Annotated in this window: 41 protein-coding genes; 25 read left to right on the forward strand and 16 right to left on the reverse strand. The window is 59.0% G+C overall.

Annotation, left to right across the window (positions count from 1 at the left end):
- Window positions 1–291: 291 nt before the first annotated feature.
- The 10 genes from JIN78_RS12865 to JIN78_RS12910 all read left to right on the forward strand — a co-directional run bounded on the left by JIN78_RS12865 (window position 292) and on the right by JIN78_RS12910 (window position 9,439).
- The gene (locus JIN78_RS12865) at window positions 292–885 is read left to right on the forward strand and encodes a hypothetical protein (protein ID WP_200392386.1); all 594 of its coding nucleotides are present in this window, start codon (window positions 292–294) and stop codon (window positions 883–885) included.
- 9 nt (window positions 886–894) lie between these two features.
- Complete coding sequence (locus JIN78_RS12870; RefSeq protein ID WP_200392387.1) at window positions 895–1,782, forward strand: ABC transporter ATP-binding protein; 888 nt, start codon at window positions 895–897, stop codon at window positions 1,780–1,782.
- Window positions 1,779–2,627, forward strand: coding sequence for an ABC transporter permease (locus tag JIN78_RS12875; protein ID WP_200392388.1), 849 nt, complete (start codon window positions 1,779–1,781; stop codon window positions 2,625–2,627). Before JIN78_RS12870 ends, JIN78_RS12875 begins: the two co-directional genes overlap by 4 nt.
- Before the next feature lie 76 nt (window positions 2,628–2,703).
- A complete protein-coding gene (locus tag JIN78_RS12880; RefSeq protein WP_200392389.1) occupies window positions 2,704–3,303 on the forward strand; it encodes an RNA polymerase sigma factor in 600 nt (199 codons plus the stop codon).
- Window positions 3,304–3,404: 101 nt separating this feature from the next.
- Window positions 3,405–3,617, forward strand: coding sequence for a hypothetical protein (locus tag JIN78_RS12885; protein ID WP_200392390.1), 213 nt, complete (start codon window positions 3,405–3,407; stop codon window positions 3,615–3,617).
- Between the two features lie 12 nt (window positions 3,618–3,629).
- A complete protein-coding gene (gene ccsA / locus JIN78_RS12890) occupies window positions 3,630–4,397 on the forward strand; it encodes a cytochrome c biogenesis protein CcsA (RefSeq protein ID WP_200392391.1) in 768 nt (255 codons plus the stop codon).
- Between the two features lie 10 nt (window positions 4,398–4,407).
- A complete protein-coding gene (hemA, locus tag JIN78_RS12895) occupies window positions 4,408–5,412 on the forward strand; it encodes a glutamyl-tRNA reductase (RefSeq protein WP_200392392.1) in 1,005 nt (334 codons plus the stop codon).
- Window positions 5,413–5,454: 42 nt separating this feature from the next.
- A complete protein-coding gene (gene nrtS, locus JIN78_RS12900; RefSeq protein WP_200392393.1) occupies window positions 5,455–5,811 on the forward strand; it encodes a nitrate/nitrite transporter NrtS in 357 nt (118 codons plus the stop codon).
- A gap of 342 nt (window positions 5,812–6,153) precedes the next feature.
- Window positions 6,154–7,821, forward strand: a complete 1,668-nt coding sequence (locus JIN78_RS12905; RefSeq protein WP_200392394.1) for a PEP-CTERM sorting domain-containing protein — start codon at window positions 6,154–6,156, stop codon at window positions 7,819–7,821.
- A 118-nt stretch (window positions 7,822–7,939) separates the two neighbouring features.
- Window positions 7,940–9,439, forward strand: a complete 1,500-nt coding sequence (locus tag JIN78_RS12910; protein WP_200392395.1) for a tryptophan 7-halogenase — start codon at window positions 7,940–7,942, stop codon at window positions 9,437–9,439.
- A gap of 108 nt (window positions 9,440–9,547) precedes the next feature.
- Here JIN78_RS12910 and JIN78_RS12915 read toward each other — a convergent pair whose 3' ends face one another.
- The 4 genes from JIN78_RS12915 to JIN78_RS12930 all read right to left on the reverse strand — a co-directional run bounded on the left by JIN78_RS12915 (window position 9,548) and on the right by JIN78_RS12930 (window position 12,937).
- A complete protein-coding gene (locus JIN78_RS12915; RefSeq protein WP_200392396.1) occupies window positions 9,548–10,105 on the reverse strand; it encodes a hypothetical protein in 558 nt (185 codons plus the stop codon).
- Between the two features lie 500 nt (window positions 10,106–10,605).
- Complete coding sequence (locus JIN78_RS12920) at window positions 10,606–11,181, reverse strand: methyltransferase domain-containing protein (RefSeq protein WP_200392397.1); 576 nt, start codon at window positions 11,179–11,181, stop codon at window positions 10,606–10,608.
- Window positions 11,178–12,284 (reverse strand): hypothetical protein, encoded by a 1,107-nt coding sequence (locus JIN78_RS12925; RefSeq protein WP_200392398.1) that lies wholly within the window; start codon window positions 12,282–12,284, stop codon window positions 11,178–11,180. Before JIN78_RS12925 ends, JIN78_RS12920 begins: the two co-directional genes overlap by 4 nt.
- A complete protein-coding gene (locus tag JIN78_RS12930) occupies window positions 12,281–12,937 on the reverse strand; it encodes a hypothetical protein (protein WP_200392399.1) in 657 nt (218 codons plus the stop codon). The genes JIN78_RS12925 and JIN78_RS12930 overlap by 4 nt, the downstream gene beginning before the upstream one ends.
- A 107-nt stretch (window positions 12,938–13,044) precedes the next feature.
- Here JIN78_RS12930 and JIN78_RS12935 point away from each other — a divergent pair, with 107 nt between their 5' ends.
- The 6 genes from JIN78_RS12935 (at window position 13,045) to JIN78_RS12960 (ending at window position 19,257) form a co-directional block, all read left to right on the forward strand.
- Window positions 13,045–13,905: a DMT family transporter gene (locus JIN78_RS12935; RefSeq protein WP_200392400.1), complete on the forward strand. Its 861-nt coding sequence runs from the start codon at window positions 13,045–13,047 to the stop codon at window positions 13,903–13,905.
- Between the two features lie 19 nt (window positions 13,906–13,924).
- A complete protein-coding gene (gene thiH / locus JIN78_RS12940) occupies window positions 13,925–15,073 on the forward strand; it encodes a 2-iminoacetate synthase ThiH (protein WP_200392401.1) in 1,149 nt (382 codons plus the stop codon).
- A gap of 4 nt (window positions 15,074–15,077) precedes the next feature.
- Window positions 15,078–15,275, forward strand: a complete 198-nt coding sequence (gene thiS / locus JIN78_RS12945; protein WP_200392402.1) for a sulfur carrier protein ThiS — start codon at window positions 15,078–15,080, stop codon at window positions 15,273–15,275.
- 92 nt (window positions 15,276–15,367) lie between these two features.
- Window positions 15,368–16,213, forward strand: a complete 846-nt coding sequence (locus JIN78_RS12950) for an Fpg/Nei family DNA glycosylase (protein ID WP_200392403.1) — start codon at window positions 15,368–15,370, stop codon at window positions 16,211–16,213.
- A gap of 90 nt (window positions 16,214–16,303) precedes the next feature.
- Window positions 16,304–16,921: a PEP-CTERM sorting domain-containing protein gene (locus tag JIN78_RS12955; protein ID WP_200392404.1), complete on the forward strand. Its 618-nt coding sequence runs from the start codon at window positions 16,304–16,306 to the stop codon at window positions 16,919–16,921.
- Window positions 16,922–17,043: 122 nt separating this feature from the next.
- Window positions 17,044–19,257 carry a tetratricopeptide repeat protein gene (locus JIN78_RS12960; protein WP_200392405.1) on the forward strand — a complete coding sequence of 738 codons (2,214 nt, stop codon included), beginning with the start codon at window positions 17,044–17,046 and terminating at the stop codon, window positions 19,255–19,257.
- Window positions 19,258–19,262: 5 nt separating this feature from the next.
- Here the strand turns inward: JIN78_RS12960 and JIN78_RS12965 are convergent, their stop codons facing one another.
- Window positions 19,263–20,321, reverse strand: a complete 1,059-nt coding sequence (locus tag JIN78_RS12965) for a CAP domain-containing protein (protein ID WP_200392406.1) — start codon at window positions 20,319–20,321, stop codon at window positions 19,263–19,265.
- A 189-nt stretch (window positions 20,322–20,510) separates the two neighbouring features.
- Window positions 20,511–21,395 carry a sugar nucleotidyltransferase gene (locus tag JIN78_RS12970; RefSeq protein ID WP_200392407.1) on the reverse strand — a complete coding sequence of 295 codons (885 nt, stop codon included), beginning with the start codon at window positions 21,393–21,395 and terminating at the stop codon, window positions 20,511–20,513.
- A 196-nt stretch (window positions 21,396–21,591) separates the two neighbouring features.
- On the opposite strand from JIN78_RS12970, the gene JIN78_RS12975 reads away from it, so the two are divergent.
- Window positions 21,592–22,266: a L,D-transpeptidase gene (locus JIN78_RS12975; RefSeq protein ID WP_200392408.1), complete on the forward strand. Its 675-nt coding sequence runs from the start codon at window positions 21,592–21,594 to the stop codon at window positions 22,264–22,266.
- Here JIN78_RS12975 and acpS read toward each other — a convergent pair.
- Genes acpS through JIN78_RS13000 form a run of 5 tightly spaced genes read right to left on the reverse strand, consistent with a single transcriptional unit; the run spans window position 22,253 to window position 25,648 of the window.
- Entirely contained in the window at window positions 22,253–22,660 is a 408-nt protein-coding gene (gene acpS / locus JIN78_RS12980) for a holo-ACP synthase (RefSeq protein ID WP_200392409.1), read from the reverse strand. The two genes, JIN78_RS12975 and acpS, sit on opposite strands and share 14 nt — an antisense overlap.
- Entirely contained in the window at window positions 22,660–23,409 is a 750-nt protein-coding gene (locus tag JIN78_RS12985) for a pyridoxine 5'-phosphate synthase (protein ID WP_200392410.1), read from the reverse strand. Before JIN78_RS12985 ends, acpS begins: the two co-directional genes overlap by 1 nt.
- Before the next feature lie 12 nt (window positions 23,410–23,421).
- Window positions 23,422–24,234, reverse strand: a complete 813-nt coding sequence (locus JIN78_RS12990; protein ID WP_200392411.1) for a tetratricopeptide repeat protein — start codon at window positions 24,232–24,234, stop codon at window positions 23,422–23,424.
- A gap of 48 nt (window positions 24,235–24,282) precedes the next feature.
- On the reverse strand, window positions 24,283–24,882 hold the full coding sequence (gene nadD, locus JIN78_RS12995; RefSeq protein WP_200392412.1) for a nicotinate (nicotinamide) nucleotide adenylyltransferase: 600 nt from the start codon (window positions 24,880–24,882) through the stop codon (window positions 24,283–24,285).
- Entirely contained in the window at window positions 24,869–25,648 is a 780-nt protein-coding gene (locus JIN78_RS13000; RefSeq protein ID WP_234037982.1) for a segregation and condensation protein A, read from the reverse strand. The genes nadD and JIN78_RS13000 overlap by 14 nt, the downstream gene beginning before the upstream one ends.
- Before the next feature lie 75 nt (window positions 25,649–25,723).
- Between JIN78_RS13000 and JIN78_RS13005 the strand changes: the two genes are divergently transcribed.
- The gene (locus JIN78_RS13005) at window positions 25,724–27,385 is read left to right on the forward strand and encodes a hypothetical protein (protein WP_200392413.1); all 1,662 of its coding nucleotides are present in this window, start codon (window positions 25,724–25,726) and stop codon (window positions 27,383–27,385) included.
- Window positions 27,386–27,400: 15 nt separating this feature from the next.
- On the opposite strand, the gene metF is transcribed toward JIN78_RS13005, so the two are convergent.
- The gene (gene metF, locus JIN78_RS13010) at window positions 27,401–28,279 is read right to left on the reverse strand and encodes a methylenetetrahydrofolate reductase [NAD(P)H] (protein WP_200392414.1); all 879 of its coding nucleotides are present in this window, start codon (window positions 28,277–28,279) and stop codon (window positions 27,401–27,403) included.
- Between the two features lie 86 nt (window positions 28,280–28,365).
- Here metF and JIN78_RS13015 point away from each other — a divergent pair, with 86 nt between their 5' ends.
- The gene (locus tag JIN78_RS13015) at window positions 28,366–29,145 is read left to right on the forward strand and encodes an EF-hand domain-containing protein (protein WP_200392415.1); all 780 of its coding nucleotides are present in this window, start codon (window positions 28,366–28,368) and stop codon (window positions 29,143–29,145) included.
- A gap of 9 nt (window positions 29,146–29,154) precedes the next feature.
- On the opposite strand, the gene JIN78_RS13020 is transcribed toward JIN78_RS13015, so the two are convergent.
- From JIN78_RS13020 to JIN78_RS13035, 4 genes are all read right to left on the reverse strand, one after another.
- Window positions 29,155–30,699, reverse strand: coding sequence for a glucose-6-phosphate isomerase (locus JIN78_RS13020; RefSeq protein WP_200392416.1), 1,545 nt, complete (start codon window positions 30,697–30,699; stop codon window positions 29,155–29,157).
- Window positions 30,700–30,704: 5 nt separating this feature from the next.
- Entirely contained in the window at window positions 30,705–31,229 is a 525-nt protein-coding gene (locus JIN78_RS13025; protein WP_200392417.1) for an adenine phosphoribosyltransferase, read from the reverse strand.
- Between the two features lie 183 nt (window positions 31,230–31,412).
- Window positions 31,413–32,702 carry a lactonase family protein gene (locus tag JIN78_RS13030; protein WP_200392418.1) on the reverse strand — a complete coding sequence of 430 codons (1,290 nt, stop codon included), beginning with the start codon at window positions 32,700–32,702 and terminating at the stop codon, window positions 31,413–31,415.
- A 79-nt stretch (window positions 32,703–32,781) separates the two neighbouring features.
- Window positions 32,782–33,420: a cytochrome P460 family protein gene (locus JIN78_RS13035; protein ID WP_200392419.1), complete on the reverse strand. Its 639-nt coding sequence runs from the start codon at window positions 33,418–33,420 to the stop codon at window positions 32,782–32,784.
- Between the two features lie 290 nt (window positions 33,421–33,710).
- Here JIN78_RS13035 and JIN78_RS13040 point away from each other — a divergent pair, with 290 nt between their 5' ends.
- From JIN78_RS13040 to JIN78_RS13065, 6 genes are all read left to right on the forward strand, one after another.
- Window positions 33,711–35,573 carry a glycoside hydrolase family 97 protein gene (locus tag JIN78_RS13040; protein WP_234037983.1) on the forward strand — a complete coding sequence of 621 codons (1,863 nt, stop codon included), beginning with the start codon at window positions 33,711–33,713 and terminating at the stop codon, window positions 35,571–35,573.
- Window positions 35,574–35,681: 108 nt separating this feature from the next.
- Window positions 35,682–36,707, forward strand: coding sequence for a type 1 glutamine amidotransferase family protein (locus tag JIN78_RS13045; RefSeq protein WP_200392421.1), 1,026 nt, complete (start codon window positions 35,682–35,684; stop codon window positions 36,705–36,707).
- A 136-nt stretch (window positions 36,708–36,843) separates the two neighbouring features.
- Entirely contained in the window at window positions 36,844–38,817 is a 1,974-nt protein-coding gene (tkt, locus tag JIN78_RS13050) for a transketolase (RefSeq protein ID WP_200392422.1), read from the forward strand.
- A 183-nt stretch (window positions 38,818–39,000) separates the two neighbouring features.
- Complete coding sequence (locus tag JIN78_RS13055; RefSeq protein WP_200392423.1) at window positions 39,001–39,483, forward strand: hypothetical protein; 483 nt, start codon at window positions 39,001–39,003, stop codon at window positions 39,481–39,483.
- Window positions 39,484–39,576: 93 nt separating this feature from the next.
- Window positions 39,577–40,692 carry a redox-regulated ATPase YchF gene (gene ychF / locus JIN78_RS13060; protein WP_200392424.1) on the forward strand — a complete coding sequence of 372 codons (1,116 nt, stop codon included), beginning with the start codon at window positions 39,577–39,579 and terminating at the stop codon, window positions 40,690–40,692.
- Complete coding sequence (locus tag JIN78_RS13065; RefSeq protein WP_200392425.1) at window positions 40,685–41,158, forward strand: GNAT family N-acetyltransferase; 474 nt, start codon at window positions 40,685–40,687, stop codon at window positions 41,156–41,158. The genes ychF and JIN78_RS13065 overlap by 8 nt, the downstream gene beginning before the upstream one ends.
- Window positions 41,159–42,123: the final 965 nt, after the last annotated feature.

Raw genomic sequence — 42,123 nt, forward strand, 5'->3', positions numbered from 1 at the left:
AAAAAAACTCCGCGCACCTCCGCGACTCTGTGTCTCTGCGTCAAAAAAACCCCAACCTCGTCACAGAGACGCTGAGACACCGAGTTCCACAGAGCCCAGTCCTTCCAAAAAATCTCTGCGCACCTCCGCGACTCTGTGTCTCTGCGTCAAGACCCCCCCAACCTCGTCACAGAGACGCCGAGTCCCTGAAACACTGAAACACTGAAACACTGAAACACTGAAACACTGAAACACCGGCAACCTTCCCTTCTCTCCAGTTGCACACCCAGCCCTCGCAGCTAAGCTCCCTTCGTGAATCGCTGGTTCCTCATCGCCAAAGTATCTGCCGGGCTTCTGGTCCTTTGGTTGGGCATTTTCTGGGTCCGGACCCTGCTCGCGCCCCACATTCCTTCGGCAGAGCGCGTGGCAGAGCTGGTGGAGAAGTCTGACCTCACGACTGCCAGTCCTCAAGAACGACAAAAATCCCTGCAGCAGATTGCCGAGGTGGTCAATGGTCTCGATCTCGATGCTCAGGAAAAAGCCCGCGCCACCTTGGAGGCCTTCTTCACCCAACTCAATGGTGCCGAGCGCGAACAATTCGTCGCCCTGACCGCTGAGTCCTTCACCCGCTTCTTTGAGGCCCTCGATTCCCTCACCCCGCAGGCCCGGCGGGAATTCATCGAACGCGGCTTCCGCGAGCTGCAGAAGGACGATGCCGGGGGCCGGCTGGAACGACTCCTCGCCCGCGATCCGGAAATTATGCAACGCATCACCGAAGAAGGGATGCGAGCTTACTTTCAAGACGCGAGCCCGGAAACCAAGATGTCGCTCGCTCCCTTTCTCAAGGCCACCAGCGAGGTGATGGAAGGCACGCGAGCCCAACCTTTTGGAGGAAACCGCCCGTAGAGAGACGCCATGTTGGAGATCGAAGGCTTGAAAAAATCATTCGCGGGCAAACCGGCTTTGCGGGGAGTCGATTTCTCGGTGGCGCGCGGGGAAATCTTCGGCCTCCTCGGTCACAATGGCGCGGGCAAAAGCACCACCTTGGGAGCGCTCCTGGGCATGGTCACTCCCGATGCCGGCGAGACCCGGATCGACGGCATCCCGGTGCAACGGAACCGCGCCCAGGCCCTCGCCAAGGTGGGAGCCATCTTCGAGAGTCCCGGCTTCTACGACTACCTGAGTGGCTATCAGAATCTCAAGCTCCTGACCGGCTACTCCGGGGGAGTTTCCCGCGCGGCTCTGGACGAAGTGGTCGCCCGGGTGGAGCTGGACGACCGCATTCACTCCAAGGTGGGAACCTATTCCCACGGCATGCGCCAGCGCCTCGCCCTCGCCCAAGCGCTCTTGCCCGAGCCCGAGGTCCTCCTCCTCGACGAGCCCACCGACGGACTCGACCCGGAAGGCATCAAATGGTTCCGCGACTTCATCCTCAATCTCCGCGCGGAACGGGGCATGACCGTCCTTTTCAACAGCCACCTGCTGGCGGAAGTGGAGCAAATGTGCGATCGGGTCGTCATTCTGCAAGAAGGGCGGAAAGTATTTGAAGGCAGTGGTGCCGACCTCGAAGAAGACGAACTGATCCTGCATCTCGACCTCGAGCCCGCCGAACTGCGCTCCGCGCTTGCCGCCCAGTTCGGGGGCCGGGCCGCCGGAGAGCAACTGCTCCTGCCCAAGAACACCGACATCCCCGCCCTGGTCACCGCTGCGGTGGAAAAAGGCGGCCGGGTGCGCGAAGTGCGCCGGGTGCGCCGTTCCCTGGAGGACCTTTACTTGCAATTCTCACGCAAAGTCTCGCGATGATCTTTCTCAGCCAGCTCCGGGGCGAACTCGGCAAACTCTTCTCCCGCCGCCGCACCTACGTCGGTTACGCGGTCTTCCTCGTCTTCGAGCTCATCCTCCTCATCACCTTCCAAATCGATGCCCTCCGCAATGGGCAGGAGGAATTCATGGAGCAAAACGGCCTCTCCGCCGAGAAATACTTCAGCTCGCTCACTGTGACCTTCATGGTGATGTCCTTCAGCCTTTTCCTGCTGGGGTCGATTTACTTCGCTCTCGTGGCGGGCGACATCGTGGCCAAGGAGGTGGAGGACGGCAACATGCGCATGGTGCTGGCCCGCCCGGTCTCGCGAGTGCGCATTCTCCTGCTCAAATTTCTCTCCATCTGTCTCTACACCATCACTTTCGTCCTCTTTGTCGGGGCCACCGGCTACGGCATGGCCCTCCTCGCGCTGGGTCCCGAAGGCGGTCTGATGGCCTTCAGCCCCAAGATGGGCCTCTTCGCGGTCTATCCCGACTGGAGGCCGGCCATGCTGCGCCTGGTGGTGGCCGCTCTCCTCATCGGGGTGAGCATGTGCACCATCTCGGCAGTGGGCTTCTTTTTCTCCTGTCTCAAGATGAAGCCCGCCACCGCCACCATCATGGCCCTCAGCGTTCTTTTTCTGGACATGGTCTTGCAGGAATTCCCCATCTTCAAACCCCACGAAGAGAGCTTCATCACCTACAAAATGAGCACCTGGCTCTACGCCTTCGAGAATGATTTCCCCTGGGCCAAGCTGGCGGACAACTTCCTCGTTCTGGGTGGGCTCGACCTCAGCCTCTTCGCACTGGCTTGCCTGGTTTTCCAACTGCGCGACTTCAAAACCTGAAGCCACTCGAAATCGACCGCAACTTCCCCCTCGCCGGGTGGTTCCATATCACCTATCGATGATGGCCAGAGCCCCAATGACCGAATCGCCCCCTGATCCCGAAGCTGAGAACGCGCGCGACGTCGAACTGATGCTCGCGGTGCAGGCCACGGGCGATCACGAGGCCTTCCGCGAGCTCATCGAGCGCCACCAGAATGCGGTCATCGGCACGGTGGCCAAGATGCTCGGCAACGCCAACGAAGCCGAAGACATCGCCCAGCAGGTCTTCCTGCGTTTGTGGAAAGCCCGCCAGCGCTACCAGCCCAGCGCCAAGTTCACCACCTTTCTCTACACCATCACGCGCAACCTTGTTTTTAACGAAACCCGGCGCAAGTCCCGTCGCAAGGAATCCTCCCTCGACCAGCAAAAGGACGAACACGATCTGGAGCTACCGGCCAATCCCAACCAACGCCCCGACCGCGAGCAGGAGAACGCCGAGCTGCGGGCCGCCATCGACCAGGCCATCGAGCAATTACCAGAAAAACAGCGCCTTGCGGTCGTTCTGCGGCGTTACCAGAACCTCCCTTATGAGGAAATCGCGGAGGTGCTCGACCTCACCGTTTCGGCAGTGAAATCCCAGCTCTTTCGCGCCCGCACCACCCTGCGGGAGTCCTTGGCCAGCTATCTGGAGCATTGACCACCAGCGAAAAGTCGGCTCCGTCGTGAAAGGCGGCCCCGGGCGGATTCGTCTAGTTGCCTTGTCGGCCCGGGCGTGCTAGCGTCCGCGCCCGCTGGATCATGAAGCGCCTCACTTTTCCATTTGCCCTCTCTACCCTCTGCTGCACCAGCCTGACCAGTTGTTCCCTGCTCCTGGACTCCGTCTTTTCCTCTGGGAGGGAAGAGGCCGCCCTCGAACGCCGGGCCAAGCAGTATGAAAAGGATGGCAAATCCAAAAGGGAGGCCAGTCGTCACGCCTTCTACGATTCCGTCGGCTTCCCCACCGGATACTAAGCCCTTTTCCCTATGATCGAACGCTGGCTCCTCGCTCTCGCCACCGCTTTCGCCGCCTTTGCCGCGGTCAATGCCTGGCGCGCCCTCCTTCACGGCCACCGCAGCCACTGGACCCTTCCCTTGCTCGGCCTGACCTTCGTCATCCAGCTCATGGCCCTGGGCATTCGGGGAGAAATGCGCGGAGCCTGCCCTCTCTCCGATCCCGGCGAAATCCTCGCTTTTCTCTCCTGGTCACTGGTCCTCTTCTACCTCCTCGTCGGGCCCGCCTACCGCCTCTCCTTGCTCGGACTCTTCACCGCCCCGGTGGTCGTCCTGCTCCATCTCATCGCCCTGCTCCCCGGCATGATGTCGCTCCAGCCCGAGCGCGTGCTGGGCACGGATCCCTGGCGCGAGACCCATGCCGCGCTCTCCGTCCTCTCCTTCGGCTCCCTCACCCTGTCCGCCGTCTCCGGCTGCATGTTTCTCATTCTCGACAAACTCCTCAAGGACAAGAAATTATCAGGAAATCTCTTCAACAACCTTCCTTCGGTGCACAATCTCATCGACTCCACCAAGCGGCTTCTTCTGGTGGGAGTGCTCATCCTCACCGTCGGCATCGTGGCCGGCTTCGCCACCCCGGGGCTCGGCTTTAACAAGCACCTGATCATCGCCTCCGTGGTTTGGCTGGCCTACCTCGTCCTCGTCGCCCTGGCCTACTTCCGCGGCCTCCCGCCCCACCGTCTCGCCCTTTCCTCCGTGGTCTTCTTCCTCCTCTCTCTCCCGGCTTTTGGACTCATCTAATTCCATTCTGATGAAACTTTTCTGCCTGGGCCTCAATCACGAGACCGCGCCGGTCGAATTGCGCGAGAAGGTCTCCATTTCCAACACTCATCTGGGAGAGGAGTCTTCCGCCCTCGCCCAACATGCCGCCATCGCGGAGGGAGTGGTCATCTCCACCTGCAACCGCACCGAGTTCTACCTCGCCGCCGAATCCCGCGAAGCCGCCGCCAGCGCCCTTGCCGACCACCTGCAGAGCCACTTCGGCCTCGCTGTCGACGAGCATTTCTACGAAAAGAACGCCCGCGAGGCCGCCGTCCATCTCTGCCGCGTGGTCAGCGGCCTGGACTCCATGGTGCTCGGCGAAACCGAGATTTTCGGCCAGGTCAAAAAGGCCTACGCCGCCGCCCTTGACGCCGGAGTCACTGGCGGGGTGCTCAACCGCCTTTTCCAGCGGGCCTTCTCCGTGGGCAAAAAAGTGCGCAATTCCACCGGCATCCAGGAGGGGCAAACCTCCGTCGGCAGTGTGGCCGTGGACTTGGCGGAAAAAATCTTCGGCCACCTCAAGGAGTCTCAGGTGATGGTCATTGGAGCGGGCGAGATGTCGCGCACCACCGCCCAGTCTCTTCTCTCCCGCGGCGCACAGAGCATGTTCGTCACCAATCGCTCCTACGACAAAGCGGTCGAGCTGGCCAAGGACATGGGCGGCTCCGCCATCCGCTTCGACGACTGGGAAGACTCCCTCACCCGCGTGGATATCATCATCTCCTCCACCGGCGCTCCTCACCACGTCATTCGCCCCGAGCATATTGAGAAAGTCCGCCGGAAGCGCAAATTCCGCCCCCTCCTGATGGTGGACATCGCCGTCCCTCGCGACATCGACCCGGAAGTGGGCGAAATCGACGAAGTTTACCTCTACGATGTCGACGGCTTGCAGGTTCTCGCTGCCGAGGCCCGCAAACGACGCCAAGAGCAAATCCGCCTTTGCGAAGCGATCATCGAAGAAGAACTGGCCAAGTCGCACTTGCCGGGTTTGTAATGCACTTGTCGCAAGACCATCCCGACAAACCGACCCCCAGCCATGCTCCTCTTCCTCCGCCTCGCCTCCGACCCGGCCATCCTCAAGCGTGCCTTCGTCCTCGCCCTACTGGTGGGAACCATCCTCAACCTCATCAATCAAGGCGAAGCCATGCTCGCCGGTGCCTGGGGCGACATCGCCTGGACCAAATTTCTCCTCACCTACTGCGTGCCCTTTTGCGTGAGCACCTACTCCGCCACCAGCGCCAAGATTCGCTTCGACCCCGGCACCCGCGCCTACCTCGCCACTCGCCTGAAATGCGTGAACTGTGGCGTCACCGAAATCGCGGTGGAAGAGGGTGACCTCATTCCCCCCTGCCCCCACTGCCAGGAAAAGACCGATTTTCGCAAAGCCAGCTAACACCTCCACCCTCGCTGCGGGTTCGGTAGCGAATCAGTTTCCACATCGCTCTTACTCAGGTCTTATCGAATCATTCTCCTCCCACCCGAATCAGAGCAGCAGAATAGCCGCGGCTTCGTCCTACGACGCCTCCCCGGCCCTTGCTCACCCTCTCTTCACCCGGTCCGAAAAGCCCTCCTAATTTGTCGGGTTCACACAAGCCCACTGTCTGATTTCTGTTATCAATCTGGTAATCATGGAGAAGAAACCACCTTCTTCCTGAAAACGATTGGTTAACCAAATTCCCAGCTAAACGCACGGGATTTTAATCCAAAAACCCAGATGAAACCAAAATTCAATCACATGTCGCCACTCAGAGGGAAACGCTCCCTCTCCCGGTTCTTGCCAACCCTCATCACCCCCTTTGCCATGAGCCCAGTGATGGCCCAGACCAACTGGACAGGAACAAACAGTAGCGATCCCACCGATGCCGGGAACTGGTCGGCTGGAGTTCCGGTCCCCGCTGACGATGGGACCAACACCACCATGTTCGTCACCGATACCAGTGTCAACCAGCCGACCATCGCAAGTGATATCTCCTCTGACTGGGACATCGTGGTCGGGAATGATAGTGGCTTCACTTCCGTCCTGAACCAAACCGCTGGCACCCTCGCTACCGGCAACAACAACTGGATGTTCGTCGGGCAAAACGGTGGTGCGGGCACTTATAATCTCAACGGGAGCGGCAACCTCTCGGCTGGCAAACTACACATCAGCTCATGGGGCGGTGGCGGTGGCACTGGCGAAGTAAACGTCAACACTTCGGGAACTTTGACCACCTACAGCGACGCCGCCTTCTCCAACGCTACTCTCAGTAACCCCAGTATCATGGTGGGCGAAAACAATGGCAACGGCACGTTGAATCTCCTGAACGGCACCATTGATGCCAGCTCCAAGGTGACCTTCGGAGCCTCCGGAAATTCGACTGGCAACCTGAATATCAGTGGTGGCAACTTCGACATCGAGACCGAACTGTGGTTGGGCCATTTTGGAGGAGGCAACGCCATCCAGAATGGTGGCTCAATCAGTACCGGAGGTTGGTTTGTCCTTGGACGAAATTCCGGCAGCAATGGCAATTTCACCCTCAACGAGGGCACCGTCAACGCAGCCACGGGAAATGGCCATGCCACGGTAGGAGCGATCGGCACTGCTCAGGGCTCTCTCACCATCAATGGCGGGACTTTCAATACCGGCACTCCGGGCTCCCATGCCGCTGATCTCATCATTGGCGAAAGTGGAACGGGCTCCCTCACCATGACAGGCGGGAACGCCAATATCAGCGGAGGACTGCGCATTGCGGCAGCGGGCGGAAGCACCGGAACGGTCAACCTCGATGGAGGGGTGCTCGCAATCACGGACGGCACCATCGAAACGGGAGGAACGGGAACTCTGAATTTCAATGGGGGCACCTTGAGCCTGACCGACACCGGAGGGGCTTTATCGAAAATCGGCACGGGAAATCTCACCGTAACAGGCACAGCCGGAGGGACAAGTGGCGCGATCAGCTCCTTCACGGTAGCCGCCGGAGGGCTCTATCTCGCAGACAACTTGGAGACCACCAGTCTCACCATCGCCGCCGATGCGATATTGGGAGCAGCTGATTCTGCTGCTGAAATCTCGGGAAATCTCCACTTTGACAGTGGCGGACTCCTCGATCTCACGAACGGAATTCTCACCCTCGCCAGCGGAAGCTCTCTCACTTTCGGGGGATTCAGTCTGAGCGACATCCTGGGTGATGATCCCCTGACGGCGATGGCGGGAACCTACACCCTGATCGAGGGCGATTTTCTTTTGGACAGCACGAACTTGGAAAACTTTGGAGAAGAAAACGCCTTTCTTCGCGAGGACGGCATGAAGGTGTGGTTTCACGAAGGAAGTCTCGGCTATACCGTTGCCCCTATTCCGGAGCCTTCCACCCTGCTCTTAGGTGGTATGAGCCTCCTCGCTTTGCTCGGTTGGCGAAAGCGGTGAACGGGACTCATTGAACGAGCTCTCTTCATTCCAAAAGCCCGCCAGAGAATTTCTCTGGGCGGGTTTTTCTTCTGCCAGCTTGCCAAGCCCGGCACACTTTTTCACACTCAATAAACCCATGATCAACGATCTCATCGTCCTCGGCTCCGGCAGTGCGGGACTGCTCGCCGCCCTTTCTTTCCGTCGCAAAATCCCACAAATCAACGTCCGCATCGTCCGTGATCCCAGTCTTGGAGTGATCGGCGTGGGCGAAGGGACGACTCCGAACTTCCCACAGCACCTCTTCGATTACCTCGGCATCTCCCGCAAAGACTTCTACGCCCGGGCCGAGCCCACCTGGAAACTCGGGATCCACTTCAAGTGGGGGCCCCGCGGGAGCTTCAACTACACCTTCAGCCCCCAACTCGATGCCAAACTGCCCACCCTCCCCATGCCCAACGGCTTTTTCTGTGAAGACCGCTTCGAGAATATTGACCTCGCCTCCGCCCTGATGAGCCGGGGAAAAGCCTTTCCTGCCCAAGCCAATGGCTGTCCCGATGTGCAACCGTGGCACGCTTTCCATATCGAGAATGAAAAATTCGTCTCCGTGCTCGAGGAAATCGCCGCCGAAGCGGGAGTGGAGTTCGTCGACGGCCGGGTGGAGGGCGTGGAGCGGGGCGAAAAGGGAATCACCGCCATCCATCTGGAAGACGGGCGCACCCTACAGGCCGACTTTTATCTCGATTGCAGCGGATTCCGCAGTGAACTGCTGGGTAAGGCTTTGGAGGAACCCTTCATCGACTTCAAGAAGACCCTCTTCTGCGACCGGGCCGTGGTAGGCGGCTGGGAGCGCACCACCGAGCCCATTCTGCCCTACACCACCTCCGAGCAGATGAGCACAGGCTGGAGCTGGCAGATCGAGCACGAACACCTCATCAACCGGGGCTACGTCTATTGCTCCGACATGATTTCGGACGAAGAGGCGGCCGCCGAGTTCCAGGCCAAAAACCCCAAGGTTCCCGATTCCCCGCGGGTAGTGAAGTTTCGCAGCGGCTGCCACCAACGCATGTGGGTGGACAATGTCGTCGCCATCGGCAATGCGGGTGGCTTCGTCGAGCCCCTGGAGGCCACCGCCCTCATGATCGTCTGTTCCCACATCAAGACTCTGGTGGACTTTTTCCAACACACCCGGCTGGAGCCCACCCCCTCCATGCGCGACCTCTACAATCGCGTCACCCAAGAGACTTGGTTCGACATCCGCGACTTCCTCGGCCTCCACTACCAGCCCAACACCTCACTGGACACTCCCTTCTGGCAACGCTGCCGCGAAGAAACGGACCTCTCCGGCATCGCCGAGTTGCTCGCCTTCTACCGCGAGAATGGCCCTACCGGATTCTGCCGCTACAGCCTGAAGTCTACCCAAAATGACTTTGGCTTGGAGGGCTACCTCGTCATGCTCCTTGGCAACCGGGTGCCTCATCACAAACCTTACCACCCGACCGAAGAGGAATGGAGACATTGGAAAACCCATCTGGCGACCAATGAGGCCAAAGCCCGCAGCGGCCTGACGGTGGCCGAGGCCCTCGCCTACGTCCGCGATCCCCGCTGGCAATGGCACGGCGAACCGACCGCAGGCTAGCGGCAAGAGACCCCAACCCCACTCCAGTTCTCTTCTGGCCTTTTGGGACTTCATTCCTCGCGGTAATGAGGTCCTGAGAGCCAAGGGGACGCCTTGTGCGAGGGTCGGTCAGTTGACCCGCGCTTTCTCCACTTCTTTTTGAGGCATGGCATCCCTTGAGAACTGCCAGCTACTCGGCCCCCAGCCATCGTCAGAGTCCAGCGACTTCTCAAAGCGCGCGATGCTCTCCCGCGCCTCTTCCGCAGTGGCACACACCTGCACCCGGCGTCGGCGCAAGGGATTGGCCAGCCCCACTTTGTTGGCGACCTGAATGTATTCACAAAGGGAATAGCCCGACCGATTCTGCCAGGCTATCACCCATATACGCTCAATTGCTTTATCTTTCTTCTTCGACTGCAAAATAATCCCCCGATCAGTGGTCACTGATTTCAGATGTAATTTGCGCGAATAAACTTTTCCAAAAATATCGACCTTACCACTCAGGCGTCGATATCTAGCAGTGACTTGTAAAGTAGAGATTTCCAGTTTTCGTGGAAGTATTTTCATTATCCTTGGTCTGATGCGCCGGGGACGCGCAAGGTGCGTGTTGTTCAGTAGCCATTTGGGATCATCAGTTGGCGGGCCAAGCGCTGCTCTTTTCGAAAAAAACACAAATTTTTCCGCCATTTATGGGACCTGGCGCCGCCTCGAGCCCTTAAAAACCTAAAAAAGGAATCCCAAGTCAAGACTTTGCATCCATCAATTTCGCTCATGAACATCTAGCATTCTAAGAAACACTTTGAGCAATGTTAGAATAAACCTTTTTCCTCAAAACGCCTATCAAACAAATCTCACAACCCTCCCCTCTCCCTCACAAATATTCGCATTTTGAAACCTCCATTTTCAGCCCGACACCAACCCTCCTCTGGCCGAATACGCCCCAGAAAGAACCCCAGACAAGAACGCCCGAGCTTCCCGTTCTTACACATTTTCACCCCATCTTCTCATTCAAAAACCAATCCCTCCCGGAAACCCATTCTGCAAGAAAAGAGAAGGCCCTGCAGGAGGAATGGCCCACCCGCCTCGAGAGAGAACAAACCGCAGAGTGATATACTAGAATATTAGTATCACAGAACCTGACAAATGGTAACCTCGCCCGGAGGAGGAAATGAGCCAACGGGAAAATACTACACTCGCCGTAGTATACGGACCCACTCCCGGCCTTCCCGCCCGGGGTAGGCCAGCTTGGGCTCCCATTCCGCCAGCAGTTCGAAGTCTTTGCCGAAGAGGCGGTCGAGTTCGGGCAGGGTGCAACCATAGGGCGGACCATGGTCATGGTCTGGATTGAGGAAGAAGATGGCCACTAGGTGCCCTCCGGGCTGCAACCACTCGGCAGCGGCAGCGGCGTAGCGGGGACGGTCTTCCGGTTCAATGGCGCAGAAGCAGGTGTGCTCAAAAATGGCGGAAACCGACTGGGGATGGGGTTGGAAGAAGTCAGCGCGCACAAAAGCGGGGTTCTTCCCCTCGGTGCGAGCCTTGGCACCAGCGATGGCTTGCTCGGCCAAATCAATGCCCACCACTTCCTTGCCCTGAGCCGCGATCCAACGGGCATCATGGCCAAAGCCACAGCCCGGCACCAGAACGGGCCCCGCTCCCCACACCACCCGGCTGGCCCGGGCCGCAATCTCCTTTAGCGGAGGGGCCGGCGAGCCCTTCTCCCAGGGAGTATCGCCGTCTTCATAGCGCTCATTCCAATTGGTCATCGCGTTTCCCTCGCACGACTGGCCAGCTTGCGCAAGTAGTCCGGTTCCTGATCGTCCTTTTGCAAGGAAGGCGGCAGGGTGGCATCGCGAAACTGAATGACCGCCCCCACCCCGGCACCATAGGGCGCCGCCAATTGCGGCTCCACCTCGATTTCAGGAAAAAGGTAGACCTTTTTCCGCTGGTTCGCGCGATACCCGGCAACAAGCGCGCCAAGCACCACCAGGACCGAGGCTGCAGTCACCCCCGCCATCACTTGCACCTCGCGGGTGAGGGCTTCCTCCGGCCCTTTTTCCTCGGCATCGACGACCGTCAGTTCTCCAGAGGCCTCGGCAAGAAGGTCCGCCCCCGACATCTCTGCCAACTTTTGCTCCATTCCGTAGAGCCGGATGGAAAGCCCGGTGGAGAAGTTTTCCAGCTGCGATGCCGGATCACTCTTCAACTGGGCTTGTTGCTTGGCATAGATGAGCGCCCCCTTCACCGCATTGGGATTGATAACAGTATAGACCTGCGGACTCATCACCAGAGTGGATCGGCCGGGATCCTCAAGGTAGTAGTAGACGAGGGCACTCAGCCCATTCCCCCGCAGGAAATGGCGCTTGAAAATGGTCTCCATCTCTCCCTCCGGAGGCACATGCTGCTTTTTATCAAAGAGATAAATGTAAAGATCGATGCGGGAATCGCCGGCGTGGTAATCCAGAAATGCTTGCCGGTCCTTTTGCTCCTGCATGGAAAGCATGCCCTGGGGATCGACCAAATAGCTGGCGGGACGACCCGCAAAGTAGGCGGAGAGAAACTCTTCCCCAATCTCCACCGGGTAGTCGGTCCCAGCTGGGAACTCGAATTCCACCTCCGGCTCAGGCAGGGGCTCGAAGAGCTCCGCCGAGTCCACCCCTTCGATGGTTTCTTCAAAAAGAGCCGTTCCCAACGAGAGTTCGCCCTCGCGAATCATCTCCAGCTCTTCAGGGGTCCAGCTCGGCAAGTCCGGCCAAGCGAAGGGGAGCTCCCCTTCCCCAGCAGAGGGGACGGGTTCTTGCCCGGCCAGCAGACCCCACCGCAAAGCGACGGTCCCGACGACGAGAAGGGAAATGCGGCCGCTGCTCATGGCTCCCTCACCTCCGTTGCCGCTCTCCGCAGACGGAGAAGTTCACTCAGTCCCCGCTCCGGCTTGAGCGGCGTAGCCTGCTCAAGGGAGGTCTCCTGAAAAGCGGCCGGATTCTTGGCTGCCCGTTTGCTTTGCCGCACCAAGATAGCCTCCAAGCGCTGCAAAACCATCTCGATTCCACGTAAATACTGGCCTTGCAGAAAAAGCGGGTGCCCACAGGAAAGGGCCGCAAAGGTGTCCTTCTCCTTCAAAAAAGGCTGCAAACCATAGCCATAACTCAATCCCGCCGACTTCCCCGCCACATCGAGAGTCAGAAGAATCCCTCCCGCGTTGGAACGGGTCTTCTCCACATCGACGAATTCACCCCGATTGAGCAGCCAGAAGCCAAATTGACGGAGATGGGAGGCCTCCTCGAAAGCCCCCAGGTAGACCGCGAAAAAGAGCTGGGGAAAGCGGTTCTCAAAATCATTCATCAGGAGGCGCATGCGTTTGCGTTCCTTGGCCCGCAGCGCCCCGGCGGCATCACAGAGCGCGGCTACCCGCACCTGCCCCCCACCAAAAAGCTGGTCCACCTCGGCAATCACAAAGCCGCAATGGGGACAACTCTCCGCCGCGCGGTGAATCCGTTGAACACATCTGGGGCACTTCGTCATGATCGGGGGAAGAATGGGATGGGGGGATGAGAAAAGACTAGTGCCCCTTGCCCGGAAAGGTCAAAAGCGGAGCCCGTCACCGTCACCTGCAGCAGTCCTGCCAAATTTTGTCCCGCTTCCTCCAGCTCAATTTTCTCGTTTTGCTTTGGAGCCTCACCGGAGTGCTCGGCGAATACCTTTCTCTCGCCACCCCGGCCCTCGTCTTCTGGCGCACCGCCCTGGCCTCGCTAGTCTTCTACTTCTACTGCCGCCTGCGGAATCCCGCTCTGCTGCGCCTGTGTCCCCCCTTGCGGTGGACCGCTCTTTTTTCAGGGCTTCTCCTCGGCATTCACTGGCTCTGCTTCTTCGGCGCCATCGCCGTCTCCAACGTCTCGCTGGGGCTGGCGGGCTTCGCCGCGACCTCGCTTTTCACCGCCCTCCTGGAGCCCTGCTGGGAAAAACGGCGGCCCGACTCCCGCCAGCTCGGTCTCGCTCTTCTCGTCGCTCTCGGCATCGTGTGTCTGGCAGGGGCCGAGACCGACGTCCCCCATGCCCACCTCGGCTTGGTCATCGCCCTGGTCGGAGCCTTCCTCGCCGCCCTTTACAGCCTCTTTAGCAAAAAACTGGTCGTCGCGGCGGTCCCCGGCCCCACCCTCATGCTGTTCCAAATGCCTGCCGCCAATGCCGCCGCCCTGGTCGCGATTGCGCTCGTCCCCGGCTTTTCCTTTGAGCTCCCGCAAAAAAGTGACTGGCTACCCTTGCTCATTCTCGCCATCGCCTGCACCTTTGGGGCCTACCTCTGGTATGCCCGCCTCCTGCGAGATCTCAGCGCCTACACCATCAACCTTGCCGTTAACTTCGAGCCCGTCTACGGAATCCTTCTCGCCGCGATCCTTTTTGCCGAACACGAGTCGCTCACCCCGCTCTTCTACCTCGGCACCCTGGTCATCGTGAGCGCCAATGTGCTGCACGCCCGCCAGCCACAGTAAGCCAGCCCTTTCTTTCACCATGTCCTTTGTCCCAGTCTTCAACGAACTTCCCGAAAAGAAGTCCCCGCTCCTGCGGCGCTTCGAGAACTTGATCGCGCCCGCCAACGACTCCCAATTGGAGTCCCTCGCCCGCCAGTCCGCGCAAATCACCCGGCGCAACTTTGGCAAAACCATCCGCCTCTTCGCCCCCCTCTACGTCTCCAACGAGTGCATCAACAACTGCTCGTATTGCGGCTTCTCGCGCGACAATCCCATCCTGCGCACCACCCTGACCCCCGAGCAAGTGATGCAGGAGGCCCGGCACCTCCACGCCCAGGGCTTCCGCAATCTCCTCCTCGTCGCGGGCGAGCATCCCAAGTTCGTCTCCGAAGGCTACTTGCAAGAGATCGTCCGTCAACTCGCCCCCCTCTTCCCCGCCATCGGCATCGAGGTCGGTCCCATGGAGGACCACCAATACGCCGAATTGGTCAAAGCCGGCGCAGAGAGCCTCATCGTCTACCAGGAGAGCTACCATCGCGAGACCTACACCACACTCCACACCGCCGGGCCCAAGAAGAACTTCGACTGGCGCTTGGAATGCCCCGAGCGCGCCTACCGGGGCGGCTTCCGCCGCATCGGCATCGGGGCCCTCTTCGGCCTGGCCGACTGGCGGCATGAGGCCCTCTCCCTCGCCGCCCACCTCGAATACCTGCACAAGCATTGCTGGAAGGCCCAGTTCACCGTGGCCTTCCCCCGCATGAGACCCTACGCGGGCAACTACCAATACACCCCCGATCCCAACCGCTATCTCACCGACCGCCAGCTCGTGCAGGTCATCGCCGCCGTGCGCCTCTGCTTCCCCACCACCGGCATCGTGGTCTCCACCCGTGAGCCCGCCCCGCTGCGCGACAACCTCATGCCCCTCGGACCCACCCACATGTCGGCCGGCAGCGCCACCGACCCCGGGGGCTACACCGGAGCCGGTTGCAACGATCTCCACCGCACCCGCAAAGGCCGCCGCATCGAGATCGAGGAAGACGAAAAGCCCATCGCCACCCGGGCCACCGAGCAATTCACCATCGACGACCACCGCAGTCCGGCAGAATTCGCCCAAGCCGTCGCCGCCCGGGGCCTGGAACCCGTTTGGAAAGACTGGGACGAAGCCATCCTCGCCAACACCACCGCCTGACCCCATGACCATTATCTTGAACGGAGAAGCAACCGAGACCACCGCCTCCACCGTCACCGCCCTCCTCCGCGAACTCGGCCTTGCCGAAAAGCCGGTCGTCGTGGAGCACAATCAAACCGCCCTTCTCAAAGCCGAACACACTGAGACCTCCTTGCAGGAAGGCGACCGATTGGAGGTGATCACCCTGGCCGCAGGGGGGTGAGGTTTGAGTTGAGAGTTTAAAGTGATGAAAGTTGAAAAAGCAGAGGAATTGGCAGCAATCAAGCCCTTGCCCGCAGTCTAGCCGCTACCTTCATGCCTGAACTCGCAGAAGTGGAATTGGCCCGGCGAATCTGGGAACCGGGGAAGGGAAAAATCGTTATCGCGGTCGAAACCCACCCGCAGACCCGGGTCTTTCGCGACACCCCGGCCACCGCCATCGAGGAAGCCCTCATCGGTTCCACCCTGCAGGAGAGCCACACCCACGGTAAACGACTGCTTTTCACTTTTGCCAAAGGAGCCAACAACTTTCCGCTCGAAATCCACCTCGGCATGTCGGGGCGGCTGGCCATTGCTTCTCCCGATCACGTCACTCACAAGCACGATCATCTCCTTTTCCGACTGCCCGACCTCACTCTCATTTTCAACGACTACCGCCAATTCGGCCGCGCTTATCTGCACGCTGGGAACGACCCTTGGGCCTCCCTTCCTCCGGAGATTCTTTCCCGCCGCTTCACCCTCAGCCACGTCGAGGGACTCCTGCAAAAACGCGCCCGCACCAGCCTGAAGGCTCTCCTTCTCGACCAGAACGCTTTTCCCGGAATCGGCAATTGGATGGCCGACGAAATTTGCTGGCGTATGGGCCTGCATCCAGCCTGCCCGACCGCGACGGTCAGTCCCGAATCGCTGCGCAAAGAAACCCGCTTCGTAACACGCGGAGCGCTCAAACATGTCGCCGACAAGAACGAGGGCCTCCTGCGCGATGCCACCAAGGGATTCGCCGCCGGAGGCTATGTCTCACAGGTTCCGCCCAAAAGTTGGCTCTTCCAACACCGCTGGCAGAAGGGCGGCCACTGCCCCCGCTGTGAAAGCGAGCTGGCTCGCGACACCATCGCCACCCGCACCACCGCCTGGTGCCCGCGCTGTCAGCCCGTTCCCTAAAGTCCGTCCGAGAGCTGACTTTTTACCCGCTGACCACATTTCGCAATTGCCTTCCTTCGAGAAAATTGACTATTTTACGAATTGATTATTATGAAAATCAGAAAAAACCTCTCCCTTGGAAGCCTGCTTGGCTTTTTCTGGGCCACCTCCGCCGCCCCTGGCGCGACCACTCTGGTGAGCGCAAACCGCTACGCCGTTAACGAAGGAGTCGCCTTCACCCTCGCAAACAGTGGAGCCAGCGATTTCCTTTTTTCCTGGACCGATAGCAGCGGGACAACGAGCGGCACCGCCGATCCTTATCTCATCCTCACCGTGGGTCAAACCTACACCTTCCAGCGCACCAGCAGCGCCCATCCCTTTCTTATCCTCACAACCAATCTGGCGGTAGATGTCTCGGGAGGGGACGGCTTTTTCAGCCGCACGGCTGCCAGCGACGAATCGAGCGAAATCGACCCCCATATCCTGAGAGTGGCCACTTTGGGCAGTGCGGCGAATGATCCGGACAACTTTCGCGCTGACCCCGGCCCCACGACCGACCTCATCACCTGGACTCCGACCATGGCCGAAGTCGGGGATTACTTTTACACTTGCCAGGTGCCCGGGCACAGCGGCATGACTGGCGGCCTCACGGTCGTTCCAGAGCCAAGTTCGATCGGACTCTTAGCAAGCTGTCTCACCTTCTTAACTTTCCGCCGCCGTCGATGCTAGCTACCACCGCCCAAGTCGCCTTTTCGGGGGAAGGAGAGAGTCCCGCTCGATGGTTTTTAGTCTGATAAGCAAAAGATATTTGCAGTCTTGCCAAACTACCCCACAACCGCTTGGCTGCTGGTATGAAATGGAAAGCGTTCGCTCCCCTGCTGGCCGTCCCCGTCCTTTTGCTCAGCAACTGCCGTCAGGGCATTCGCCACGAACAAGCCCTGCTCATTGAGGAAGAGTTCAATCGCAGCCGCCAAGCCCTCCCCGCGGCTCAAACTGCCGAGGAATGGTTGACGCGCTATGAGGCGGACTTGAAGAATCCCTGGAACTTGAAGTGGGAATATCTCTACGCCGAACTCCCTCCTCAGGGCCAGTGGCAGGCGCTCATTCCTGCGATTCCGGAGAAAGCCCGCGAGGCCAAACGCAATCCTCATTTTCATTCCACATCCGACTTTGAGAAGTTGGGCTCTCTCTTCTCAGCCTTGCTCACCGGCGATGCCAATCTCAGCGAAAAACTTAGCCGCGAATTGATCGAAAAGGCCGATTACTCTGATTGGCAAAAGGAAGAACGGGTCGCGCTCATTCTCGCCCTCAGTCGCGATCCGGCGGAAGGACTGCAATGGCTTGAAGAGAAAAAACCCGATCTCCTGGCAACCGAAGACGACCGGACCACTTATAGCAGTCAATCGAAAAAGGACCCTTGGGATATCGCACTGGCCGAGGGCGATTTGCAGAAAGGAATTGCCCTCCTCTTTGAGCAAGACAAGAAGACCAACAGCCGGAGGGACCGCTTGAGCGCACTCAATCAATTGATCCGGATTGGTCGCGTCCTCGACGACGAACGCCTGATGAGCCGGGCTGCCGACCGCGTCGAACAAGTCTTGCAAGCGAAGGAGGATGAAGACGAGTTTGGCAGCCTTTCTTTCTATCAGCTTGCTCCTTGGATCCGCGTCCAGGCAGAACGCGAGAAGTGGGCCGCCTTGGCTGAATTCGTTGCCTCCCAAAAAAATGAGGAACGTTATTATCGCGAGACCGATCTCGACGGCTTGAGACTTCTCATCACCTATCATCAGGAAGGGGCCGAGGCCTTTCTCAAGCAGCTCCAAGAAGCTCTCTCGGAGGCGAAGCTTACCGATTATTTGTCCATCCTCTCTTACCACCTCACCCCCGAGCTGAGGGTCGACAAGCTCGCCATCTCCCACCTGCGGGAAAATGGCGAAGAGGAGCAGGCCAAGCATCTCTCCCTCTACCTCCTCGCTTCCGAGGCAGGAAAAGACATTTACTACGAGCAGCTCAAATCCCTCGACCCGGCACTCTTCGCCGAGTTTTTACCAAAGCTACTGGCCTACGATCCCTTCGAAGAACGCCCCCTCATCTGGCAGGCGGAGCTCGCCTTGGAAGCAAACGAGCTGGAGAAAGCCAAGGACCTCATCGATCGCGCCATTGCCCTCGATCCCTCCGATGGCGACCAAGGGAAAGAGAGCCGCATGAAGTGCTATCACGTGCTGGCCCGTATCTTGGAAAAACAAGGCGACCAGGAGCAGGCCGATTTCTTCTTCGACGTGGTGAAGTCCATCCGGGAGGGCGAAGCTGCCGACGACTTTCTCTACGCGGGTCTCATCTCCGAGGCCACCACCCGCTATCAAGCCGCCTTGGGTCGCTTCAACGACGCCTACTGTTTGCAATCGCGCCTGGCCATGACTCTGGCCCGCAATGGCAAGTTCGAGGAGGCCATTCCCCATTTTGAGAAAGCCTTCGAGCTCATGCCCGTCAGCTTCGGTCCCCGGGAGAGCCACTGCTTGGGCTGCGAAGGCATCTTCAATGACGAACGGGTGCAGGAAATCGCCGAGCGAATTCTCGCCGAATTTGCCAAAAACAATCCAGACAATCCGCGGGCCCCTTACCTCCTGGGCATGGTGATGGAAGAGATGAACAAGCCGGAGGGGGCCATCGCCGCCTACGAGACCGCCCTCAAGCTGGACCCCGACTATTACAACTGCGCGCAGAAGCTCTTGGGCCTTCTGGAGAAGGAACCCAAGCACTTTCAGAAAGCCAGCGAGGTGCGCCAGAAACTGACAGCCATCGCTCCCTACTCCCAACTGGGTCGGGTCTTTGCCCATCGCAGCGACCTGAGCCAGGCTTGGCAGGATGCCGGTGAGGTGGGCCCTTGCCCGCTGGAGCTTCCGGCACGGCCCTACCCCCAGGAAGAAAAAGAACCCGCCCAATTTTCACCGGATTCAGTCTCCTACTACTCCGTCTGGGAGGCAGCCCACGCCCTCAATGGCTGGAGTCGGGAAGAACTCCTACGCGGCAACAATCTTCTTCAGACCCTCGGGCAATTCTATTGAGAGACCTACTTTCGCCCGGTCATCATCGTCCAGTGCGACCCCACCGGCCCCACCCCCAGTTCGTTGGGGCCGCTGTCTGAGGCTCCCGCAAACATGATGAAACGGTGCCCGTCGGAGGCAAACCACGCATTGTAGGCGGATTGGGGTGAGGACGAACCCATAAAAATGTTCTCCCCGCTCCAGCCTCCTTGATACTTGGCCAAACGAGCCCGATCCCCCGGCGTTTTTTTGCCCTCCACCGGCGACTGGTGGGCGAAAAAACCATGGTCCTTCATATCCTGGGAATGCCCGCTCGATGCCGCCGAAAGCCTCTCCTCCAGCTGAAGCGGACGCAATCCCAGGATCGCCCGCTCCGTATTGAGGATGTGGGCAAACTGCTTTTGCGAAGCGCTGGCCCAAGCCATTTCCTCGTTCGCCCGATAAACCTTCTCCAATCGTTCGGCAGCCGAGAGAAACTCTTGCCGCGCTTTGCGAAAAGCCAGAAACTGCTCGCCATCATAGGTCTCCGCAAGAGCCTCCTCCTGGCGCTCCTCTGCCGGGCTGTCATCCGGCTCAAAGACCTCCCCCTCGCGGTGGCTTTCCACCCGTTCCAGCTCATCGCCCAACTCCACAATAGCTGCCGCCACCTCCGCTACGCGGCTCTCCAACCCTGACAAATCCTTTGCCGCCAACCGGGACGCCCGTTCGCGCAAGCGATCGATATCTTCCACCTCATTGCGCAACATTTTCACCTTCGAAGAATCCTTCTTATAGTCGGTGCGAATCAGCTTCATCACCCGCTCCCGCTCCTCCGCCAATTGGGTGAGCTGGGGAGCAAGTTCCTGGAAAAGATTGTCACGACCGGCACCCAGAACCTGGGAAAGCCGCTTCTCGTGATGGGTTTTGGCAGCATAGAGAGCGGTTTGAAACTTTGGCAGCGCACTTTCATCCAGCAATTGCAGCGTGCTGTAGGCCGCTTGCCGACGCTCCGGGTCCTCGGACTTCATCCACTCCAAAGCCTTCCGAAACACCGCCGTCGGGATCTCCGCAGCTTCTTGCCCTTGGACCGGAAGCAATAAAGTCAAGAAAAGGAAAAGTGACAAGAAACGCATCGAAAGCTTGTGGCAAAAGTGAAGGGAAAGGTCAACGATTCAAAAACTGTCGACCGCATCAGTAGGGCTCTCGTCCACTCGGAAAGATCGGTGAGCGTTCAATGAATGGAGTCGGTAGGGCTCGACGGCCCGCCGCGCCGTCACTTTCCATCGCCCGCGTGGTCAGAGTCGAGGCCCCGGTGAATTCGGAATGAGACTCTGCAGGTAGACCCGGCGCTGCGGGTTGTGTTGCTGACCTGCCAAGCTGGCCAGCTCTTCGTCACTGAGCCAACCTTCCCGCCAGGCGATCTCCTCCAGACACGCCAGTTCATAGCCATTGCGGTGAGTCAGGGTAGCGACGAAATTCCCCGCTTTCAGCAGCCCCTCGGGGGTGCCGGCATCGAGCCAGACGAAGCCACGCCCCAGACGCCGGCACTGCAACTGTCCTGCGCAAAGGTAATGCCCAAGAAGCTCACAAATTTCGGTCTCGCCTCGACTCGAGGGCCGAAGTGCTCCCGCTTTGGCCACCACCGTAGGGTCAAAAAAGTAAACTCCCGGGAGAGCGAGGTCGCTGCGAGGCTGGGACGGTTTTTCCTCCAGCGAAAGAACCCTTCCCTCCTCGTCCAACTCCACGATGCCGAATTTTTCGGGCTCTCGGGTCGGGATAGCAAAGGCGGTGGCCCCCGCAACCAACCCCACCGCGTCCCGCAAGGGGTCGAGATTGCCAAAGAACAAGTTGTCGCCGAGAATAAAAAGGCACCCCTCGCCCGCCAGCCAATCGGCCGCGATCACCAAGCCATCGGGCACCCCCGTAGGGCGTTCCTGCACCGCATAAGAGATGCTCATTCCCAAGGAAGAGCCGTCCCCGAGAAGACGCTGATAGCTGGCCAGCCACTCCGGCGCAGTGACCACGAGGACCTGCCGGATGCCACAGCGCATGACCACCGAGAGAGGGTAGAAAATCATCGGCTTGTCATAGACGGGCAGCAGTTGTTTGGAGATCACACGGGTGAGGGGATCGAGACGGGTGCCCTTTCCCCCGGCCAAGACGACAGCCTTCCGGATCATGAGCCCATGATAGAGAGAGGGGGCAAGCGGGGGGAGACTAAAGAACTGGAAAAAATGACCCTGAGGGGAAATCCTGGTGACTTTTTCGCAAAAAAAAGAGACAAAAACGAAAAAGGCAAAGCTTGTCTGCGATTGCTTCTTGCACTAACGCACATCCTGTTCAACTTACCGGACCTCCAAAATCCCCGCAAATTCCATGTCACTCCAACGTCTCACCCTCCTTTTGGGTCTCCCACTCCTCTTGGCCAGCTGCTCCCAGGTTCCCTTTATGGGCAAGAAAGAGGAAGCCATCGAGCCCGCGGCCAGCCAAGCCAACGCGGCGGAAAAGCCCGCTTTCGTCAATCCCCATCCCGAGGGGACTTATGAGCATTTCAAAGCGGAGCCCAATTACAAGAAGACCTACAATGTCTATCGCAATCATGAGCTGCTCAATGCGATGACTCCCGAGAGCGCCTCGCTGAATATCGATCTTTCCGACCAGCGAGCCCAGCTATTGCACAATGGGCAGGTGGCGATGGATTACCCGGTGGCGACTGGCCGGTCTTCCCACCCCACCCCAGCGGGTTCTTACACCATTCTGGAAAAAATGAAGGACAAGCGCTCCAATGCCTACGGACGCATCGTAGATGCCGATGGCAATGTGGTGAATAGCGACGCTGACTCCCGCAAGGACAAGGTGCCCCCCGGAGGCAAGTTCATCGGGGCCTCCATGCCCTACTGGATGCGCTTCACCTGGACCGGAGTGGGTCATCACATCGGCAATGTGCCCCGCTACCCGGCTTCCCACGGTTGCATCCGAGGCAAGCGTTCCACCGTGCCGGAGGTCTTCTCCAAGGTCAAGGTGGGCACTCCGGTGACTATCGTTCAGTAGGCCTTTGCTCTTCTCCCGTTAAAATCACCGCGTTGGCAGCCGCGTAATGCTGCGCATGGGTGAGGCTGACTTTGATGTCGCCCACCCCATTTTTTTGGGCAAAGGCCCGGGCGCGGCCACTGAGAACCAGCTCCGGCTCGCCACTGGGACGGCGCCGCACTTCCAGGTCCAGCCAGCCCACCTCCTTGCCAATGCCGGTGCCAAAGGCCTTGGAAACCGCTTCTTTGGCGGCAAAACGAGCGGCGTAATGCAGGGCACAATTCTTCTGCCGCTGGCAATAGTCCTGTTCCGCCGGGGTGAAGATGCGGTCGAGGAACTTGCTCCCGAACTCGCGCAACGACTCCTCGATGCGGGCCACCTCCACCACATCAATGCCAATTCCGAAAATCTGCATCAGGAAAGAGAGTAGCCAGCCATGGCCTCCTTCATCTCGCGCACCGCAGTCTCGAAGCCAACGGCCAGGGCCCGGGCCACGATACTGTGGCCAATATTGAGCTCGCTGAGGTGAGGAACCTCTAGGAATGAGGCGAGATTCTGATAGTTGAGGCCGTGCCCGGCATTGACCTGCAGGTCCATACCCACCCCGGCGCGGGCGGCTTCGGTGAGACGAGCGAGCTCACCCGTGCGGGCTGCGCCCTGCTCGTTGGCAAAGGCTCCCGTGTGCAGCTCGATCATCCTGGCTCCCGTGCGGGCTGCCGCTTCCACTTGCGGAAGGTCGGGGTCAATAAAGAGAGAGACGCGAATGCCCTTGCCTTGCAGCAGCTCCACAGTCGCTCTGGTTTCCTCGAAGAGCGCGGCCACATCGAGACCTCCTTCGGTAGTCACTTCCTCCCGCGTCTCGGGGACCATGCAGACGAAGTCCGGCTTGAGGGCGAGCGCGAGATCACGCATTTCGGCGGTGTTGCCCATCTCCAGATTGAGAGGCAGAGGGCATTTCTCACGAATCAGAAAGGCATCGGCCTCCTGCATGTGCCGCCGATCGCCACGAACGTGAATAGTGATGGAATCGGCTCCTCCCCGCTGGGCCGCAAGGCTGGCTTCCAGCGGGCTGGGCTCCGCATTGGGCGAATCCGGCTGGAGGGCATAGCGGGCCTGCCGCAGGGTGGCGACATGGTCCACATTGACACCGAGAAGTAGGCTCATCGTCGTCTATCCTTATTCGCCGATGGAATCGGGGGTCGCCAACTCCTCCTCTTCTTCGCCTCCACCGTAGAGGCTCTTCACATAACCAAACTCGATGATGGTGTCCTGCCAGTTGGCCACATTTTGCACACCGCCGAAAACCGTCACCGCCGAGCGAATCCAGTCACTGGCGGCTTCACGATCGTCTTCATGGAAGGCGAGGGCGGCCTTGGCATAGTAGGTGAAGGGGGTATCGTCGAAGTCGACCGAGTTCGCGGTGGCAATCTCGCGCGCCTTTTCCTCATTGCCCAGCTTGAGATGGCACAGCATGGATTTAAAAAGGGACAAACGATAGAGGTTGAGCACGGGTTCGGGCATCTTCTCTGCCGCCCCCACCTCTGAGTCCAGCCGACTCCGCAACTCGGCCATCCCCTGCAAGCATTCCTCCCAATTTTTCAGGACGAAGTGCATCTCGGCGATATTGAAGAGATAGCCGCTGTTCCGCGAATCGATGGCATAGGCCTTCTCAAAAGCTTCCAAGGCTTTTTCAAAAGAACGGAACTCGACATGACAGGAGCCCTTCAAGTTCCAGAGATTGGGGTCTTCATCAAAAACGGCCAGACCTTGATGAATCTGGTCCAGGGCTTCGAAGATTCGCTTCTGGCGGAAGAATTGTTCGGCCTTGAGGCGGTGTTGGCCGTATTCCTTACGGGTCTCCTCGGGCAAATTACTAAAGCGTTCCGCATGGGCGGGGAGGGCCTGGTTTTGGGCGGGTGCTTCCTGAGAAAAAGCAAGACCTTGGAGAGCTCCTGCAGTGAGGAGGGCAAGGAGAAGTGAGCGGCTCATGGTCATGACCAAGTAATGAAAGAGAGCAGGGCCGGTGGCAAGCGAACTTTACCGATAAAGAGCCTCCCGCTCGAGGTAGCGCTGGACGGAGGGAGCCAGCCAGCCAGCCGGGGCCTCTTGCCCGGTGGCCCGCAAGTCCCGAATGCGGGAAGAAGAAGCCGGGTGATGACCGGAAACAAAGGTCACCCGGACCCCAGGGTAGCTGGGGGCGTCCTCCGCCCCCCGGCCGTCGCGGTCGTGCACGATGAAAGACACCAGCTCCGCCAGGTAATCGAAGCGGCTCCAGGAAGGGAGAACCGCCCACTGGTCCCAGCCCATCAACCACGACAAGCGCGCCCGGGGATACTTGACCTGAAACGCCTCCGCCGTGCGCCAAGAGTAGGAGGGAACCGGCTGATGGTATTCCCAGTCATCGACGACCGCCCAAGGCTGGTCCTGGGTTGCCAGACGCAGCATGGCCAGCCGATCGGCCTCCGAGGCCCCGGCCCGCTGGACCTTGTGCGGCGACTGGCGACAGGGCAGAAAGACGACTCGCGAAAGAGCCAGGGCCGTGACCGCCTGATCCGCGACCTCCATATGCCCGGCGTGCACCGGATCGAAGGTGCCGCCAAAAAGAGCAATCTTTTCCCTCTTCTCAGGACTCGGCACGACGCTCAATCTCTATGTCCCCCAGCAACAAATCCTGCCGCACGCGGAACTGGTTCATCTTCATCAACTCCAGGACCGCTAGAAAGGTCACGATGACCTCGGCCTTGGTCGTTGCCATTTCGAAAAGGGTTTGAAAGCGGCGGCGGCCACCCGGTTGCAGCTCGGTGAGCAAAAACTCCACCTTGTCCGCCACGGTGAAACGGTCGTCGACGATCTGTCCGAAGTCATGCTCACTCTCGAAGCGCTTGAGAACTTTCTGAAAAGCCTGAATCAGATCAAAGATGGACAGCTCGGCCACCGGGTCGGTCTCCACCGGAGGGAGTTCGGGCCTCTCCGGCTGATGAGGAAAGTAGCCTTGCTGCTCCTCCTCGCGGCGGGCCAGGTAACCGGCCGCATCCTTGAACTTTTTGTATTCAACGAGCTGGCGAATCAACTCCCAGCGCGGGTCATCCTCATCCCCTTCCTCTTCGGGCGGTTGCTCCTGCTTGGGCAAGAGGGTGCGGCTTTTCAAGTAAATCAGATTGGCCGCCATCACGATGAACTCGGAGGCCAAGTCAATATTGAGCATGCGGAAGGTATCGATGTAATCGAGATATTGTCGGGTGATCTTCTCGATGGACACCTCGGTGATATCCAGCTCCTCCCTCTTAATCAGGTAAAGGAGAAGGTCCAGAGGGCCTTCGAAAATGTCCAATTTGACCTTGTAGTCGGTCTCTTCCACGGCGTTGTGGTAAGGGAGGAAATGGAGAGGGGCGAGGGAAATCAACCGTCACGGGAAGATAATTTGCGGGTTGGCAAGAAGGCCCTCAGAAGCTATCGCCTTCAGCAGCAGTTCCCGCTCATGAAACCATCTGAAGAACGATTAGAAGAATTTAACGGTCGCGTGCGCGAATGGATCTCGAATCAAGGCATCGTTTTCCAACTGACTCATTCCGGATCAGTAGCTGGCAGCCACTCCTTCGTCCTCAGCGCTCTTCTTCGTCTCCTGCTCAGCGTCTTGCTCCTCACCTTGCTGGGAGCGCTGGCCTATGGTGGATTTCTCTACTGGAAAGCGACCGGAAGCGCCCTGCCAGAGGGCTTCGCGCGCGGAATGAGCAAGAGCTTGCAAGTCGACAAAGTGGAAGCGCGCGGCTTCACCCGCAACATGTCCAACGGGCGTTACCGCTCCTTCTTTGCCCAGGGCGGCCAGGAAAGTTTTTTCACCGGCCTCGAAGCCAGTGGCATCCGCTTCCCGATGAAGCCCACCGACGGGCTCTTTGGCCCTTGGCAAACCTCGACCCTCAGCATCAACAATCTATCCATCGCGCTCAAAGCCGGAGAAGCGGATGACGAGCGGGCTGCGCGCTCTTGGCAGGCCCTGTTCAACGAAAGCCAGAATTTCCAGTTCCAGGGTCTGGAAGCAAGCGCCGTCGACCTGACTTGGGGCTACAACTCCCCCGCCAGCTGGGGTTCGATCCTGAACTCCAAGCTCGTCGCCAAGCGCGATGACTCCTCCTGGGACCTCACATTTGAAGGAGGCCTCTTTTCCCAGGGGATCTTCCGCGACTTCGAAATTGTCGAGCTGGAGGCCCGGCTGGAAAAAACGAGCGGCTTGACCATCTCGCGGGCAGAGCTCCGCCAGGGAGGCGGGACCTTCCGCTGGAGTGCCAAGACCACCAAGGGCGGGGCCAGCCCCGAGCTCACGATTGAAGGTGATTTCAGCAACCTTCCGCTTTCTTCATTCCTCCCCCAAGGTCTCCTTCCCTACGTTAATGGACAGATCAGCGGCACCTTGACTGGCAGTGGCTCCACCAACAGCTCGGATGGCCTGCGCTTCGAAATCTCAGCCCAACCCGGACAAGAAGGGCTCGCCCTCACCCGGGAATTCCCCATCCTCCTCCTCGTCAACCACCTCGACACCCAACGCAGCTATCGCAAGGTGACCTTCCAAGCGGGCTCCTTCCACCTCAGCACCAAGGGAAGCGAGCTCACTTTCTCCAAAATCGACCTAGCAGCCCAGGAAGAAAACTCGCTGGCTCCCTTACTTCTCTTCAAAGGAGACTTCATCGCCCGCCCCGCCACCAACGAGGACTTGGCCAAAGAGAGCATTGTCTTCCAAGCCGATCCGGCCGGAGAAAACGGCTCCGCCGAGGAAGAGAACACCAACGCCATCAGTCTGCAGGCCCGTATCCAGCAGACCTTCCGTCAATCACAATTCGACAATCCCCACCAAGGACACGTCATTCTCTCGGTTGACGACGAAGAGCAGGAAATCAAGCGCAATCGACTGGACCTCAAAGTTCGCCGCGAGTTCCGCTATCCCTTTGTCGTGGATGGGGAAGTGCAGCTGGCGGTCCCGGAAGACACCTTTGCCGAATACGGTCTGCTCCCGGGGGCTGGCGAGCAAGCGGAGGGCGACACCCTGCGCTGGATCTCCATCCCCCTCGAAGGCCTCGTCAACGGAGCCTCGTCAGCCCTCGCCACCGAGTGGCAACGGACACTGCGCCGCGCCCGCGAGCAATAAACACGACCGCTTTTCCTAGAGAGCAAGGCGATCCACGATCTGGAGGGTCGCCTGACTCTTGTTCAGGGTATAAAAGTGGATACCCGGGATGCCTTCCCGCAACAGCTCCTCACACTGCGTGGTGGCGTAGTCCACCCCCAGTGACGTGATGTCATCGCCAGCCTCCTCCTGCAGGGCCCGCTGCAATTTGGCCGGAAAACGGGCTCCAGCGGCCAGCTCGGCCATCCGGACCATCCCCTTCCGCGAGGTCACCGGCATAACGCCGGCGATGATGGGCACATGAATGCCAGCCAGCTCACAACGATCCCGAAAGTCCAACAGATCGTGATTATCGAAAAAGAGCTGGGTGCAGATGTAGTCCGCTCCCGCATCAATCTTGGCCTTGAAGTAGTCCAATTCCTGCAAACGATTGGGCGTCTCCGGATGCCCTTCGGGAAAACCCGCCACCCCGATGCCAAAATGCGGACGGCTCAAGCCGCGATTGAACTCGGCAATGAACCGAACCAGATCAACCGCGTAGGGAAAGTCATCATCCTCGCGGCGGTAGCCCGAATCATTTTTGGGAGCATCGCCCCGCAAGGCGAGAATATTGCCCACCCCGGCTTCGGCATAACGGGTCAGGATCGCGTGAATTTCCTCCCGGGTATGCTTCACACAAGTGAGGTGGGGGACCGCTGGAATCGGAGTTTCCTGTAATATCCGCATCACGAGATCATGGGTCAGGTCGCGAGTGGTGCCCCCCGCTCCATAAGTCACGCTGACAAAGGAGGGCTTCTTCACCGCGAGTTCCTGAATCACCTGAAACAAAGACTCCGCTCCAGCCTTGGTCTTAGGAGGAAAAAACTCGAAAGACAGGGAAGGCTGGTTGGCAGCTAGCAAGTCGTTGATGTGCACGCCCAGCTCTCTAGAGTGATTTCGGGGCCAAAACAACCGCTAATAAGATCGCGACTTTTCCCTCGTGGGCTGGTTGCATCACGGCGATGAAGACCATCCTGCTCAGCACCACCCTCCTCGCCTTGACGGCGGCGGCCTCGGCCGAAGGAGATCCCCGGCACAAGCATCACCCCCAGCCCGACTCTCCGCAAAAGGACTTCGTCCACCAGTTTCTCAGCAAGTATGACACCAATCAGGACGGCGTCCTGAGCCAAGAAGAGTTTGCCGCCAATCCCAAGTTGGAAAAAGCCAGCCCCGAGCAACGGGAAGCCCTTTTCAACCGCATCGACAAAAACGATGACGGGATGCTCCAGCCCAATGAGCTCCATCCGCCGAAGTCCCATCGTCGCGACCGGCGCCCGAAGTGGCTGGAACGGGGCCCGGTGGATTACGACACCTTCGCTCGACAGGAGCGGGTGCAAAAGCTGCCGGAGGAAAAACGGCGCGCCCTCTTTGAGCGCCTTGACCGGAACAAAGACGGCCTCTTGAGCCGGGAAGACATGCCCGACCACGACCGCCGGGCACACGGCCCCGATCGAAAGGAGATTTTCCGCAAAATGGACCAGAATGAAGACGGAGGCCTCGACTTCACCGAATTCTTCGCCGCGCCTCTCATCAAGAAACTGGGGGAAGACGCGGCCGAGGATCGCTTTGAAGCGCTCGACCAGGACGGGGATCTCAGCCTCTCCCCGCCAGAATTCTTTGCGGAATGGGACAAGCGCTCGGAAAGCCGGGGAGAGGGCAAACCTCCTCGTGACGGTGACAAAAAAGGCCGCCCCCCGCACCAAAGGGATGGGGAACGGCCTGACAAAAAGAAGGAGTCCTGAAGGAGGCTACTACTTGGAGAATTGGTCGAGGGCGGCAGTCGCCCCCAGCGTTTGGCTTGCCCGCCCGCTGCCCGCGAGGTGGGTGAGGCAATGGTAGACGGCCTCCTCATCACCACCGGTCTTGGCGGCAATATCGCTCGCCGTGGCCGGCTCCGCAGTGAGGGCGGCCGCCACTTTCTTGAGGAGTTCGAGGAAGACTCCCGCCGCCTTTTTACCAGCTTCGACTCCCGGCTGGTGATAGGCGTTGATGTTGACCAAGGAGGCATAGAAACTGACCGCTCGCTCAAAGAGGGCGATGAGTTGGCCAACGGTGTGAGGAGTGACCTCCGGAATGGACAGGGTGAGGGAGTGGCGACCGTTTTCGTAAAGCGCGCTCCGGGTTCCGCGCAGGAATCCCTGCAAAAAGTCTCCGGAGGTCACCCCTTCCTCCACTTCGATGGACTCGCCATCACGCGGCTTGCGAACCTCGATGAAGACCGCGAAGAAGTTGTGCACGCCATCGCGCAGCTGCTGCACATAGGCATGCTGGTCGGTCGAGCCCTTGTTGCCGTAGACCGCCAGTCCCTGGTGAACGACGTTACCCTCGAGATCGAGCTCCTTGCCCAATGACTCCATCACCAACTGCTGAAGATACTTGGACATCAGGAGGAGAGAATCCTTGTAGGGAAGGACGACCATATCCTTTTCCCCTTTGCCGTTGCCCTCATGATACCAAGCGAGGGCCATTTCCATCGCCGCATTGTCGTCCTCCTGACGAGTGCGCTCATCCATGGCGGCGGCACCAGCGAGGAAGTCGTCGATATCGATGCCTTGCAGAGCCATGGGCACCAGCCCCACCGTGGACATCACCGAGGTGCGCCCCCCGACCCAGTCCTCCATGGGAAAAGTCGTCAAAAAGCCTTGTTCCTGGGCAAAGTTGAAGAGCTTGGAGCCTTCGCCAGTGATGGCGACCGCGTGTTGGGCAAAATTGAGACCCTGGCTTTCGTAGGCCGCCTTGGCCTCCAGCATGCCATTGCGAGTCTCGGGCGTGCCGCCGGACTTGGAAATGACAATGGCGAGAGTCTTGTCCAAATCGGTGCCGATTTCCTGCAAAGTGCGGTCGATACCCGCCGGGTCGGTGTTGTCGAAGAAGTAGGTTTTGACCGGGGAGGCCGCACCCAGAGCCTCCACGATGAACTGGGGACCGAGAGCCGATCCCCCGATGCCGATGATGAGAACGTTCTGAAAGTGGGAGCCGCCGGGAGCCTTCACTTCACCCGCATGAACCTGGGCCGCAAACGCCTTGAGCGCGGCCAGGGGCTCGGTGATTTGCTTGCGCAGCTCGTCGTTGGGAGCCAGCGCGGCATTGCGGAGCCAGTAATGGCCCACCATGCGGCCCTCGTCGGGGTTGGCGATTTCCCCCGCTTCCAGCGCTTTCATATCCGCATAAGCTTTGCTGATCTTTCCGCTCATCTCTCCTCGAAAGGAAGAGGGAATATCCATACGGGAGAGATCGAGACTCAGTCCCAGATCAGGGTAACGGAGGAGGCTTTCGCTATAGCTTTCGAATGACATATCGTTTAGTATTTGAGAAGAGAATGAATAGGAGCAGAGCCCAGCTTGTCCCGGCCCTGGAGAGCTTGCAGCTCGATTAAAAAGGAGATGGCAACGAGGTCAGCCTCGAGCGCGCGCAACAATTTGACCGCCGCGGCCGCCGTGCCACCGGTGGCCAACAAATCATCCACGAGAAGGACTTTCTCGCCAGGCTGAATGGCATCTTCGTGAATCTCAACCACGCTCTCACCATATTCCAACGTGTAAGCCATCTTTTGCGTGGTCCAGGGCAGCTTGCCTTCTTTGCGAACGGGCACAAAACCGGTTCCGAGGAGGTGAGCCACTCCTGCGGCAAAGATGAATCCGCGGGCATCAATACCGACCACCTTGTCAACACGCTGACCACCAGCAGTCTCAGCCAGCAGCTCGAGACAGCCTTTGAAGAGTCGGGCATCTCCCAAGACAGGGGTGATGTCCTTAAAAACGATCCCCGGCTTGGGGAAATCGGGCACATCCCGCACCGCAGCCTCAAGTTCTTGCACAGTTGCCATAGGAGAAAGAGAACACATTCCGGGGAGACTTGGCACTCAAATTCCGCTCATTCCCAGCCATTCCCCGATTCATCATGATTCCGTGCCATCGACCGCCACTGAGCACCCCTCAACCCAAAAACAGCCTTCCCCCTCTTCTCCCGTCAGGCGAAAGAAAGGAAAGGCTATGATCTTCGCCTTGAGTTATTTCACCGAGATCAAGCCGTAGGCTCCAATCTCGGGAAGACCTCCTCCGTAGAGGCCGACTTTCTCAAGGGTATCCTCTGCGCCAACTTTGAGAACCAGCACCTCACCAGAATTGCCAATCAGCTGATTGAGGTATTTGCCATCGGAATTCAGGTAAAGATCACTGAAGAAAAGAGTTTCCTTCTCATCCTTGAAAGTGGCCTCATCGCGCAGCGTCAAGGTTCCCTCATCCCCGATTTGGTAGGAAGAAAGGGAACTGGAAAGGGCATTGGCCGCCCAGAGAGTATCGCCATCGGCCGAAATTTCGACCCAGCAATTGGCGATTTGCCCCCCCTCCTGCTCCTTCCCGGTCAGCACATCTCCGGAAACCAACTTGATTTTCCCCTCCGAATCAATCAGGTAGGAGGATGTCGAACTCGTCTGCCAAGAATAGAGAGGGGCCTGAGGCACCTTGCCCTCCTCCTTGCGAAGCTCACCCTGATTATTGAGGAAACGGGCTTCTGAAACCAAGACCACGGTGCTCTCCCCTTTTTGGACCAGATCGAAGCCCACCGGAATGGCCAACCAACGCCCCTCCTCCTTCGCATGAGGGGAAGCGACTTGTGACACCGGCTCTTGGGAAAGACGGCCTTCTTTGCCGACGGCAAACACCTTGACCAATCCAGTCACCAATTCGTCCACCACGAGGTGCTTTCCATCGGGGGTGAAGGCCACACAAGAAGGGCGAGCCCCCAAATCCCGGATAGAATCCTCAATCGGGCTCAATTTCCCATCGCTATCAATCCGGAAGCCAGAAAGGTTGCCGGTAAAGGGAGGAGGAGTGGGGCCTTTTCCTGCGCTCGCCACATAGACCAGGTCACCGGAAACCGCGATACTGAGGGGATGGGCTGCCGCCGCCTTGACCGTGCTGACCGCCTCCAGTTGATAATCCTTTCCAACGGCGAGAGAACTCACCGTGCCATCACCCGAATTGACCACAAGCAAGAACCGGTCATCCGGGGTTTTGAACAAACCGTAGGCTGAAATGAGAGGATCGATGCCATCCGCCAAGGGATGGGTCGCATCATAGCCCCCATCGAAGATCTCCATTTTTCCGGTTCCCTTACCGCCAGTTTCAAATTCTCCGATCTTTTCGAGGGAGCCGTCTTCTTGTTGAGCGAACCCCACCAGAGTATTCCCTTCCGCCTTATTGGAAGCCACATAAAGGGCATCAGCTTGCACAGAGCCTACCGTTCCTAGCAAGCTCGCAGTCAACAAGCCCCAACCAAAATTGTTTTTCGTTTTCATCGTTCTTTAGATTAATGACGAGTCTAATTCTCAGAATAGAGAGAGAGAACACCCGTCGTGAACAGAATCAATATTTGACCTAGAAAGGCCGCTCGGATGTTTCTTCTGGGTTACCCTCGCCATACCCCTTAGCCGCCCGCATCACGGGATAGTATTGGGTAAAGACGAAGTCATCTTGGGCCACCGCATCATGACAAGCGTTACAAGCCGCTGCCGGGAAAGGCTTGGCCAACTCCTTGAGCTCTTTCGCCACAAGGTCAGTAAAGCTGAAATACGCCCAATTCCCGGGCTCATCGGGGAAGTGTTCGCTGCTCTTGATAGTCGCCTCCAATCCCACGAACTCGCCCATAAAGTAGCCGGCACCGCTCGCGGCTGCTTTACTCCCCACGCTCACCATCTCCTTGACGATGATGGTGCCATCCCGAAACTTACCTGTCTCCTTGTATTCCTTGAAGCTAACCGGGTCGATGTAAACGTTATGAAACTCGGGAAAAGTCGCCTTCCCATTATTCATGTCATTGGGAGTCAGCGGAGTTCCCATAAATACCCATTCCCGGAATGCTTTGGGCCGTTCCAAATTTCCCTCCCCATCGATGGTGAAAAAATTCCGGGAACCCGTTTCATTCTCAGTAGCCTCTTCCTTGGCGTCATCTCCATAGGAAATCCCCAGGCTGATTAAAGGGACGAGGGCTGCAATTGCTAATAATTTTTTTTTCATGGTTTTCAGTCTTTTGTGACTCCCTCTCCAAATCCCAGAAGCCAGGACTCAAAAAGGAGACATCTTCTCCTAACATCCCTTCTTCGATTTTTCAGCAATTTTTATTAATTATTTTAGTGATTTTTTATTTTTTGAGCTCCGGACACTGAATCGAAGCGATTAAAAATTCACTTATTTCCCTGAAAATAAATACCACAAACAATTCAGCTGCTAAATTGGGAAACCTGAATTAGAGATGAAAAATGGAAGATCTGAAGACCACCCCTCGATACTGATGAGTCTCCATCACCATGCCTATATTCACCTCCCAGCCGATTTCCGTGGGCCTCGCATTGTTGTTTCACACAATCACTCTTTCCGCAGAACCTCAAAAAAGCATCGTTCTGAACTCTCCCGACAACAAATTGAGCCTTAGCTTTTTACTTAACACTGAAGAGCAACCGTTTTATTCAGCCAAGTATCAGGACTTGTCGCTCCTTCTCCCCTCCCGCCTGGGACTCACCTTGCAGGGATTCCAATCCGAGGGCGGCTATGAGATGACGGCCACCAAGCCCAGTGAGCATCAGTCGACGTGGCAGCCGGTCCTGGGTGAACAAGCCGAAATCGAGGACCATTATCACCAGGTTTCCGTCACCTTTTCCCCTCGCGAAGGAGGAAGTCCGGACCTGACCATTGAGGCCCGCTGTTACGACGAGGGCTTTGCCTTCCGCTACCGCCTCAGCCAGCCGGGGGATTTCACCATCACGGACGAAGCCACCGAATTCACCTTTGCAGGCGACTATCCCCTGTGGAGCACACGGGAGGTCGAAGGAGACTATCACGAATCCAAGCTGTCCGATCTCAGCAAAAACCGCATCCGCCCCATCGTTATTGAGATTCCCGAAGGGCCCTTTGTTGCCCTGGGAGAGGCCGCCCTCGTCGACTCGGCCCGGATGCGCTTCCAACCTGCCGCCGGAAAGAAGCACACCGTGCGGCCCCATCTGGCCGGCCCCATCCGGGCACGGGACACCTTCGTCAGTCCCTGGCGCTACGTAATGGTGGGGGCCAATGAGGGCGAACTCATTGAGAACAAAACCCTCGTCCCGAATCTCAACGAGCCCTGCGCCCTCGCCGACACCTCCTGGATTCGTCCCGGCAAGGCCATCCGGGCGGAGCTGGCCACCGACCAGGCCAAAGCCTGCGTCGACGTCGCAGTGAAGATGAACTTCCAACACCTTCTCCTCGATGCCGGGTGGTATGGACCTGAGCGTTCGAACGCCTCGGATGCCACTACGGTAACCGTCGATCCCAATCGCAGCCACGGCGACTTCGACCTCCCCGAGATCATCCGCTATGCGAAAGAGAACGGCATCGGCGTCTTCCTTTACGTCAATCGGCGGGCCCTGGAAAAGCAGCTCGACACCCTGCTCCCGCTCTACAAGGAATGGGGAATCTCCGGTATCAAATTCGGCTTCGTCAATGTCGGCTCGCAGGAATGGACCATCTGGCTGCACGAGGCCATCAAGAAATGCGCCGAGCACGAGCTGATGGTCGACGTCCACGACCACTATCTCCCCACCGGCTGGAGCCGCACCTACCCCAATCTGCTCACCCAGGAAGGCATCGGCGGCAACGAACAAATGCCCACGGCCGAACACAACGTCAACCTCGCCTACACCCGCTACCTCTGTGGAGCGGGCGACTACACCATTTGCTATTACAGCGGTCGTCTCCAGACCACCCGGGCCCACCAAATCGCCGCCTCGGTGGTTTACTACAGTCCTCTGCAACTCATCTTCTGGTATGACAAGCCCCAGACCATCCGTTTCACCCCCGAGCTCGACCTCTTTCGCGAAGTGCCGGTGACTTGGGATGAAACCCGCTTCGTGGAAGGAGAAATCGGCGAATACGTTGCCCTCGCCCGTCGCAAGGGAGAGCGCTGGTTCATTGGTGTGCTCAATAGCCAACGGGAGCGGGAAGTCACCCTCGATCTGGACTTTTTACGCGAGGGAACCAACTACCAGACCCAGGTCTTTGCCGACGGAGAACCAGTGGGAGAAGCGCCCAAGAAAGTGGCCTGCTCGAGCCTGGTGGTCGATCGCGGGGACAAACTGACGGCCAAGATGGCCCGCAATGGCGGAGCCGCCTTTCTGCTCACCCCCCGGTCGGAATAGCCGCCCGCGCCCCCTCCCCCCGGATGAGGACGGGCCTCCCGAGCCGCCCTCATCCGGCAGCAACTCTCCCTTGTGCGAGGAAGAATTTTCGCTATGAAAGAACGAACTATGAGAATGCTCCTCTTCCTCGCCCTTTTTTGCCAAACCCTCCTCGCCAGCACCGCCATCACTTATGAAGGCGGTGACGGCCCGGGAGCAGGGAAACACATCGTCTTCCTCGCCAGCGATCACGAATACCGCTCCGAGGAAACCTGCCCGGCCCTCGCCCGCATCCTCGCCCACCATCACGGCTTCACTTGCACCGTGGTTTTCGGGGTCGACGAGGGTGGTTACATCAAGGCCGGCTCCTCCCGCGTGGAGGGTCTACAGGCGCTGCGCGAGGCCGATCTCTTTTTCATCTTCGCCCGCTTTCTCAACCTCCCCCCCGAGGAAATGGACGAAATCATCGCTTATCTCGACCGGGGTGGTCCAGTGGTGGGCTTGCGCACTTCCTCCCATGCCTTCAAAATCCCGGCCGATTCCCCCTACGCCAAGTATAGCTTCGACTCCAAAGTGAAGGGCTACGAGGGCGGCTTCGGGCACCAGATCCTCGGCAATACCTGGGTGGGCCACTACGGCAAAAACCATGTGCAAGGCACCCGCCTCCAGCGCCTTCCCGAGCAAAAAAGCCATCCCATCCTGCGCGGAGTGGGTGCCACCGCATTCTGTCACGCTGGCGGCTACGTTGGCAAGGCCCGCGAAGGCTTCACCGTCCTGACCCACACCCAGCCCTTGCAAAGCATGGAGCCCGACTCCGCTCCCGATCCGGAGAAAGGCCCCGTGCCTTCCACCTGGACCCGCCACTACCAGGATGCCGATGGCGACGCCCACCGCGTCTTCCACTCCACCCAAGGAGCTTCCGAGGATATTCTCGACGACAATTACCGCCGCCTCCTCCTCAACGGCACCCTCTGGGCCGCTGGTCTGGAAGAAGCGATCACCCCCGACCTCGAGATCTCCTTTGTCGGACCCTATCAGCCCAACACCTTCAGCTTCGGAGGAGAAGCCCGCCAAGTGAAGCCCTCCGACCTCGCAGAGTGGCAATCCCCCCTCATGCCTCAGGGAGAAGAGCACCAACCCCGCCCGAAAAAGTAGGCCCCCTGCCACCAGCCAAGAAAAGGCCGCAAGTCTTGGCAAGTTTTTACAATAACGCTTTCCGAGAGTGCTTTGTGCATTCTCAGCGGTTGCGACTTGTCATTTGGGCGGCTTTCCTCAACCTTCGCGTCTTTCCATGAACACAGAAGTTTTGCAAAAAGCCGCCGCGGAAGCCCGTGGCCTCGCTATCGATGCCGTCCATGCCTGCTCTTCCGGCCACCTCGGTCTGCCCTTGGGTTGTGCTGAAATCGGAGCTGTCCTTTTCTCGGAAGCCCTCAACTTCAATCCCGAAGCGCCCAAATGGCTCAACCGCGACCGTTTCATCCTCTCTGCCGGTCATGGTTCCATGTTCATCTACAGCTGGCTCCACCTCTCCGGCTACGATTTGCCGATGGAAGAACTGAAGAACTTCCGCCAGCTCGGCAGCCGCACTCCCGGCCACCCGGAGAACTTCGAGACCGTGGGCGTGGAAGCCACCACCGGGCCCCTCGGCCAGGGTGTCGGCAACGCCGTCGGCTATGCCATCTCCGGCAAGCGCGCCGCAGCCCGCTTCAACACCGCCGATCACACTCTCTTCAACCACCACGTCATCGCCCTCGCTGGTGACGGCTGTTTGCAAGAGGGGGTGGCCCAGGAAGCCATCGCCTTCGCCGGCCATAACAAGCTCGACAACCTCATCCTCATCTATGACTCCAACGACGTCACTCTCGACGCCATGGCCGAGGTCACCCAGGGCTGGGACGCCGAGCAATACTTCAAGTCCCTGGGCTGGAATGCCCACACCATCGACGGGCATGACTTCATCGCCGTTGCCGCCGCAGTCGAGCAAGCCAAGACCAGCACCAATGGCAAGCCCTCCGTCATCATTGCCAAGACCGAAATCGGACGCGGCATCCCGGAAGTAGCGGGCACCTCCAAAGGCCACGGTGAAGGCGGCGCCAACTTCGCCGAGAGCGCCCGGGCCGGTCTCGGCCTCCCCGCCGACGAACACTTCTATGTCTCCGATGAGGTGAAGGCTTACTTCGCCGAGCGGGCGGAGGAAAAGAAAGCCGCCTTCCAGCAATGGCAGGAAACTTACGAAGCATGGAGCGCGGCCAATCCCAAGCTGGCCAAGGAGCTGCAGGACAGCATCGCCGGAGTCGTGCCCAGCGACCTCCTCGACGCCATCCCCGCCTTCGCCGAGGACTATGCCGACGCCACTCGCGGAGCTGGCGGCGTGGTCATCAACGAAGCGGCCAAACTCGTGCCCAACCTCATCACCGGCTCGGCCGACCTCTACGGCTCGACCAAGAACTACCTCAAGGACGCGGGCGACTACACTTCGGAAAATGCCGAGGGCAAAAACATCTGGTTCGGTATCCGTGAGCACGCCATGGGAGCCATTTGCAACGGCATCGCCTACGACGGCCTCTTCCGCGCCAGCGGAGCCACTTTCCTCGTCTTTGCCGACTACCTCCGCCCCAGCATCCGCTTGGCAGGTCTGGCCAAATTGCCCGTGACCTACATCTTCACCCACGACTCCGTGGGCGTGGGCGAAGACGGCCCCACCCACCAGCCGGTGGAAACCGTGAGTGGCCTGCGCGTCATTCCCAACCTCGACGTCATCCGTCCCGGCGACCCCGAAGAGGTAGCCGGAGCCTGGGCCTCCGCCCTCCTCCGCACCGACGGCCCCACCGCCCTCATCCTCAGCCGCCAAAAGGTGGTCACCCTGAATCAACTCAGCGTGAAAGAGCGTCGCGAAGGCACCCACCGCGGCGCCTACATCGCCAAGAAAGAAGAAGGCGCTCTGGAAGCTATCGTCATCGCCACCGGTTCCGAGCTCGGCCTCGCCATCGAGGCCGCCGCCGACAAGCCCGGCGTGCGCGTCGTTTCCATGCCTTGCATGGAGCGCTTTGACCGCCAGGGGGCCGACTACCAGGAGGAAGTCCTCCCCGCCGCTTGCCGCAAGCGGGTCGCCATCGAGGCCGGTGTTTCCAGCCTCTGGCACAAATACGTCGGCAGCGAAGGCGAAATCATCGCCATCGACCGCTTCGGCCTTTCCGCCCCCGGCAACACCGTCTTCAAGGAACTCGGCATCACCGTGGATGCAGTCAACAACGCCCTTTCTTAAGCAAAGCCGGTTAAATCGTTAACTTTCCTTAAACAGGCCCGACCTTCCCCGAAGGTTCGGGCCTTTTTTATAACAGGATAACTCCTTTTCCGTGAGAAGGTTGGCGAAATAAGGCAAAACCGACACTCTCTTCTTTTCTTGCTATTGGTTCAGAAGAACCTATAGCGGGGTTGTTCCCCCAATATGAAACTCTACCCGCAACTTCTCACCAGTCTGGGCCTTCTCTTGGCCTTGAGTTCCTGCAGCTCGATGAAAAGCGGACTCAGCAAGGTCCAGAAAGCCACCGGAAAGACCCTGCAAACAGCTAAGAGTAAGATTTTTGCCGAGGAGGAGCCCGGAATGGCCCTGACCAAGGCCGACCCTTCCCGCTTCTTGCCGGAAGGAACCAGCGTGTCCGAAGTGGGCCGCAAAAAGGCCTCCCGTTTCTTTTTTGCCAAGAACGACCGCAACCAGGCCGAAGACCTCCCCCCCCTCGAATTGCCCCCTCTCCCCGCCGCCAGCGGAGCCACAGGCGATGGCGAGTTCATGGGCATCCTGCCAGCCCTTGATGACAGCGGCGAAGCCGCCTTCATCGACGTCGCGGGCGAAGCTCCCGAGCTCCCCCCCCTCCCGGTCGAGCCCGAGCTGGAGCAACAAGCTGACCATCCAGCCGAGGAGCCGGCCTGATCCCTCCTCCCGCTTTCTCTCTTTCCCGCGAAATCTCACCCGGGAACTGCTTTTTGCCTTTCTCTTTGCGCGATTTTCCCGCATTTCCAGCCCATGCTTCAAGCCGGAATCGTCGGAATGCCCAACGTGGGAAAGTCCACCCTCTTCAATGCCCTCACCCGCACTCGCAACGCGGAGGCCGCCAACTACCCCTTCTGCACCATCGACCCCAACGTGGGCGTAGTCACCGTCCCTGACGAGCGTCTGGCCGAACTCTCCAAAATCTCCGGCTCCAAAGAGCTGATCCCCACCGCGATTGAATTCGTCGACATTGCCGGTCTGGTGGAAGGAGCCTCCAAGGGTGAAGGACTCGGCAACAAATTCCTCGCCAATATCCGCGAGGTCGACGCCATCGTGCAAGTGGTGCGCTGCTTCGAGAACGACGACATCATCCACGAGCTCGGCTCCGTCGACCCCACCCGCGACATTGAAATCATCAACTCCGAACTCATCCTCGCCGACATCGCTTCGCTGGAAAAGCGGAAGGAATCGCGTGCCAAGAAAGCCCGCAACGACAAAGAGGCCGCCGCCGAAGTGGCCCTCTGCGACAAACTCATCCCCCACCTCGACCAAGGCAAGCCCGCCCTTACCGCCGATCTGAGCGATGACGAACGCAAGCTTCTCCGCCGCGAGTTCCCCCTCCTTTCCAGCAAACCCACCATCTTTGCCTGCAACGTCACGGAAGACGAACTGGGAGCCGCCGTGGCCGATCCTCAAAGTCATCCCATGGTGAAAAAGGTGCAGGACTACGCCGCCGAAGCCCACAACGCCGAAGCCATCGTCATCTCCGCCCGTATCGAAGAAGAACTCATCGACCTCGCCCCCGACGAAGCCGCCGAATTCCTCAGCGACATGAACGTCACCGACTCGGGAGTCTCCACCCTCATCCAGAGCGTCTACCACCTCCTCGGGCTGCGCACTTACCTGACCACCGGGGAAAAGGAAACCCGCGCCTGGACCATCCGCGAAGGCGACAAAGCCCCCGCCGCCGCCGGGGTCATCCACACCGATTTCGAGCGCGGCTTCATCGCCGCAGAAGTCGTCCATTACGACGACCTCGTCAACTTGGGCTCCAAGGCCGCAGCCCGCGAGGCGGGCAAATACCGCATCGAAGGCAAGGAATACGTGGTCAAGGACGGGGACGTCATTGAGTTCCGCTTTAATGTCTGAGCCCTCCCTGGACCTGACCTTACGACCGGCCCGGCCCGGTGACTTTCCAGCCCTCTACGACCTTCGCTGGCGAGTCCTGCGCGCCCCCTGGCAGCAGCCCCGGGGTAGTGAGCAAGACGAGCTGGAGGAGGAGGCCTACCACTTTTTGGCCGAGAAGGACGCCAAGATCATCGCCGCCGGACGCCTCCACCCCCTCCCCGGTGGAATCTGGCAAATCCGCTACATGGCCGTCGCTCCCGCGCACGCAGGTCAGGGCTTGGGCAGGAGCATCCTTCACGGCCTCGAGCAGCACGCCTGTCAACAAGGAGCCAGGCGCATCATCCTCAACGCCCGCGAGCGCGCGGTGCCCTTTTACCAGAAACACGGCTATCAAATCACCGCTCCCGGCCCCCTTCTCTGGAACATCCTCCCCCATTTTTTCATGGAAAAAAATGCCCCGTTGCCAGCCTCCCGAAAACCGTTCTAATACTGATCAATGAGAGAAGAGAGCGCCCCAAAATCATGCCTCAAAATCTAACAGATTCACACTGGATTTCACACTTACGGAATCACCTAGAAACACGTAACCAACTCATCAAAAGATAGTAACGGGAACTAAAAATTCACTTTTCTCGGACCGACCCCGTCTGTCCCGCCCCTCGAACAACCAACGCGCTAGGGCTGGCGCGATTTCCTGCTTTTGGGAGTCTCAGCGACCACTGCAGGAAGCGTGACCGCCCGGTCGGGACAAGGACGGCTTTGAGTTCCCCCGTTTCCGGGCGGCAGCCGTGCAGCCATCGAACTATCTCACAGACCACCCCTCCTCTCTCAGTCAAGCAAACAATCTCCCCAGACCCATCGCTGGAAATCTAACAGATTCACACTGGATTTCACACTTAAAGAACCACCTAAAAACTCGTAACTCACTCACCAAAAGACAGTAACGGAAGTCAAAAGTTCACTTTTCACGGACTGACCCCTTCGCCTTGCTTCTTTACAACCGCCGCAGGCGCTAGAGTGGCGCCACACGTCCACCCCCGACTGCGCGACACGAGCCCGGCAGAATGCGGCTGGCAGGGACGGCTTGCCGGCCAAGGGCGCTTTAGCGACCGGTGACAGTGGAGCAGGCTGACGGGCGGTCTGCAACACAACGAAGGACGCGGCCGAGGCGAAACGATTGGCGTGCAAAGAATGAGCCGCCAGAGGATAGCAGCGAGGCCCAGCGGCCGCCCCTCGAACATCCAGCGCGCTAGGGCTGGCGCGATTTCCTGCTTTTGGGAGTCTCAGCGACCATCGCAGGAAGCGTGACCGCCCGGTCGGGACAAGGACGGCTTTGAGTTCCCCCGCTTCCGGGCGACAGCCGTGCAGCCATCGAACAATCTAACAGACCCCCTCCCCTCTCAATCAGACGAACAACCCTACCTGAACTATCGTTCAAAAACCTAACAGATT

It is taken from the genome of Roseibacillus ishigakijimensis (assembly GCF_016595415.1).
Classification (GTDB): domain Bacteria; phylum Verrucomicrobiota; class Verrucomicrobiia; order Verrucomicrobiales; family Akkermansiaceae; genus Roseibacillus; species Roseibacillus ishigakijimensis.

Coding starts and splice junctions, on each gene's coding strand:
- JIN78_RS12870 (WP_200392387.1), top strand. CDS start 895: ATGTTGGAGATCGAAGGCTTGAAAAAATCATTCGCGGGCAAACCGGCT.
- JIN78_RS12875 (WP_200392388.1), top strand. CDS start 1,779: ATGATCTTTCTCAGCCAGCTCCGGGGCGAACTCGGCAAACTCTTCTCC.
- JIN78_RS12880 (WP_200392389.1), top strand. CDS start 2,704: ATGACCGAATCGCCCCCTGATCCCGAAGCTGAGAACGCGCGCGACGTC.
- JIN78_RS12885 (WP_200392390.1), top strand. CDS start 3,405: ATGAAGCGCCTCACTTTTCCATTTGCCCTCTCTACCCTCTGCTGCACC.
- ccsA (WP_200392391.1), top strand. CDS start 3,630: ATGATCGAACGCTGGCTCCTCGCTCTCGCCACCGCTTTCGCCGCCTTT.
- hemA (WP_200392392.1), top strand. CDS start 4,408: ATGAAACTTTTCTGCCTGGGCCTCAATCACGAGACCGCGCCGGTCGAA.
- nrtS (WP_200392393.1), top strand. CDS start 5,455: ATGCTCCTCTTCCTCCGCCTCGCCTCCGACCCGGCCATCCTCAAGCGT.
- JIN78_RS12905 (WP_200392394.1), top strand. CDS start 6,154: ATGTCGCCACTCAGAGGGAAACGCTCCCTCTCCCGGTTCTTGCCAACC.
- JIN78_RS12910 (WP_200392395.1), top strand. CDS start 7,940: ATGATCAACGATCTCATCGTCCTCGGCTCCGGCAGTGCGGGACTGCTC.
- JIN78_RS12915 (WP_200392396.1), bottom strand. CDS start 10,105: ATGGCGGAAAAATTTGTGTTTTTTTCGAAAAGAGCAGCGCTTGGCCCG.
- JIN78_RS12920 (WP_200392397.1), bottom strand. CDS start 11,181: ATGACCAATTGGAATGAGCGCTATGAAGACGGCGATACTCCCTGGGAG.
- JIN78_RS12925 (WP_200392398.1), bottom strand. CDS start 12,284: ATGAGCAGCGGCCGCATTTCCCTTCTCGTCGTCGGGACCGTCGCTTTG.
- JIN78_RS12930 (WP_200392399.1), bottom strand. CDS start 12,937: ATGACGAAGTGCCCCAGATGTGTTCAACGGATTCACCGCGCGGCGGAG.
- thiH (WP_200392401.1), top strand. CDS start 13,925: ATGTCCTTTGTCCCAGTCTTCAACGAACTTCCCGAAAAGAAGTCCCCG.
- thiS (WP_200392402.1), top strand. CDS start 15,078: ATGACCATTATCTTGAACGGAGAAGCAACCGAGACCACCGCCTCCACC.
- JIN78_RS12950 (WP_200392403.1), top strand. CDS start 15,368: ATGCCTGAACTCGCAGAAGTGGAATTGGCCCGGCGAATCTGGGAACCG.
- JIN78_RS12955 (WP_200392404.1), top strand. CDS start 16,304: ATGAAAATCAGAAAAAACCTCTCCCTTGGAAGCCTGCTTGGCTTTTTC.
- JIN78_RS12960 (WP_200392405.1), top strand. CDS start 17,044: ATGAAATGGAAAGCGTTCGCTCCCCTGCTGGCCGTCCCCGTCCTTTTG.
- JIN78_RS12970 (WP_200392407.1), bottom strand. CDS start 21,395: ATGATCCGGAAGGCTGTCGTCTTGGCCGGGGGAAAGGGCACCCGTCTC.
- JIN78_RS12975 (WP_200392408.1), top strand. CDS start 21,592: ATGTCACTCCAACGTCTCACCCTCCTTTTGGGTCTCCCACTCCTCTTG.
- acpS (WP_200392409.1), bottom strand. CDS start 22,660: ATGCAGATTTTCGGAATTGGCATTGATGTGGTGGAGGTGGCCCGCATC.
- JIN78_RS12985 (WP_200392410.1), bottom strand. CDS start 23,409: ATGAGCCTACTTCTCGGTGTCAATGTGGACCATGTCGCCACCCTGCGG.
- JIN78_RS12990 (WP_200392411.1), bottom strand. CDS start 24,234: ATGAGCCGCTCACTTCTCCTTGCCCTCCTCACTGCAGGAGCTCTCCAA.
- JIN78_RS13005 (WP_200392413.1), top strand. CDS start 25,724: ATGAAACCATCTGAAGAACGATTAGAAGAATTTAACGGTCGCGTGCGC.
- JIN78_RS13015 (WP_200392415.1), top strand. CDS start 28,366: ATGAAGACCATCCTGCTCAGCACCACCCTCCTCGCCTTGACGGCGGCG.
- JIN78_RS13020 (WP_200392416.1), bottom strand. CDS start 30,699: ATGTCATTCGAAAGCTATAGCGAAAGCCTCCTCCGTTACCCTGATCTG.
- JIN78_RS13025 (WP_200392417.1), bottom strand. CDS start 31,229: ATGGCAACTGTGCAAGAACTTGAGGCTGCGGTGCGGGATGTGCCCGAT.
- JIN78_RS13030 (WP_200392418.1), bottom strand. CDS start 32,702: ATGAAAACGAAAAACAATTTTGGTTGGGGCTTGTTGACTGCGAGCTTG.
- JIN78_RS13035 (WP_200392419.1), bottom strand. CDS start 33,420: ATGAAAAAAAAATTATTAGCAATTGCAGCCCTCGTCCCTTTAATCAGC.
- JIN78_RS13040 (WP_234037983.1), top strand. CDS start 33,711: ATGCCTATATTCACCTCCCAGCCGATTTCCGTGGGCCTCGCATTGTTG.
- JIN78_RS13045 (WP_200392421.1), top strand. CDS start 35,682: ATGAGAATGCTCCTCTTCCTCGCCCTTTTTTGCCAAACCCTCCTCGCC.
- tkt (WP_200392422.1), top strand. CDS start 36,844: ATGAACACAGAAGTTTTGCAAAAAGCCGCCGCGGAAGCCCGTGGCCTC.
- JIN78_RS13055 (WP_200392423.1), top strand. CDS start 39,001: ATGAAACTCTACCCGCAACTTCTCACCAGTCTGGGCCTTCTCTTGGCC.
- ychF (WP_200392424.1), top strand. CDS start 39,577: ATGCTTCAAGCCGGAATCGTCGGAATGCCCAACGTGGGAAAGTCCACC.
- JIN78_RS13065 (WP_200392425.1), top strand. CDS start 40,685: ATGTCTGAGCCCTCCCTGGACCTGACCTTACGACCGGCCCGGCCCGGT.